This window comes from Desulfonatronum thiodismutans, from assembly GCF_000717475.1.
Classification (GTDB): domain Bacteria; phylum Desulfobacterota; class Desulfovibrionia; order Desulfovibrionales; family Desulfonatronaceae; genus Desulfonatronum; species Desulfonatronum thiodismutans.
Window position 1 is genome coordinate 1 of record NZ_JPIK01000027.1, and the last position, 44,341, is coordinate 44,341.

Annotated in this window: 40 protein-coding genes and 2 tRNA genes; 25 read left to right on the forward strand and 17 right to left on the reverse strand. The window is 60.6% G+C overall.

The features are described from left to right. Positions 1-401: 401 nt before the first annotated feature. The 4 genes from GY33_RS0118060 to GY33_RS0118075 form a co-directional block, all read right to left on the reverse strand. Positions 402-477 (reverse strand) — tRNA-Ala (locus tag GY33_RS0118060). Positions 478-559: 82 nt separating this feature from the next. Further along, on the reverse strand, positions 560-1,174 hold the full coding sequence (wrbA, locus tag GY33_RS0118065; protein ID WP_031388670.1) for an NAD(P)H:quinone oxidoreductase: 615 nt from the start codon (positions 1,172-1,174) through the stop codon (positions 560-562). 69 nt (positions 1,175-1,243) lie between these two features. After that, positions 1,244-2,281, reverse strand: coding sequence for a tRNA (N6-threonylcarbamoyladenosine(37)-N6)-methyltransferase TrmO (gene tsaA, locus GY33_RS20775; protein WP_031388671.1), 1,038 nt, complete (start codon positions 2,279-2,281; stop codon positions 1,244-1,246). 2 nt (positions 2,282-2,283) lie between these two features. Further along, positions 2,284-3,627, reverse strand: a complete 1,344-nt coding sequence (locus GY33_RS0118075; RefSeq protein WP_051822830.1) for a sigma-54-dependent Fis family transcriptional regulator — start codon at positions 3,625-3,627, stop codon at positions 2,284-2,286. 394 nt (positions 3,628-4,021) lie between these two features. Between GY33_RS0118075 and GY33_RS0118085 the strand changes: the two genes are divergently transcribed. From GY33_RS0118085 to GY33_RS20125, 11 genes are all read left to right on the forward strand, one after another. Continuing rightward, positions 4,022-4,366, forward strand: a complete 345-nt coding sequence (locus GY33_RS0118085) for a hypothetical protein (protein WP_031388673.1) — start codon at positions 4,022-4,024, stop codon at positions 4,364-4,366. Between the two features lie 142 nt (positions 4,367-4,508). Beyond that, a complete protein-coding gene (locus GY33_RS0118090) occupies positions 4,509-6,701 on the forward strand; it encodes a molybdopterin-containing oxidoreductase family protein (protein WP_031388674.1) in 2,193 nt (730 codons plus the stop codon). Continuing rightward, a complete protein-coding gene (locus tag GY33_RS0118095; RefSeq protein WP_051822822.1) occupies positions 6,701-7,483 on the forward strand; it encodes a 4Fe-4S dicluster domain-containing protein in 783 nt (260 codons plus the stop codon). Before GY33_RS0118090 ends, GY33_RS0118095 begins: the two co-directional genes overlap by 1 nt. 9 nt (positions 7,484-7,492) lie before the next feature. Beyond that, positions 7,493-8,218 (forward strand): formate dehydrogenase subunit gamma, encoded by a 726-nt coding sequence (locus GY33_RS0118100; protein WP_031388676.1) that lies wholly within the window; start codon positions 7,493-7,495, stop codon positions 8,216-8,218. A 111-nt stretch (positions 8,219-8,329) separates the two neighbouring features. Then, positions 8,330-9,625, forward strand: coding sequence for a rhodanese-like domain-containing protein (locus tag GY33_RS0118105; protein WP_035272658.1), 1,296 nt, complete (start codon positions 8,330-8,332; stop codon positions 9,623-9,625). Between the two features lie 105 nt (positions 9,626-9,730). After that, on the forward strand, positions 9,731-10,741 hold the full coding sequence (locus GY33_RS21870; protein WP_271121203.1) for a rhodanese-like domain-containing protein: 1,011 nt from the start codon (positions 9,731-9,733) through the stop codon (positions 10,739-10,741). Positions 10,742-10,840: 99 nt separating this feature from the next. Next, positions 10,841-11,398 (forward strand): biotin transporter BioY, encoded by a 558-nt coding sequence (locus GY33_RS0118120; protein ID WP_031388680.1) that lies wholly within the window; start codon positions 10,841-10,843, stop codon positions 11,396-11,398. After that, positions 11,359-12,153 carry an energy-coupling factor ABC transporter ATP-binding protein gene (locus GY33_RS0118125; RefSeq protein ID WP_235185561.1) on the forward strand — a complete coding sequence of 265 codons (795 nt, stop codon included), beginning with the start codon at positions 11,359-11,361 and terminating at the stop codon, positions 12,151-12,153. The genes GY33_RS0118120 and GY33_RS0118125 overlap by 40 nt, the downstream gene beginning before the upstream one ends. A 3-nt stretch (positions 12,154-12,156) precedes the next feature. Next, positions 12,157-12,903: a hypothetical protein gene (locus tag GY33_RS0118130; RefSeq protein ID WP_035272662.1), complete on the forward strand. Its 747-nt coding sequence runs from the start codon at positions 12,157-12,159 to the stop codon at positions 12,901-12,903. Positions 12,904-12,963: 60 nt separating this feature from the next. Next, a complete protein-coding gene (locus tag GY33_RS0118135; RefSeq protein ID WP_031388683.1) occupies positions 12,964-13,176 on the forward strand; it encodes a hypothetical protein in 213 nt (70 codons plus the stop codon). Further along, the gene (locus GY33_RS20125; RefSeq protein ID WP_051822824.1) at positions 13,173-15,059 is read left to right on the forward strand and encodes a sensor histidine kinase; all 1,887 of its coding nucleotides are present in this window, start codon (positions 13,173-13,175) and stop codon (positions 15,057-15,059) included. Before GY33_RS0118135 ends, GY33_RS20125 begins: the two co-directional genes overlap by 4 nt. Before the next feature lie 123 nt (positions 15,060-15,182). Here GY33_RS20125 and GY33_RS0118145 read toward each other — a convergent pair whose 3' ends face one another. The 5 genes from GY33_RS0118145 to GY33_RS0118170 form a co-directional block, all read right to left on the reverse strand. Then, a complete protein-coding gene (locus GY33_RS0118145; RefSeq protein ID WP_031388685.1) occupies positions 15,183-16,046 on the reverse strand; it encodes a YitT family protein in 864 nt (287 codons plus the stop codon). Between the two features lie 68 nt (positions 16,047-16,114). After that, a tRNA-Pro gene (locus tag GY33_RS0118155) sits at positions 16,115-16,191 on the reverse strand. A 74-nt stretch (positions 16,192-16,265) separates the two neighbouring features. After that, positions 16,266-16,772: a cob(I)yrinic acid a,c-diamide adenosyltransferase gene (locus GY33_RS0118160; RefSeq protein ID WP_031388686.1), complete on the reverse strand. Its 507-nt coding sequence runs from the start codon at positions 16,770-16,772 to the stop codon at positions 16,266-16,268. Further along, positions 16,769-17,833 carry an AmmeMemoRadiSam system radical SAM enzyme gene (gene amrS / locus GY33_RS0118165; protein WP_031388687.1) on the reverse strand — a complete coding sequence of 355 codons (1,065 nt, stop codon included), beginning with the start codon at positions 17,831-17,833 and terminating at the stop codon, positions 16,769-16,771. Before amrS ends, GY33_RS0118160 begins: the two co-directional genes overlap by 4 nt. A gap of 59 nt (positions 17,834-17,892) precedes the next feature. Further along, complete coding sequence (locus GY33_RS0118170; protein WP_152555255.1) at positions 17,893-18,261, reverse strand: hypothetical protein; 369 nt, start codon at positions 18,259-18,261, stop codon at positions 17,893-17,895. 354 nt (positions 18,262-18,615) lie between these two features. Here GY33_RS0118170 and purM point away from each other — a divergent pair, with 354 nt between their 5' ends. Further along, entirely contained in the window at positions 18,616-19,668 is a 1,053-nt protein-coding gene (gene purM, locus GY33_RS0118180) for a phosphoribosylformylglycinamidine cyclo-ligase (protein ID WP_031388690.1), read from the forward strand. A gap of 64 nt (positions 19,669-19,732) precedes the next feature. On the opposite strand, the gene GY33_RS0118185 is transcribed toward purM, so the two are convergent. Continuing rightward, entirely contained in the window at positions 19,733-21,001 is a 1,269-nt protein-coding gene (locus GY33_RS0118185) for a radical SAM protein (RefSeq protein WP_031388691.1), read from the reverse strand. A 265-nt stretch (positions 21,002-21,266) separates the two neighbouring features. Here GY33_RS0118185 and GY33_RS0118190 point away from each other — a divergent pair, with 265 nt between their 5' ends. The 3 genes from GY33_RS0118190 (at position 21,267) to GY33_RS0118200 (ending at position 26,638) form a co-directional block, all read left to right on the forward strand. Further along, positions 21,267-24,464, forward strand: a complete 3,198-nt coding sequence (locus GY33_RS0118190; RefSeq protein ID WP_051822825.1) for an HAD-IA family hydrolase — start codon at positions 21,267-21,269, stop codon at positions 24,462-24,464. Beyond that, positions 24,461-25,075 (forward strand): shikimate kinase, encoded by a 615-nt coding sequence (locus GY33_RS0118195; RefSeq protein ID WP_051822826.1) that lies wholly within the window; start codon positions 24,461-24,463, stop codon positions 25,073-25,075. Before GY33_RS0118190 ends, GY33_RS0118195 begins: the two co-directional genes overlap by 4 nt. 216 nt (positions 25,076-25,291) lie before the next feature. Continuing rightward, on the forward strand, positions 25,292-26,638 hold the full coding sequence (locus GY33_RS0118200) for a glutamine synthetase family protein (RefSeq protein ID WP_031388694.1): 1,347 nt from the start codon (positions 25,292-25,294) through the stop codon (positions 26,636-26,638). 124 nt (positions 26,639-26,762) lie between these two features. Here the strand turns inward: GY33_RS0118200 and GY33_RS0118205 are convergent, their stop codons facing one another. Continuing rightward, the gene (locus GY33_RS0118205) at positions 26,763-27,203 is read right to left on the reverse strand and encodes a hypothetical protein (protein ID WP_031388695.1); all 441 of its coding nucleotides are present in this window, start codon (positions 27,201-27,203) and stop codon (positions 26,763-26,765) included. Between the two features lie 211 nt (positions 27,204-27,414). Here GY33_RS0118205 and GY33_RS0118210 point away from each other — a divergent pair, with 211 nt between their 5' ends. Then, positions 27,415-29,820, forward strand: a complete 2,406-nt coding sequence (locus GY33_RS0118210) for an LPS-assembly protein LptD (RefSeq protein WP_031388696.1) — start codon at positions 27,415-27,417, stop codon at positions 29,818-29,820. A gap of 214 nt (positions 29,821-30,034) precedes the next feature. After that, positions 30,035-30,532 carry an LPS assembly lipoprotein LptE gene (gene lptE, locus GY33_RS20130; RefSeq protein WP_031388697.1) on the forward strand — a complete coding sequence of 166 codons (498 nt, stop codon included), beginning with the start codon at positions 30,035-30,037 and terminating at the stop codon, positions 30,530-30,532. Positions 30,533-30,619: 87 nt separating this feature from the next. On the opposite strand, the gene lptA is transcribed toward lptE, so the two are convergent. From lptA to GY33_RS0118235, 4 genes are all read right to left on the reverse strand, one after another. Beyond that, positions 30,620-31,129, reverse strand: a complete 510-nt coding sequence (gene lptA, locus GY33_RS0118220) for a lipopolysaccharide transport periplasmic protein LptA (protein WP_161788505.1) — start codon at positions 31,127-31,129, stop codon at positions 30,620-30,622. Between the two features lie 190 nt (positions 31,130-31,319). Further along, on the reverse strand, positions 31,320-32,471 hold the full coding sequence (gene lpxB / locus GY33_RS0118225) for a lipid-A-disaccharide synthase (protein ID WP_031388699.1): 1,152 nt from the start codon (positions 32,469-32,471) through the stop codon (positions 31,320-31,322). Between the two features lie 2 nt (positions 32,472-32,473). Continuing rightward, positions 32,474-33,475: a Gfo/Idh/MocA family protein gene (locus GY33_RS0118230; RefSeq protein ID WP_051822828.1), complete on the reverse strand. Its 1,002-nt coding sequence runs from the start codon at positions 33,473-33,475 to the stop codon at positions 32,474-32,476. Between the two features lie 37 nt (positions 33,476-33,512). After that, positions 33,513-35,192 carry a DegT/DnrJ/EryC1/StrS family aminotransferase gene (locus GY33_RS0118235; protein WP_326923856.1) on the reverse strand — a complete coding sequence of 560 codons (1,680 nt, stop codon included), beginning with the start codon at positions 35,190-35,192 and terminating at the stop codon, positions 33,513-33,515. Between the two features lie 233 nt (positions 35,193-35,425). Between GY33_RS0118235 and GY33_RS0118240 the strand changes: the two genes are divergently transcribed. The 3 genes from GY33_RS0118240 to GY33_RS0118250 are packed head-to-tail and all read left to right on the forward strand — an operon-like array spanning position 35,426 to position 38,423. Then, positions 35,426-35,650 (forward strand): MoaD/ThiS family protein, encoded by a 225-nt coding sequence (locus tag GY33_RS0118240; protein WP_031388702.1) that lies wholly within the window; start codon positions 35,426-35,428, stop codon positions 35,648-35,650. A gap of 4 nt (positions 35,651-35,654) precedes the next feature. Continuing rightward, a complete protein-coding gene (locus GY33_RS0118245; RefSeq protein ID WP_152555257.1) occupies positions 35,655-36,377 on the forward strand; it encodes a HesA/MoeB/ThiF family protein in 723 nt (240 codons plus the stop codon). Positions 36,378-36,404: 27 nt separating this feature from the next. Further along, positions 36,405-38,423, forward strand: a complete 2,019-nt coding sequence (locus tag GY33_RS0118250) for an alpha-1,4-glucan--maltose-1-phosphate maltosyltransferase (RefSeq protein WP_031388704.1) — start codon at positions 36,405-36,407, stop codon at positions 38,421-38,423. A 338-nt stretch (positions 38,424-38,761) separates the two neighbouring features. Here the strand turns inward: GY33_RS0118250 and GY33_RS0118255 are convergent, their stop codons facing one another. Then, complete coding sequence (locus GY33_RS0118255; RefSeq protein ID WP_031388705.1) at positions 38,762-39,874, reverse strand: KamA family radical SAM protein; 1,113 nt, start codon at positions 39,872-39,874, stop codon at positions 38,762-38,764. A 244-nt stretch (positions 39,875-40,118) separates the two neighbouring features. Between GY33_RS0118255 and cbiM the strand changes: the two genes are divergently transcribed. The 5 genes from cbiM to GY33_RS0118280 all read left to right on the forward strand — a co-directional run bounded on the left by cbiM (position 40,119) and on the right by GY33_RS0118280 (position 44,066). Beyond that, complete coding sequence (cbiM, locus tag GY33_RS0118260) at positions 40,119-40,766, forward strand: cobalt transporter CbiM (protein WP_031388706.1); 648 nt, start codon at positions 40,119-40,121, stop codon at positions 40,764-40,766. Next, positions 40,763-41,524, forward strand: coding sequence for a cobalt ECF transporter T component CbiQ (cbiQ, locus tag GY33_RS0118265; RefSeq protein ID WP_035272666.1), 762 nt, complete (start codon positions 40,763-40,765; stop codon positions 41,522-41,524). Before cbiM ends, cbiQ begins: the two co-directional genes overlap by 4 nt. Positions 41,525-41,726: 202 nt before the next feature. Beyond that, positions 41,727-42,479 carry an energy-coupling factor ABC transporter ATP-binding protein gene (locus GY33_RS0118270; RefSeq protein WP_031388708.1) on the forward strand — a complete coding sequence of 251 codons (753 nt, stop codon included), beginning with the start codon at positions 41,727-41,729 and terminating at the stop codon, positions 42,477-42,479. Positions 42,480-42,542: 63 nt separating this feature from the next. Next, positions 42,543-43,505: a helix-turn-helix transcriptional regulator gene (locus GY33_RS0118275; protein WP_031388709.1), complete on the forward strand. Its 963-nt coding sequence runs from the start codon at positions 42,543-42,545 to the stop codon at positions 43,503-43,505. A 222-nt stretch (positions 43,506-43,727) separates the two neighbouring features. Next, positions 43,728-44,066 carry an ORF6N domain-containing protein gene (locus tag GY33_RS0118280; RefSeq protein ID WP_084185369.1) on the forward strand — a complete coding sequence of 113 codons (339 nt, stop codon included), beginning with the start codon at positions 43,728-43,730 and terminating at the stop codon, positions 44,064-44,066. Here GY33_RS0118280 and GY33_RS21745 read toward each other — a convergent pair. After that, a partial coding sequence (locus GY33_RS21745; RefSeq protein WP_235185562.1) for a hypothetical protein occupies positions 44,049-44,341 on the reverse strand: 293 nt, incomplete at its 5' end. The genes GY33_RS0118280 and GY33_RS21745 overlap by 18 nt on opposite strands.

The window sequence follows — 44,341 nt, forward strand, 5'->3', positions numbered from 1 at the left end:
GCGGTCCCGCGGCTCTAGGCTCGGCGGGGACGGGCGTGGGATGGTCTTTTTGCTGGCCTCCCGCCCGCTCGAAGACTCGCTTGGAGCGCCGAGGCGCGGGGGAGAAAGGCTTTTGGCCGAAGGCAGGTTCAAACCCTCAGCGGCTCCGCGGCTCTAGGCCCGACGGGGGCGGGCGTGAGATGGTCGTCGTTCCTGGCTCTCGCCCGCTCGAAGACTCGCTTGAAGGCACAGAGGCGCGGAGGAGAAAGGCTTTTGGCCTACGAAAAATACCGTGGACAAAGCGCCTTCGTTCTCAAGGTTTTCCGTGCTTTTTCGAGTGTTCCCTGGGTCATCCCATCACAGTTACCCATTGAAACGAAAAAAGGGTTTACGGTGTTATCCGTAAACCCTTGTTTTTTCGTTGGTGGAGCTGAGCGGGATCGAACCGCTGACCTCTTGAATGCCATTCAAGCGCTCTCCCAGCTGAGCTACAGCCCCGTGCGAAGAGACGGAATCTATTCAAATGGCCGCGGATGTCAAGTGGGTTGAAAGATTTTTTTCCGGGCCGTTGACCAATGGATTACGGCTTGGCCAGTTTCGTCGCGATTTCAGCGACATGGCGTCCCTGAAAGCGCGCGCCTTCCAGTTCGTTTTCGCTGGGCATGCGTTCGCCCTGACCGCCGGCGATGGTGGAGATGCCGTAAGGGGAACCGCCGGTGATTTCATCCATGCGCATCTGGCCCTGGAAGGAATAGGGCAGGCCGACCACCACCATGCCCTGGTGCATCAGGAAGGGGATGAAGGTCAGGATGGTGGATTCCTGACCGCCGTGCTGGGTGGCGGAGCTGGTGAACACGCTGCCGGTTTTGCCGATCAGCTTGCCTCCGGCCCAGAGCCCGCCGGTGGCGTCCAGGAACTGGCGCATCTGGCCGCACATATTCCCAAACCGGGTCGGGGTGCCGAAGATGATCGCATCCGCTTCGGCCAGCTCGTCCACGGTGCAGACCGGGACCGTCGTGAGTTTCTTTTGGGCGTCCAAAGCGCCCATCTTGGCGAGCACCTCTTCGGAGAGCGTTTCCGGAACCCGACGCAGCTCAACCGTCGCTCCGGGCACCTGAGCGACCCCCTGGGCCATGGCCTCGGCCAGGGTGTGAATGTGTCCGTACATTGAGTAGTAGACGACAAGGGCTTTCATGATGGACTCCTTTGGGCTTGAATGTTCGGACAAATGGATATTTGATGTTCGCGATTCCGGTCTGGGAAGTCAACTTCCGTCCATCATACTCCGATGCAGCACGTCGATCCGGGCCAAGCTTTCCAGTTCCTCGGCCAGGGCCAGGGCTTCGTCCAGGTCCCGGCCCCAGCAGACCAGGCCGTGCCGTTCCATGAACAGGGCCGGATAGGCCATGGCCGCCCGGCCCACCTGTTTGGCCAGGGCCTCGCATCCGGGTTGCAGCGCGGGCAGGCGGATCATCTTCCGGGACCAGACATCCGCCTCGAAAAGCGTCGACTCCAGGAGATCGCCTCCGGGTTTGGCCAGGCTCAGGGCCAGCAAATGGGGCGGATGTACATGCAATATCGCCTGGGCCTTGGACTGCGACGCATATACGGCCCGGTGCAAAGCCGCCTCGGTGGAGGGCCGCCCCGGTCCGGTGGCCGCTCCGGAGGCCAGATCAACCAGGGCCAGGTCGCCGGGGCGCAGCCGCCCCTTGGCGCTCCCGGAAACCGTGATGATCATGGCATCCCCCTGGCGCAGACTGATGTTCCCGTTCAGGCCGGCCATCAACCCGCGCTGCCAGGCCCGGTTCCCAGTTTCGCGGATCATCCCGGCCTCCCGGGCGCTGATCCGCGGTCCCCAGGGCAGGCCGTAGGGCGTCCCCTCTCCACGCCCCTTGGCCAGGACCGGCTTGATGTCCACAACCGGGGTGCCCTCCACGGCTTCCAAGGGAAAGACGTCCAAATTCCCCTGTTTCGCGTCCAGCCCGACGATCCGAACCTGATGCAGGCCGATGGGGTTGGGGCGATGGGGCGAGCGCAAGGCGAAAACCCCTTGCAAGGGGTTGTCCGGATTGCCCCGGGCCCTGGCGGTCAGGCGGTCCCGTTCGGCCAGATGCATCCAGGTGAACACCAGGATCTCCGCGCCAGGAGCCAGGCCATCCAAAGCCCCTCGAAACGCGGCGTCGACCTCTATCCGGGCAGTGGGGCCGTTTTCACGGCCCTGCTTGGGGCAGTCTTCCAGACGTTTGAGCGACGAACGTACCACGCCGACGGGAGCCAGGGTCAAAGTCAAGTTCAGGTCCATGGCTACACCTGGATCACGGTTTTCATGTCGATCCCGTACTTGCGCATCCGGTTGAACACGGTGACCCGGTTGATGCCCAGGATGCGCGCGGCCTCGGACTTGTTGCCCCCCGCACGGCGCAAGGCCTCCACCAGTTGCGTCTTCTGATCGTTTTCCGCCGGACAGGAGGCCGAGACGACGGATTCCGTCGGGCCTTTGGTGGGGACCGGCACCTGGATGTCCACGGGCAAATGCTCCGGCTCGATCTGCCCGTGGTCGGCCAGCACAAAGGCGTACTCCAGGGCGCTCTTCAGTTCGCGGACGTTGCCGGGCCAGGAATAACTCATGAACATGCCCAGGGTCATGGGGCTCAGCCCCTTGATATTTTTTTCGCTTTTGGCCCGCAGTCGCTGGATGAAAAAATCCGCCAGCAACGGGATGTCGTCCCGGCGCTCGCGCAACGAGGGCAGGCGAATGGGAACGACGTTGATCCGGTAGAACAGGTCCTCGCGAAACAGGCCTTCGGAAATCAACTTCGGAAGGTATTTATTGGTGGCGGTGATGATCCGCACGTCCACGGAGAGCTGCCGGTTGTCGCCCACCCGCTCGAAGGTCTTGGTTTCCAGAACGCGCAGCAGCTTGACCTGGACGGACATGGGCAGGTCGCCGATCTCGTCCAGAAAAATATCCCCGCCGTTGGCCGCCTCGAACCGCCCCTGCCGGTGCCGGAACGCTCCGGTAAACGCCCCTTTGACGTGACCGAACAGCTCGCTTTCCAACAGGGATTCGTTCAGGGCCGCGCAGTTGAACTGCACGAAAGGCTCCTCGGATCGCGGCCCCAGGTCGTGGATGGCCCTGGCCACCAGTTCCTTGCCCGTCCCGGACTCGCCGCAGATGAACACCGGCGCGTCGCTCTGGGCGGCCTTTTCGATCAATCGAAAGATTTTCCGCATCTTGGCGGAACGACCGACCATGCCGTGAAAAATGGTCCGCTCGTCCAGCAGCCGGGAAAGCTGCTGGAGTTCATGCTCCTTGCGGTCCAACTCGGAAACGTCGGTCAAGGTTTCCACGGCCCCGAAGGGCTGCCCGTCGTCGTCATAAAGCACGGAAGCTGTTTTCAGGATGTGTACGTACGTGCCGTCCTTGCGCATGATGTGACATTTTTTGCGGACAAACTCTCTCTTTTCAAACAACTTGCACCAGGCATGGTGGGCGTCGGAGCGAACGCGCTTGCAGGCGTCGCAATTGAAAATCGCGCAGGAGGAGCCGATCAGTTCCTCGCGGGAATAGCCGGTGATGTCTTCCAGGGCTTTGTTGGCCATCTTGATGGTTCCGCTAGAGTCCACCAGCAACAATCCCTCCTGCATGACCTCAAGGATCTGCCGCCAGTGCGCGTCAAACGGAGGAAAAAGTCCGGCTTGGCCCTGCCCCGGGCTTCCAGACTGAAAGGCCTTCTCAAATAGCTTTGCCGGTTGCATTATCTCTCCAAGATCGTGTACCGTTTCCATAAGACTGAAAAGAACAATGTCTCGCCTTGCGGCTATTCATCACCATGATGAACATGATTAAACACCTGTCAATGCAAAACAAGCCCCTCAGGTTGCCCAGCAAGGGCGAAAACCAGGAGGTCGAAAAATAAAACATATACCATTCAAAAGCTTATGGCAACACAGTGTTGATTGGCACACATCCTGCTAATCCGGGAAGAACAAACGAACGACAACGTCATTAACCGAAATCATATAACTAAAGGAGACGGACATGAGAAAGCAAACACTGATGGGCATCGGCGTGGCGGTAATTCTGGCATCCTACATCGGCATTTCCGTGGCAGCCGAAGCCGGCAACGCCCGAAAGGGCCGGTTCCTGTTTCGCCAGGAGTGTCGCCCCTGTCACATGGAAAACCCGGTGGGCGCGGTTCCCGCTGAATACCTTGGCCCGGACTCCAAGACCCAGGCCGAATGGAAAGCAGTTTTCGAGGCTTGGCAGGATCTGCCCTGTGTTGAGCACTGGGGCGAGAAGCTTGAGGACCAGGATCGCCTGGACATCTATCAGTACTTGTATGACGGAGCCCAGGACTCTCCGACTCCGGCCAAGTGCGGCTAGCAGCCCGTTACTTCCCTCAAAAGAATCAAGAAGCCAATGGTAAGCCGATCCTCCGGCTTGTGAACCGAAAATAGACTCCGGATTGACCTGGGTCCGGCGACCCTCGCCGAACCCAGGCCCGGTCCGAATGAGGGAGCTTGGCATGGACGAGACGACGAAAACACTTTCCCGACGCAATTTCCTGCGGGCATCCGCGGCGGCCATGACCGCCGCGGCCGGGGTCCCGGCCCTCACGGGTCTGGTATCCACCGGACACGCCGCGGCTCCGGCTCCCCAGGCCGGGCCGATCACCGATCACTACACGGCCTGTGACATGTGTTTCAACCGGTGCGGGATGATCGCCAGGGTCCGGAACGGCCGGGTAATCAAGCTGGACCCCAACCCGAAATTTTTGAAATCCAGGGGCATGCTCTGTGCCCGGGGCAACGCGGCCACGGCGCACATCTACGACCCGGACCGGCTCAAGCACCCCCTGCTCCGCAAGGGAGCCCGGGGCGAGGGCAAGTGGCAGCGCATCTCCTGGGACCAGGCCCTGGACCACATCGCCGAGCAGTTCCAGCGCATCGCCGACAAGTACACCCGTTGCGGGGTGATGTTCTCCCCGGGATCGGACATGCAGTCCCAGTTCCTGATCCGCTTTGCCGAGGTCTTCGGCTCCTACAACATCACTTCCCACGAAACCCTGTGCCTGCTCAGCAACCATCGGGCTTACCTGGACACCTTCGGCGAGACCCCCTACCCCGACGTGCTCTATACCAAATACATCATCGTCGCCGGGGCCAACCCCTACGAAGCCATCATCACCCCGGACACCATCGACCTGATGGAAGCCCGCAAGAACGGCTGCAAAATGGTCGTCCTGGACCCGCGCTACACCAAGACCGCGGCCCTGGCCGACGAATGGTATCCCATCCGTCCGCACACGGACATGGCCTTTTTTCTGGCTCTGGCCCACGTGATCATTCACGAGGGGCTGTATGACCGGGAGTTTGCGGACGAAATGCTCTTCGGCCTGGACGAGTTGCGCAACCATGTCCGCAAATACACTCCGGAATGGGCTTCCGGGGAAACCGGCATCCCGGCTGAGGACATCCGGCGCATTGCCCGGGAACTCGCCGCCGCGGCCCCCACGGCCATGGTCTACACCGGCCGGCGGACCTCGGACTACGAGGACTCTTCCCAGATTCGCCGCTCCATGGCCATTGTCAACGCCCTGCTGGCCAACTGGGACCGGCCCGGCGGAATCCTGGCGTCACGGGAAGTGGGCGTTCGGGCCCCGTACTTTGATATCCCCTGGTACGACGACAACCCTGACGACCGCATCGATCACGGCATGGCTCCGGGCCTGATCCATCACGAAGGCTCGTTCAAGCTGATGCGCGACGCGATCATCAAGGAAGAGCCCTACCCCATCCGGGGCTGGTTCACCTTCAAGACCAACTTCATGCAGACCGCGGCCAACCGGAACAAGACCATCGAGATGCTCGACCATCTGGATTTCATCGTCAACGCGGACATCGCCATGACCGACACGGCCTGGTACTCGGACCTGCTCCTGCCCTCCCCCAGCTTTCTGGAGCGCAACGACCCGGTCTCTGCCCTGCAGGGCTCATCGGCCTGCGCCTGCGCCATCTGGCGCGACGCCGTGGTTCCGGCGATGTACGAGTCCCGGGACATGCGCTACATCTGTACGGAACTGTCCAAGCGTTTGGGCTTCCCGGAGACCTTCGACTTCACCATCGACCAGTACCGGGAATGGCAGTTGGCCAGCATCCCCGAGGCGGCCCAGGCCATCAGGGAAGACGGAGTCTACTACAACCCGAGCAAGGTTTACGGCATCTACTTCGACGTGCCCTTGAAGACCCAGGCCCAGAAGATCGAACTCTACAACCAGCGCTACGCCAACATGGGGCTGGACCCCATGCCGACCTACAAGCCGCCGCGCCAAGAAGAGGGCAAACTCCGGCTGGTGGTGGGCCGTACGGCCTTCTTCACCCACAGCAACACCAACAACGCTCTGCTCATCGAGTTCGAAGAGGAAAACACCCTTTGGATTCACCCCAAGACCGCCGAGGGCATGGGCTTTCGCGACGGGGAGCGGGTCTTTGTAACCAGCGATGCGGCTCGGGTGGAACTGGCCCTGAAATTCTTCGAGGGCATTGAGAAAGAAACCGTGTACATGACCACCGGATTCGGGGCGCTCTCCCCTGGCCAGCGCCTGGTCCACAACCGGGGAGCCAGCATTGCCGAGGTCCTGGAAGATCACGTGGACTACATCTCCGGAAACATGGCCATGCATGAGACCTTTGTAACCGTGAGCAGGAAGGTGGGCTGATGAAAAAATACGCCATGGTCGTGGACTCTTCCGTCTGTATCGACTGCAAGGGCTGCATGGTCTCCTGCAAGGTCCAGAACAACGTGCCCAAAGGGTATTGGCGCAACTGGATCAAGCACACCACGCCGGACTTTTCCCTGGGCAAGCTGACCCGGACCCATTTTCAGCCCGGCGGGTGCATGCAGTGCGATGTGCCCACCTGCGTCACGGCCTGTCCCAGCGGGGCCACGTTCAAGGACAGGGAAACCGGGATCGTCCATGTCAATGAATCCCTGTGCATCGGCTGCGGCAACTGCGTGCGGGCCTGCCCCTACGGGGCCCGGTTCCGCCATCCGGAAAAGCGCGTTCCGGACAAGTGCGACTTCTGTTTCAGCGCCGGCCGCCTGGCCCGGGGCATTCCCCCTGCCTGCGTGGACACCTGTCCGACCAAGGCCCGGGTTTTTGGAGATTTGAACGATCCGGACAGCGAGGTCTCCCGACTGCTGCGGGAAAAGCCCACGGTGCGGGTGACCAGCAAGAGCATCGATACCCAGCCCAACCTGTACTATGTCACGGCCACGGAACCCGCGAATTGGGTTGGGGATGTGGAATTTCCAGAGGCCTATTCGGTCATGGCTTCCCTGGTCAATCCGCTGGTCAAAGTCGCGGTGGGGCTGTCCGCTCTGGGCGTGGCCGGGATGTGGGCCAAGCAGGCCTTTGCGCCAGATCCACCGGACCCTGAGGACGATGAACACGGTCCGGAAGCCAAACATCCTGAACCAACAGCCTCCAAGCAGGACTAAAGGTGTACCATGAGTGAAAAATTGATTCACCGCCATGACAAGTTGTCCATTTTCATCCACTGGTTCAACGCCTTTTGCTGGATCGCCCTGCTGCTTACCGGTCTGGGGCTGATCAAGAACGATCAACTCAACCCATTGGGCGCATGGTGGCCGAACCTGATGCGTTCCCTGTTCGGCGGAGGCGAAAACCTGCTGGCCGTGCACCAGTATCTGGGCCTGATCTGGGCCGGGGTGTTCGTGCTCTACGTGCTGCTCAAGCCCAGGGATACGTGGCTTTTCCTGAAGGAGGCCTTCACGGTCAACCCTGCCAGGGACATGGCCTGGTTCATGAAGATGAACCTGAAGATGACCTTGGGCAAGAAGAGCTTTCAGCGCTTCGGGATGACCCCGGAGATGCCGCCCCAGGGTTTCTACAACTTCGGCCAGAAACTCTTTGCCCAGGCCACTGTGCTGGGTGGGATCGTGATCGTGGTCACGGGCGTGATCATGTTTCTCTCCCCCATCATGCTCGACAATCCCGACCCGGCAGCCTGGTCCCGGACCATCCACTACCTGGCCGTGGGACTGGTGACCGCCGGGATGCTGGTGCACATTTACATGGCCGCCATTTCCAAGGAGGAAAAACCGGCCTTCAAGTCCATGTTCACCGGCAGCGTTCCGGAGCACTACGCCAAGCATCACCATCAACTGTGGTACGAGGAAGTGGCTGCGGGCGAAAAGAAGGCGGAAGGGTGAATGCTGCGTAGGGGCGGTTCGCGAACCGTCCCTGCCTGGCAATACGTACTGATCACCAAAGCCGCGGACGATGAGCCCGTGGCGACAACAATCTACCAAAGGAGCGAGAACATGCGAAAATATTCGATTGCCATGCGACTGATCATCTCCGCCCTGGCGGTCCTGTTTCTGGCCGGTTGCGCCGGACATCACGGCCCAAAAACCGCGAAGTTCGATCTGGACCCGGCCCAGGTCCCTGAACCCTACCACACATTGATGGACATCACGTCCGTCAAGCCGCTGGTCTTTGAAGCCATGCTGCGAACCGAACCGCCCACGGATTTCATGATCATCGATTCCCGGCCCAAGCAGCCCCGCTACGACGTCGGCCACATCCCCACCGCGGTCAGCCTGCCGGACAGTCAGTTCGACAGCCGCGCAGCGGAAGTCCTGCCCGCGGACAAAAACGCCCTGCTGGTGTTCTACTGCGGAGGCTTGCACTGCCCCCTGAGTCACCAGTCCGCCTGGAAGGCCGAGGCCCTGGGCTACACCAACGTGGCCGTCTATCCCGCCGGGGATCCGGAATGGGTCAAGCTGGGCTACCAGATCTGGACCGCCCGGGACGTGCGCACTCCGTTGCCCGAGTTGGATCCGGCCCAGGTGCCCGAACCCTTTCACACCCTGGTCACCATCGACACGGTCCGACCCATCGTGGCCCGGGCCGTGCTCTCGGCCACCCCGGTGACCGACGTGATGATCATCGACTCCCGACCCAAGCAGCCCCGCTACGACGTCGGCCACATCCCCACCGCGGTCAGCCTGCCGGACAGCCAGTTCGACCGGATGGCCGCCGAGGTTCTGCCCGCGGACAAGAACACCAAGCTGATCTTCTACTGCGGCGGCACCCATTGCCCCTTGAGCCACCAATCCGCCTGGAAGGCCGAAGCTCTCGGCTATACCAACGTGGCCGTCTATCCCGCCGGGGATCCGGAATGGGTGGAGCGCGGCTATGTGGTCTGGACCGCGGACGGCCCACACATGACCGCCGCGGCCCCGGCCGCGCCCAAGACTCCAGTCGAGGAAGGCGCCTTGAAGGCCGGTTCTGCTGAAGGAACCATTGACAACGAATTCTTTGTCCAGCTGATGAAGGACAACCCGGAAAACATTCAGCTCATCGACGTCCGTTCCCCGGCCGAGTTCGCCGCCGGACACATTCCCAGCGCCCTGAACATGACCGTGAACGAACTGGAAGACCAGATCGCTGTCTTCAGCACGGACGACAAACCCATCGTCTTCATCTGCTCCACGGGCGCGCGCAGTGGTGAAGCATATTACCTCTTCCAGTTCATGCGCCCTGACCTGAAGGACGTCTACTATGTCGACGCCAACGTCAGTTATACTCCCGCGGGTGAATTCACGATCAACTAACGCTCTGATCGCGGTTCGCTCGATGAGATAAACTCAGGCCGTCCAAACCCCGTACGCGGGGGGAGGACGGCTTTTTTGTTCACGTCACGACACGGGAGACTATCCATGCACCTGAATCGAAACCACACCGCCAACCATTTCAAGGCCCTGGCCGTCTCTCTGTTTTTGCTCATTACCGCCTGCCCTGTTTTGGCCACCGAAGAAACCTCGCCCCTGTTCACCCAGGCCCAACGCACCGCGGACCGGGACGGCTACGCCCTGATCACCACCCCGGAACTGCGTCGATTGATGGACGAAAAACCCAACGTGCTATTGGTGGACGTACGCTTTGCCTATGAGTTCGTTTCCGGCCATATGCCAGAGGCCGTAAGCCTGCCCGTGGATCTGCGTGATCGAGGCGACCTGTCCCCGGAGCGCCGGGAAGCCATGCTGGACACCTTCGGACCGGACAAGGACCGGCCCATCGTGGTCTACTGCCGCGACTTTCGCTGACTGCTCAGCGAGATCGCCGCAGCCTGGGCCGTGCGCCTGGGATATACCAACGTCATCCGTTATCCCGCTGGGTATATTGCCTGGCGCGAAGCCTACCCGGACCTCCAGGTCTGCGAGACCCGCGCCCACCGTCTCCAGCCCGGCCAATATTTTCCGCCCTGCGTGCTTACCGCCGCGGACAGGAGCCAGGACTTCGCCTACCTGGGCCTGGAGCAGGAATCGGCACATTTCTTACTGGCCGACGTGCCCGCGGAGTTCGTCCTGCTCAAGTATTACGGCGAGAACTGCTACCAGTGCGTCCAGGAGGTGGACCAGTACAACCGCCTGTTCACCATGCTCCGCGACGACCCCGCACTCGGGTCGCGCCTAAAAATGATCGGCATCGGCGTTGGCGACACCCAGCGCAGCGTGCTGCGCTTCAAGCGCTCGCACCAAGTGCCGTATCCGCTCCTGCCCGACGAACGCCAAGTCATGTTCGAGTCCGTGGGCGCCGGGGAAATCCCATTGATCTACCTGGTCAAAATCCTGCCCGACGCACGGGTTCAGGTGGTGTTGTACCACGAGGGAGGGTTGGAGGACGTGGGTGGATTGTTTGAACTGATCAAGAATGCCGTGACGGAGTAGGGAGAAAAGATAGGGCTTGTGCGATTCCAAGAGGTCTCTTACCATGCGCCAGTTACGCGGCCTCACTTGACAACCCTCAACCAGGAAGAATCGCTCATCATGCCCGCAACCACATCCCTGCAATCCCTCCACGTCATGGTCTGGACCGCCTTGATGGCCTCCCTGATCGCCGTGGGGTCGTTTTTGTCCATCCCCCTGGGGCCGGTGCCCTTTTCCATGCAGCCCTTGTTCGTCATGCTGGCCGGTTTTCTGCTGGGCTGGCCCCACGGGATGATCGCGGCCCTGCTCTTCGTCGCCGCCGGAAGCATCGGCCTGCCGGTATTCGCCGGGGGCAAGTCCGGCCTGGCCGTGCTCTTCGGCCCCACTGGCGGCTATCTGATCGGCTTCGTCCTGGCCGCCGGGGCCATCGGCCTGCTCACTCAGGCACGAAAAACCACTCGGACACCCGGCTGGCTCCTCGGCCTGCTGGCCGGATTGATAGGCTTGGCCCTGCTCTATGCCTGCGGAGTGCTGAACCTGATCCGCGTCCTGGACATCGGCTGGCACAAGGCCCTGACCATCGGCTTCCTGCCGTTCATCCTCCAGGATCTGGTCAAACTGGTCATGGCCGTGGCCACTTGGCGGATCATGCACGGGCGAGGGTTGCTGCCGCGGTGATCAGCGCCGCTTCGGTCCACTTTGCCTATGCGCCGTCCGCCCCCATCCTCCACGAAATAGGCTTCAAACTGGAAAAGGGACGAGTCCTTGGCCTCGTCGGTCCCAACGGAGCAGGCAAGTCGACGCTGCTCGCCCTGTTGGCCGGGCTGCTGACGCCGTCCTCCGGTACCCTCCGAATCGCTGAAGTCGACATGGCCCGGGACAGCGATACGGTTCGGCGCAAAACCGCCCTGGTGCTCCAGGAGGCGGATCTGACCATTATCGGGACCACCATCAGCGAAGACATCTGCCTGGGGCTTCCGCCCGAGCGACGCGACGAAGCTCTGGACCTGGCCGTCCGGCTGCGCCTGCCCGATCCGGAAACCCCGGTGCACACCCTGTCCCACGGCCAGAAGCGCAAACTCTGCCTGGCCACGGCCCTGTTGCGCCACCCGGAGCTGCTGCTCCTGGACGAACCTTTTGCCGGGCTGGATTATCCGGGCATCCGGGAAATCCGGGCCATGCTCCGGGCCAATCGGGATGACGGCCTGACCCAGGTCATCGCCTGCCACGATCTGGAGCCCCTGGCCGATCTGGCCGACCTGTGGCTGGTGCTGTCCGGCGGTCGCCAAGCGGCCTTCGGCCCGGCTCGGGAAGTCTTCCCTCTCCTGGAATCCCTGGACGTGCGCCCCCCCTGCTCCTGGCGGGCCGGGTTGGGCATCATGCCCTGGGACGACCGCCATGAACCATCTTCCACCACGACCCAGCTCACTTGAACCATGGCCGTCGCCCCTCTGCTCGCCCCAACCCCGCGCGACGGACTCGGCCGTGCCCTCCTGGCCCTGGACGCCCGCCCCAAACTGGCCTTTGCCCTGCTCGTGGGCATTGTCCTCTGGCAGCTTCCCCTGCTGATTTTGTTTTTACTGACGCTCCTTGGCGGGGCGTCCTGCCGGGCCCTGGGGGGATTCACCAGGGCCAACCGGACGCTGTGGCGGATGGCTTTTCTTTTTGTTTTGGTCTGGTCCGGACTGAAGTGCGGACTGGATATCTGGGCAGGGGCCGATCTGCTCACTGGACTGGGAACGGGGGCTGAATTGGGGGTTAGGCTGACGACGCTGGTTCTGTTGGGCTTCACCCTGACCCTGTCCACCTCTGCGCACCGCCTGGGCCTCGGCCTGGCCTGGTACCTGCGGCCCATACTCGGCTCCCAAGCCTGGAAAACCGCCCTGGCCCTGAGCCTGATGATCCATTTCCTGCCCCTGGCCCTGGCCGCGGTCGGCGGACTGCGCCAAGGTCTGGCCATGCGCTGGCCGGAGTGCCCCTGGCGGGCCCGCCTCCGCCTGATCCCCCTGGCCCTGCTCCGGGTGCTCAGTCAGACCACATGGACCCAAACCCTGGCCGTGGCCGCCCGAAACCTGGACCACCCGGAGGCTTGGCAGCCGAAACGCAAGGTTAGACTCGGAGAATGGGCCGTGACCCTCACCCCGATTCTGGCCTTAGGCGTTGCTTTGTTCGCATTCCATTAGCCGCGTCCTCCCAAAACTTCACCCTGGTGGATGGCGCAATATCAGAGCAAGAGATCGGGCTTGGCCGTCGCCAAACAACTTGCCGAGTCCATGAAAAGACATACCTATATTGCCGGCGTCACTGGCAAAGGCGCGAAGGCATATGCGAACCTTTCACTCATGCTGCTTATTGAGACGGGTAACCCGGAGGCAGTACTCCGACCTGAACGCGATTATTTTTGTGGAGACGACTCCATCCAAACGTCAACTGATCCTGTTTTGGAGGAACCATGAGCACAACCGACAACCTTGCTCGAAAAAAAAATAAACTCAGAAAACAGGCCGAAGCTCGAATGGCCGAAGCCTCCGGGCCTGTCGAGAGCCTCTCTCCGGATCAGATGAAGAACCTGATTCATGAGTATCAGGTCCATCAAATCGAGTTGGAGTTGCAGAACGAGGAACTGCGGGCCACCCAACAACGGTTGGGACAGATCAAGAATCGATACGCGGAACTGTTCAATAATGCCCCGGTCGGCTACCTGATAGTCGATGCCAAGGGCGTCATCACAAAGGCCAATGAAACCTTTGCCCGCATGATTGGCGGGGAAGGCCACGATTTTGCCGACAGGCTTCTGACGGAACTGGTCGTCCACGGGGACCGACCGGCTTTGCTTGGTCGTTTCAAGGCCTTTTTCAAAAATCCGAAGGGAAAGCAGCTGGATTTCAGATTACAGGGAATATCCGACGAATTCTCGGTCAGGTGCGTCGGTCGGCGCGAAGTTTTGTCGGATAGCCGTCCGACCCCGGACGAACATCGACACTTGCTGCTCGCCGTCAGCGACGTCAGTGCTCAAGTCCGCGTCGAACGCAGGCAGCGCCTCTTGGCCAAGACACTTGAAATCCTGAACCATTCGGTAGAATTTCCCAATGCCGTCAACCAGATACTCGACAACGTTCTGCAGGAAACCGGGGTTGACGCCGTGGGCATCCGTCTCCGCAAGGGAGATGATTACCCGTATTATGTCCACATCGGCTTTTCCAGTGACTTTTTGCGGACCGAGAACAGCTTGCTGGTCCGTGACGCCCAGGGGAAGGTATGCCGCGACGCCGATGGACGACCTTCCCTGGAATGCACTTGCGGCCTGGTCCTGGGAGGCCGAACCGATACATCAAATCCGCTTTTCACGCCCAATGGCAGTTGGTGGACCAACGACGCCCAGCAACTGCTGGACCTGCCGACAAGCCAGGATACCAGGACACACCCCAGAAACACGTGCCTCCACCACGGGTACCAGTCCATGGCGCTCATTCCGGTACGGGCAAATCAGGAAATCATCGGCCTGCTCCAACTCAATGACCGGCGCAAGGGATTTCTCGATTTGGATTTGATCCAGTTCCTGGAGAAATTCAGCGACAGCATCGGCGTGGCCCTGATACGCGTCCAGAATGAGGACGAGGTCCGCCGGTACAGCTCCGAACTCAAGGCCCTCCTTGCTGAAAAAGACAAGTTTTTCTCCATCATTGCCCATGACCTCAAATCCCCGTTGTCAGGCTTGCTGGCCTTGTCGAGAATGTTCGCTGAAGAGGCTGAGCATATGACCATGAAGGAGTTGCAGGAGGTCGCCTCGACGATGTGCAAAAGTACCGAGCGCTTACATGCCCTGTTGGAAAACCTGCTGCACTGGTCCCTCGTCCAGCAAGGCCTGATGAGCTTCTCCCCAAAGCCGCTCAACCTTCATGAACTGGTCAGCGGCAGCATCGAATCCCTGCGCTCCGTGGCCGAATTGAAACGGATCACCATCCAAAACACCATTCCAGAAAAACTGGAAATCATGGCCGATCAGTCCATGATCACCACGGTTGTCCGCAATTTTGTCTCCAACGCGCTCAAATATTCAAGCAGCGGAGGGTCCGTGACCATCTCCGGTTTTCAGAATGGCGACATGGTCGAGGTTGCCGTGCGGGACACCGGTACCGGCTTGGACCAGCAAACCCAGGCACATCTCTTTGTCCTTGACCGAAAAACAACCCGCCCCGGCACCCAAGGCGAACACGGCACCGGCTTGGGGCTGATCCTGTGCAAGGAATTCATCGAAAAACACGGCGGTGAAATCCGTGTGGAAAGTGAGGTCGGGCAAGGGACGGTCTTTTACTTCACCCTTCCCGCGGGCGAATGACGGAAGGGCCGCCCCTCGCTCCCCCCTCGACGCAGCAAGGTTGGACACCACTCATCCCAGCAACGCTTCCAGCAGTCGCCGTTGGTGGAATTACGGCGTGTTGGCGGGGCCATCCCGTCGCTGTTAATAGATCTTGCGCTTGGCGAAACTGGAGCCCAGCACGTTGAACGTATTCTCCACAACGAAAATGGCGTGCTCATCCTTGGAAAAAACAAGCTCTTCCAGGCGCTTTAAGACGATATTGTTGGTGATGGCCATGATGATGTCCTTGTCTTTCCGGGAGTAGGCCCCGTGTCCGCGGATGAACGTCGCGCCCATCTTCAGGTGGTTGATCATTTCGTCGGCGATCTCCTGGCTGCGGTCGGAGATGATCAGCACGAGCTTGCGCTGGTTGAACAACCCCAGGGTGGATTCCAGGACCACGGAGGTGATGAACACAAGGATCAGGGAGGCGATGATCAGGTCGATGTCCAACACCAACAGGCTGACGCTGAACAAGGCAAAGTTGAAGATGAAGTAGGTTTTTCCGATACCGATATTGTATTTCTGGTTCAACAACACCGCCACCACGTCCAGCCCTCCGTTGGATCCCAGGGAGCGCAGCACGATCCCCGCCCCGAAACCAATGATCCCGCCGGCGGCAATGGCCGCGTAGAGCTGCTCCTGAATGCCGAAGTCCAGGTCGATCAGCTCGTAGGTCAGGGTGGCCACGACCATGGCATACAGACTGTAGAAAAAGAAGCGCCGACTGACATTGACCCAGCCCACGACGAACAACGGAATGTTCAACAGAAAATACAGAATGCCGGCGGACACCACCGGAAACGCATAAAAGATCAGCAGCCCGACACCGAACACTCCGCCGGGAACAAAGGCGTGATGCACCACGATGCCCTTCATCGCGGCGGAAATGATCACCGATCCAGCGGTGATCAACAAAAGGTTCCACCAGATCGTGTACGTAAAACTCTCAACCCGCTTCGTCATCCTCGGCCTCCAAAGAAAAAAGGAAAAGGGTTGCGATGATCATCCATCGCAACCCTTCGTTGTTCCACTGGTCGGGGCGAGACGATTTGAACGTCCGACCCCCTGCTCCCAAGGCAGGTGCGCTGCCAAGCTGCGCTACGCCCCGATTTCAGAACAACTAGTCGAATCAACGAAATATGGCAAGCCCGCGGCGGACTTGCCCGACCACGACCCGAGACGTCAAAAATCAATCCCTTTGAGCGCCCCCTGCCCTTGGTTGAAAGGGTGTTTAACCGGGAGCATTTCCGTGATCAGATCCGCCTGTTGCCCCAGCCATTCCGGGAGACCGCGCCCGGTCAGGACCAGGTGCACGTTTCGCTTTTGAGCCCTGTCCAGCAGGGCTTGCAGTTCTTCCTGCTCCAGCACTCCCGCACCCAAGGCGTACAGGACCTCGTCCAACACCAGGACATGGACGTCGGTCGCGACCTTGGACGAGGCCCAAACCAGGGTACTCAGGGCCGCCTCCCTGTGCCTGGTCCGGTCCTGGTTGTCCCGAAAAAAACCCAGGCCGCCGACGAGGAAGTCGTCACCGAGATGGGACGCCAAAAACCGTTGCTCCCCGGCAACGTCGTCCCGTTTCATGAACTGCGCGCAGGCCACGCGCAGACCGTGTCCCAGAGCCCGGAGGATCTGTCCCAAGGCAGCGGAGGTCTTGCCCTTGCCGTCTCCAGTGTACACCACGATCACGTTGTCGCCTCCAACGGTATGATTTTCATGCCTTGTCCTTCCACGGGAGCGCCGCAGGCACGGCACGCTCCGTCGTCCATCCCAATGTTTCGCACGTGGAATCCTTGTCGAAGAAGCAACGGCGTCCCGCACCCGGAACATTCAGTCGCCTCCCCGGCAACCCCGGTGATATTCCCGACGTAGACATGCGACAACCCGGCCTCCTTGCCGATCTCCCATGCTTTCTTGAGGGATTGCGGCGGTGTCGGCGGGCGGTCGAGCATGGCGTAGTCCGGATGAAAACGGGACAGATGCCAGGGCGTTTGGGGCCCCAACTCCCGGCAAATGAAGTCGGCCATAGCCCGCAATTCACCGGGGTCGTCGTTCAGTCCCGGAATGAGCAATGTGGTGACTTCCAGCCACCAGCCCAACCCGCGGATGGTTTTCAGATTGTCCAGGACGGGCTGCAGTCTGGCCCCGCAGATGTCCTTGTAAAATCCCTCGGAGAACGCCTTCAAATCGATGTTCGCGGCGTCGATCAACGGCCCCCAGGACTCCAGGCATTCCCTGCTTTGAAACCCGTTGGACACGATGATGTTCCCCAGACCCCGTTCCCTGGCCCGAGTGGCCACGTCTTCCACCAGTTCGAAAAAAATCGTGGGTTCGGAATAGGTGTAGGAAATACTGGCGGCCTTGGAACGCAGGGCCAAGTCCACCACGGCTTGCGCCCGAACCCGCTCTCCCCGCACGGCCTCGCCCCGGCGCGGCGGCTGGGACAAGCTGGAATTCTGGCAAAAGGAGCAGGATAGATTGCAGCCCATGGTTCCCAGGGAGAGGGTTTTGGTGCCGGGGAAATAGTGATACAGCGGCTTTTTCTCCACCGGGTCGAGGTTCAGGGCGGCCACCGTGTCCCGAACCAGGGTATACAGCCGCCCCCGCCGATTGACCCGCACCCCGCATCGCCCCCGCTCATTCTCGGCGATAACGCAGAAGTGGGCGCAGAGTCGGCACTGGACCTTTTCATCCTTCAGCGGCTTCCAAAGGCGGGCCTCATCCGTTGAAAAACTCAGGGACGTACTCATATCGCCACCTCCTCGATGGGATCAGATCCGGAAAGGGTTCCAATTCGGGCCTATCGCCTTCAATCCCGCTTTCCGGGCGCTGTTTGCTCCCTGGGCATGCGACCGTGAGGCACGCGCGGGTCCGGCTTGGTCATATCCGGCCTGGTCATGCCAGGCTTGGTGTTTCCAGGCCAGGTTATTTCCGGAGTGATCAGCAACGGGCCGAAGAGCACTTCGCTTTCCTGCCTTTCCTCCGGGGGCGGGACCACATGGATCACCCTGTCGCCCGAGTCGTCGTCAGGGCCGAGATTTCTGTCCATATACATCCGGGTTCCCGGCTTTGTTTCCCCGGACGGGCCGACGCGGATCACGGAATCACCTGAGCGCTCATCCGTGCCGATATACGCTCCCCCGGCCGCTTGGGCCAGGACATGCGATGTCCGTGACACCTCGACGGTCAAGAAATACGCGAATACGAACACGACAAACCCAAGCCCCAATATCCTTATCCGTCGGCAATGCATCCCGTACCTCCTTATCCTAACTCAACACCAATCAGTATCGAAATCGCAATCGTGATCGAAATCGAACGCCATGCCCAAGAAGGTGAAGTAATCACAGGAATATACACCAAATTTTCCAAATCTAATTCCGATTTCGATTCGATACCGATCCAGGTAGCGGGTGAGGATCGAGATCAAATCCGCCCTGGACGAACCGGGCATTTTCCTTGAACAATAATCGCGGGAGTGGTAGGTTGCCCGAATCGTTCGTCATCACCTTCTCAAGGAGCAACCGTCATCATGATGCCTCATCGCTCTCAGGCCTATCAACATGCCGGCGTTGACATCCAGGCAGGCAATAGGCTTGTCGATCGGATCAAGAAAGCCATTTCCACCACCCACACCAAGGGTGTCATTTCGGATATCGGAGGGTTCGGAGGCCTGTTCAAGCCGGACATGAACCAGTTCAACGAGCCCGTGCTGGTCGCGGCCACGGACGGTGTGGGAACCAAGCTGAAGCTGGCCTTCGCCTTTCAGCGCCACGACACCATAGGTATCGATCTGGTGGCCATGAATGTCAACGATATCCTCGTTCAGGGCGCCAAGCCCCTATTCTTCCTGGATTATTTTGCCACGGGCAAGTTGGACCTGGACCAGGCCGAGCAGGTCGTGACCGGCATCGCCGCCGGCTGCAAGGAGGCCGGATGCGCCCTGCTTGGCGGAGAAACCGCCGAGATGCCTGACTTTTATTCTCCTGGAGAGTATGATCTGGCCGGATTTTGCGTCGGCATCGTCGAAGACACCAAGATCATCGATGGCTCACGTTCCAGCCCCGGAGACCAACTTATCGGGTTGGCCTCCTCGGGATTCCACGCCAACGGCTACTCCCTGGTGCGCAAGGTGCTTGCCGAATCCAGGCTGCAAGGCCAAGACACCTTCCCCGGAACCCAGAACTCCGTAGCCGACGTCCTGCTCAGCCCCACCAAGATCTACGTCAAGCCGGTGCTGAACCTGTTGCGCGACCTGCCCATCAAGGGCATGGTCCATATCACCGGCGGCGGCTTTTACGACAACATTCCCCGGATCATCCCCAACCAGTTGCTGGCCTCGATCCAGTTCGGCTCCTGGCCCGTGCCCCAGGATTTTCTGTGGGTCAAACAGGCCGGCCGTCTTTCCTGGGAAGAAATGCACCAAATCTTCAACGTCGGCATCGGCTTCCTGCTCGTAGTGGACAAACAACACGCCGAAGAGATCATTTCCCGGCTCAACGCCCAGAACCAGGATGCCTTCCTGATCGGCGAACTCCAAGAGCGCAAGGGCAGGGACGAAGAGCAGGTGCGAATCGTCTTCTGATCCACGCCGACGAGGCGGCAAGTTGATACAGTCCGATTCCGCGGGCTGTTCAAAAGCCTGGCCCTCACCCTAAATACGGATTGAAGTAGCCGAAGCGAATCCACGGTGCCTGGCGTCGCAGTTCCCGGAGCATCCCGCGCAAGCCCATTCCAGTTTCCCGCTCGTCACTCGCGTCCTGATACAGTCCCAAGTAAACTTCCGGATCGAGATTCATATTCCGGAGTTGGATGAAATCCACCCGTTCGGCCCTGACCAGTTCGGTCAAAGCCGTGACGTCCTCGGATCTATCGCTGATTCCGGGAAAAAACAGGTAATTCAGGGACACGAACAGCCCACCTTGCTTGGCCTTGCGGATGCTTTCCCGCACGTCACCAAAGGTGTAGCCCTGGGGACGATGGTATCGCGCATACACCGCCTCCCGGGCGCTGTTCAGGCTGACCCGGATCGAGGACATCCCGGCCCGGGCCAGCTCCGGAATCGTCTCCGGCAGGCCGGCGTTGGTGTTCACGTTCACGGTCCCTTGGCCTCCGGACGCCCGAAAATCATGCACCGCCCGGGCGATCAGCTCCGCCTCGGTCAATGGCTCGCCCTCGCACCCCTGCCCAAAGGAAAAGATGGCCCGGGGTTCACGCCTCCCATGATGATCCATGATTTCCACGACTTCCCCGACCGAAGGCTGAAACCGGATCCGATTCTGGGTCGAGGGAAAACCCGAGTCAGGCGGTTGCAGGGACAGACAGCCCACGCAGCGGGCGTTGCAGGAACGCGACGTGGGCAGGGGCGCTTCATATCGACCCAGGGCCAAATTTCGAGCCGCCGGGCAGGACGAGACCAGGGCACAGTCGGCCAGGTGCCGAACCAGCCGATTTCCGGGAAACGTCTTCAGCCATTGCCTGGCCCCGGCCTGAATTCGCTTCGGAGAGACACCTTCGAATTGCTGTCGCGGATCTTCATCCACCTGGGTCGCGCAGACCCAAAACCGGCCCCGGGCATACCCCACCGCACCGTAGGCGAACAGCGGCAGAACCGGTGCGCCGGGATCCGTCTCATAGGCGCAAACCGCGCTCAACGTATGCCCCGGGCTAACGAAGGCCGCCACCGCGGTCCGATCACCGGCCTCAATTCCCCCTCTGTCCGAGTCCCAGCCCAGGGCACGCCGACCTGGAAGCAAAAACAACTCACATTCCTTGGGCAACGGGATCAGTTCCTCGGGCTCCGGACGACGAAACTCCCAGCCACTCCGACACACCATGCCCAACGAAGGATGATCGTAGATCCGTCCGCGCCGGTCCGCGAAGACCATGCGGGGGTTGACGTCGGTGCGCTTGTCCATGTCCCGGCCTCTCTCCATCGTTTTTTTCTCCGCTCCGACGGATAGGTCATCATTCACTCCTTGGCAATCCGTCATGAGACGTGTCGCGCCCCTCAATCCAAGGCAAAATCGCCCTGGAAATCGCCCCGAAGAGGTTGACCTGCTCCGCTTCGTTGCTCAGAATGGCTTCCCGGAATCGTTACGCGACGCGTTTTCATCGCCCTTGCGCCCCGCATCTTCGAGACCACTGCAACCAATGCAACCTTTTTGCCTTTCGGGAGGAATCATGACCGGAACACAACCCAAGGCGGCCATTTTCGATCTGGGCGGCGTTTTGACCAGCACCGACCATCTGCACGCCAAAGCTTGGGAGCAGATCCTCAATCCGTTCCTGGAAAACGTAGCCGAAAAGGAAGGCAGCCCGTTCCGACCCTTTGATCCGCAAGGCGACTACCGCAACCACCTGGAACGCCGCCCGGGCTTTGAAGGCGCGCTGAGCTTTTTCAAATCCCGAAATATCGAACCGCCTTACGGTCGGCCGGACGACTCGGCCGACGCCCAGACCATCCACGGCTTGTGTCGCCGCAAAAACGACCTTTTCCTGGAAATGCTGAACACCCATGGCCCGAAAATCATAGATTCCTCGGTCGAACTTCTCAAAGCACTCAAGAATGACGGTTTTCAAATCGGAATCACCTCTTCCAGCCTGAACTGCGACTGTATTCTGAAGCTTGCCGGACTGGAAGGCCTGTACGACGTACGCATGGACGACGAGATGGCTCGGGAGCAAGGCCTCCGGGAAAAACCCCATCCGGACATGCTCCTGGCCGCGACCAAGGCCATGGGCCGGTACCCCGGAGAATGCCTGGTGGTGGACGATGCCTTGGCCGGAGTCCAGGCGGGCCGAGCCGGAAATTTCGGTATGGTCGTCGGCTTGGCCCGCAACGGCGAAGGCGAGATGCTGCGTCAGTTCGGCGCGGACATGGTCCTGGGCGACTTGTCGGAAACATGCCCCGAGGACATCCTGGCCTGGTTCGAGCGCGAGCTGCCCCAGGACGGCTGGAAACTCGACTATGTCGGCCTGGATCGTGGTGACGAGAAGTTACGCGAAACCCTGACTACCGTGGGCAACGGGTACATCGGCACGCGAGGGTGTTTCGAAGGCGAGAGGGCCTCCTTCTATCACTACCCGGGAACCTACATGGCGGGCATCTTCAACCGCGTTCCGAGCATGGTCCACGACAAGGAAATCTTTAACAACGATTTCGTGAACTGCCCGAACTGGCTGCCCGTGGAATTCAAGATCGGCAACGGCAAATTCCTGAGCCCGCTGCAAATGGAGCTGCTCAGCTACAAGCAGGAGTTGGACCTGCGCCGCGGCGTGCTGCAACGGACCATGATCTGCCGGGACGTCCACGGCTTGATCACCCGGATCCGCTCCGAACGTCTGGCCAGCATGGCCGAGGCACACCTCTGCGCGTTGCGCTTTGAGCTGACGCCCATCAACTACTCCGCGCCCATCACCATGCGGGTCAGCCTGGACGGCAACGTGGAAAACGCCAACGTACCCCGCTACTCCCAACTGACCTCCAAGCACCTGGAACTGATGCACTCCGGGCGAACTTCCAGCGGGGTCTGCCTGCGGGTCAAGACCACCGGCTCCGGCTACCAGATCCACATGGAGGCCCAGAACCGCCTGCTGGAGGAAAACAAACTCCTGTCCCCGGAACGCAAGGTTTTCAAGAACGACGCGGAAATCGGAGAGGAACTGCGCTTCCATGCCCACGAGAACCGGACCTATGCTCTGGAAAAGATCGTCGCGGTGTACAGTTCCCTGGACGGGGTCCAGGACCTGGGCAGCGCGGCTGCCAACCTGGCTGGAAAACAGGCTTCCTATGCCAAGGTTCTCAGCGCCCACGAACGGGCCTGGGCCGCGCTGTGGGACAAGGCGGACATCCGCATCCAGGGCGACCGCTTCATCCAGCGCACCACCCGTCTGCATATCTACCACCTCCTGACCACGGCCTCGCCGCACAACCGCCGCCTCTACACCGGAATGCCCGCCCGGGGGCTGCACGGCGAGGCCTACCGGGGTCATATTTTTTGGGATGAGATCTACATCCTGCCGTTCTTCGACCTCCACTTTCCGGAAATCTCCCGCTCTCTGCTGCTCTACCGCTACCACCGCCTGGACGGGGCCCGGAAGTACGCCGGCCAGTACGGCTACAAAGGAGCCATGTACCCTTGGCAGACCGCGGACGGTGGGGACGAGGAAACCCAGGAAATCCACTACAACCCCGCCGGCAAGACCTGGGACCCGGATCTCAGCCGCCGCCAGCGCCATGTTTCCATCGCCATCTTCGCCAATGTCTGGCGCTACGTGAACTGGTCCAAGGACGAGCGGTTCCTGCGTGACTACGGCGCGGAAATGCTTCTGGAAATCGCCCGGTTCTGGGCGGACATCGCTCGGTTCGATCCCGAGACGGGCCGCTACCACATCGAGGGGGTAATGGGACCGGACGAGTTCCATGAAAAGCTGCCCGGCTCCGAAGAACCCGGCATCAAGGACAACGCCTACACCAACGTCATGGTGGTCTGGCTCCTGGAACGGGCCCTGGAACTGGTGGAACGCCTGCCCGCCGCGACCATGAAAAAGCTGCGCGACCAGATCGGCTTCGACCCTTCGGAAACGGAAAAGTGGCGGGACATGATCCACAAGCTGAACGTGCTGCTGTCTCCTGAAGGCATCATCCACCAATTCGACGGGTATATGGATTTGAAAGAGCTGGACTGGGACGCCTACCGCCGCCGCTACTACGACATCCATCGCATGGATCGCATCCTCAAGGCCGAGGGGGACAGTCCGGACCACTACAAACTGGCCAAGCAGGCCGACGTGCTGATGATGTACTACCTGCTGGACCCCGACGAGGTGGCACACATTCTGCGCGAACTGGGGCACGAGATCGACGACCCCTTGGAACTGCTCCAGAAAAATTACGATTTCTACGAGCCGCGCACCAGCCACGGCTCCACCTTGAGCAAAGTGGTCCACGCCGTGGTTTCCTACTTCATCCACTCCGACGCCGGAACGTGGCGTTGGTTCGTGGAGGCCATGAAAAGCGACGTCTACGACACCCAGGGCGGAACCACCAAGGAGGGCATCCATACCGGAGTAATGGCCGCCACCCTGGACATCATCCTGCGTTGCTTCGCCGGGCTGCAACTCACCGGAGAACACCCCGTAATCCAGCCCCGGCTGCCTGAACACTGGCAAAAGCTGTCCTTCCGCTTCCAACTCCAGCGGACCTGGTACGATGTGGAACTGGAGCACGGTCGAGCAAGGTTGTCCATCACCGGCCGCGAGGGCGAGGAGCGGACCATCGGCCTGGACGATAAGACCTTCCACCTACTGCCGGGCCGATGCACCGAAGCCGATTTTCCGGACGATCCCATGCCCATGGATTGGAGGATCGAAGTATGAGTAGATTCATTCAGAACACAATTCAGGTGGGCGATCCTGAACTCAGGATGGTCCACGACAAAGGGGCGCGAAAAAAAGCCGTCTTTGATCCGCAAGCCACCAATATTTTCCTGGTCGGGCTCCGGGCCAGCGGCAAGTCCACCCTGGGTAAACCCCTGGCTCAGCGCCTGGATATGCGCTTCGTGGACACCGACGTTCTGGTTCTGGACAAGGCCGGGCGGAGCATCGCCGACATCGTGGCCGCGAACGGCTGGGACGCCTTCCGCGGCCTGGAGTCCGAGGTCCTGCGGGAGGTCTGCGCCCGACGCGGCCAGGTCGTAGCCACCGGAGGCGGCATGATCCTGGCTGCGGAAAATCAGAAGCTGATCCAGCAATCCGGAACGACCTTTTTTCTGATGGCCGACATATCCACCCTGCTCGGACGATTGAACGCGGCCCCAGACACGGACCACCGCCCGCCCCTCACGAACCTGACTCCGGAGCAGGAACTGATCCAAAGCAATATCCAACGCGGCCCGATTTACATGAATTTGGCCGACCATATCCTGCACACCGAGGACAGTCTTGAGCACACCTTGCGAGACGCGCTTGACAAGCTGGACGTCCGGTGAAACCTAACTTGAGAAGAGATCGGATGTCGATTTTGACAAAAATGCAAACTTTCTCCGCCACGCAGCCGCGGAGTATACATTTTTGAAGAGTATTTCTCGAGCCAACATGAAAGAACATCCTTCACGCTCCTTGTTTCCATGACTTTTTCCATCATGGCCCTGAACTTGAATACCCCTATCATCATTGCACAAATTTAACATTCGGAGGATTTCCGCATGACCGACTCACCCGTATTCAACTGCAAAAACGCCGACGACGTGATGAAGGCGGTACGCGACTACAATGTCAGCTTCGTTCAATTCTGGTTCGTGGACGTCATCGGAACGCTGAAGAGCTTTCAGATCACCATCAGTGAATTGGAAAACGCTTTTGAAGAAGGCATGGGCTTCGACGGATCCTCCATTCTCGGCTTCGCCCGGATCCACGAAAGCGACATGGTCGCCATTCCGGACCCGACCACCTTTCAGATGGTGCCCTGGCGGCCCATGGACCGTCCGGTGGCTCGGATGTTCTGCGACATCAAGAACCCCGACGGAACACCCTACGTCGCGGACAGCCGATACGTTCTCAAGCGCATCCTGAGCAAAGCCGCGGAAAAGGGCTACACGTTCTACGTCGGCCCGGAACTTGAATTCTTCCTGTTCGACTCCGCCCACGAACCGATCATCATCGACCAGGGCGGATACTTTGACGCTCCGCCTCTGGATCTGGGCAACGACGTCCGTCGGGACATCATCTTCGCCCTGAACCGCATGGGCATCACCGTGGAGTACAGCCATCACGAGGTGGCCCCCAGCCAGCACGAGATCGACCTGCGCTATGCCGAGGCCCTGCACATGGCCGACATCGCCGTGACCTACAAGGTCGTGTGCAAGGAGATCGCCCGCAAACACGGCTGTTACTGCTCCTTCATGCCCAAACCCATCTTCGGCCAGAACGGCAGCGGGATGCACACCCACCAGTCCTTGTTCAAGAACGGCAAGAACATCTTTCACGACGCCAACGACAAGCATTTTCTCAGCGCCGAATGCAAAAGCTACATCGCCGGCCTGCTCAAACACGCCCCGGAGTTCTGCGCCGTCACCAACCAATGGGTGAATTCCTACAAGCGGCTGGTTCCCGGCTACGAAGCCCCGGTCTACCTGGCCTGGGCCCGCCGCAACCGCTCTTCCCTGGTCCGGGTGCCGCTGTACAAACCCGGCAAAGAGGTCGCCACCCGCGTGGAACTGCGCTCCCCGGACCCGGCCTGCAACCCCTACCTGGCCTTCGCCGTGATGCTCGCCGCCGGGCTCAAGGGCATGGAAGAAAACTACAAACTGCCGGACCCAGTGGAAGAGGACATCTTTGAAATGTCCGCCAAAGAGCGCTCCCAGCACCATATCGACGCTTTGCCGGGCAGCCTCGGCGAAGCCGTGGCCGTGCTGGAGCAAAGCTCTCTGCTCAAGGAAGCCCTGGGCGAGCATATCTTTTCCAAGTTCATCGAAAACAAGAAAAAGGAATGGGACGACTACCGTATCCAGGTGTCCCAGTACGAGATCGACCGTTACCTGCCCCTGCTGTAGATCGAACGGACCGTCTTTTGCCGACTGGTCAATTCGATCAAGCCGGAAAACAAGAACGCCCCGGTTCCTTGGAAGGAACCGGGGCGTTCTCGTTTTTAGCGGAACCTGTAAGATCCGATATCAATCAGCGGGAAAACTCTACCTGGGATGGTACCGAACCCAACCCGCGATGGACATTCATCCCAAGCAGTCGCCATCGGTACGAGGCATCCGGGTCCCATTCACAAAACATAATCCGGATCACTCCATTCTGGCGTTTGAACTCGCTGGATCCGTCGCCCAGGAGAACCCTCTCAGTTGCCTTAAAGGGGCAGTCCGGGCAGTCCTCCGCGGCGTCCATGCGCATCCATTCCAAATAGACGAATCCGAGCTTGTTGGCGGCCCCATGCACCAAGGCTCTGGCGTCCAGACACGCTCCCTGGCGCTGGTGCTGGATTTGCCCCCAGGAAAAACGGTCTTCGTCCAGTCGCGGCTCGGGCCAGCCTTTCTTGCCGCATCCCGCGCTGAGCGTCAGGAGACTCATCGCCACGAAACAGATCAGGTACCATCGTCCAAATTTCAACATGCTCACCTTTAAAACCTCCACGGCTTCAAAACATCGACGAGACTTGCGGCCAAATCGCGCAATCGTACTGGAAACGCCCCCCAAGGTCCATGGACGCTTCTCTAATCCATGTCCCAACTGGAAACAAGACATTCTTTACTCAAATCCTGAAACGGATTAAGGGAATGCAGCTTTGTCATCATCCTGCTTCCGCCAAGGAGTCTTTTTTCCCATGACGAACTCTTTCCCCTTTCCTCGCCGACCCGTCGCGCTCCCCCGAACCGTGGCCCTCGGTCTGGCCCTGGCCCTGCTCTGCCTGCTGCTTGCCTGGCCGCGCTCCGGAAACGCCCAGTCCATGTTCCAGCAGGAGCTTTCCGTGAGTTCCGAGCTTCCCTGGACTTTGGAAGCCGATCGGGTCGAGTCTTTGCAAGCCGAACAGATTTTCGAAGCTCAGGGCAATGTACTGATCCGACAAGGCCCGAATCAGATCCAGGCGGACACGGCCCGTTATTTTCGTGAAACCGGCTTCGCTCTTCTCAACGGCAACGTCCGGATCGAATGGGACGGCGACGTCCTCGTAGGCGAGCAGGCGGACTTTGATCTGCTGAACAACGTCGGCTGGGTGACGGACGGAGAAATGTTCCTGGCCCAGGACCACGTGTATATTCGCGGAGAGCTTCTGGAAAAGCGCTGCGATCAAACCTACGCCTTCAGAGGGGCGCATCTCACCACCTGCGACGGACCCGTTCCGGCGTGGTCCATCAAAAGCAGCGAGGGCGAAGTCACCACCGGCGGCTACGCCCAGATGTGGCACCCCCGCTTTCAGGTCAAGGATACACCCGTTCTCTACTCACCGTACATGATTTTTCCGGTCAAGACCGAACGCCAAAGCGGCTTCCTGATCCCCGAGCCGTCCTTCAGTTCCCGCTTGGGAGCCGGTCTCAACCTGCCCTACTACTGGGCCATTGATGAGGAACAGGATGCCACGTTCTACGTCAACATGATGAGCAAACGCGGCGTGATGACCGGCATGGAGTACCGCCATTTCACCAACCTGGACTCTAAGGGCGTCTGGCAGGCCGACTGGTTGCTGGACTCCGAAACCGCCCCCACGGAAGCAGGCGAGGACCCCCAATTTCGCGGTGACGGGCTGAATCGCCCCAATGAGCATCGCTACTGGATTCGTGGCAAATACGACGGCTACCTGGGTGACCCCCAATGGCGGACCAAGCTGGACCTGGACATGGTCTCGGACCAGAACTACCTGCGCGAATTCAAACACGGCTATACCGGTTACACCAGGGTCCATAACAACATGCTCCGCGATTTCGGCCGGGGGATGAGAAATATCGACTCGTTATACCGGAGCAACGCCGTGGAACTCAGCCGCGACTGGAGCCAGGTCGGATTCCGCGGAGCAATGTACTACACCCAGGCCCTCCAGTACTGGACCGACAACAACCCCAGCAACGAGAACCCCACCCTGCAGCGCCTCCCGGAGTTGAACCTGGACTTCTACAAGACCCGCATCGGAGAGACTCCGTTTGAGCTGGAGGCCAAAACCCAAGCGGTCTATTTCTGGCGTGAAAAAGGGACCACCGGTGCCAGGGCCGAAGTATATCCACGCCTCAGCCTGCCCTGGAACACCGGCTTCGGCACCGTGACCCCCAGCGCAGGCTGGCGACAAACCCTGTACGCCATTGACAAACACCAGCAAGTTCGTGGAATTCCGGACAGCGTCGACGAATCCAAGGACTTCAACGAACGCGGAATTCCGGATTTCCGTGTGGATGCCTTCACGTCCCTGTTCAATATTTTTGATTTCGACAAGCAAGACCGGGTCACGCCGACCCTGGACAATGTCGGCAATACGCACTGGACCAGAATGAAGCACACGATCCAGCCCGAACTGACCTACAGGTATATTCCGCACGTGGACCAGGACGAAAACCCGGTTTTCATCGGTGCCGACCGAATTGGAAAGCGTAATCAGCTCTCCTACACCCTGCACAACATCTTCAATCGGCGCATGGACCAGGTCGAGCGACGCGCCGGGACCGAAGATACCCTGCTTACCGAGGACATGCTCCGGGTCAGGACCACCTACCGCAACTTCCTGCGGGTTCGCTTCGATCAGTCCTACGACTTCGAAGAGGCCGACAGGGACGACAACCTCGATACCTACGAGCGACGCCCTTTCTCCGACATCCGAACGGACGTGGTCTTTTCGCCGGGAGAATACATCGATTTGGTCACTCGATCCTGGTATTCGCCCTACATGAACACCATCACCCAGCATGAACACATGCTGCAGGGAAGCTATCCCGGTATGGGCTCAGCCTATTTCGGGTTCGACTTCCGCTCCGAAGTCACCGACGACATCTGGCGCCGGAACCAGCGCAAACGCGAGATCCTCCGCGTCGGCGGCCTGGTCCATCTGCCTCGGGGCTGGTTCGCGCGAGCGGACTTCAAGCGCGACCTGTTGGCCAAGGAGGATCTCGAAAAACTCTTTGGCATCGGCTTCTCCCACCAATGCTACTTTTTGGATTTCCTCTTCTCCCAGACCCAGGACGAAGACCGCTTCGAGCTGCGAATTTCCCTTAAAGGCTTGGAGGACATGCTGGGCCTGGGCTTTTAATCGTCCTCGCAAACTCCGACGCACCACCCTTAACTGAGTGTTGAAGAAGTCCTTATCCACAGTCCGTTCAAAAAACCCAAGAGTGAGGAGCATAAAAAGTTCAAGGTCGAAGCGTATTTATTCATACGCGAGAGTTTGAACTTTTTGTAGCGACGCAGCAATTGGGAGTTTTTCAACGGACTGTTAACCTCCGACAACGCAAAGGACAGCAAGCATGCAACGCACTTTCTCATACCTGACATTCGGCCTCTTCCTCCTTCTGCTGGGTTGCGGCTACCACTTCAGCGCCAGCGCCCCGATCACGCTCCCCAGCGGGGTGGTGAACATTCATATTCAGGAAGTGGACAACCCAACCCTGGAAGCCTGGATCGATCCCTATCTCCGCACAAGATTCCGCGATGAATTCACCCGCCGCGCCCAAGTGAACTGGGTCGACGCGGACCAGGCGCAAGCACACGTCGTCCTGCGAGTCATCGCCTACTCCACGGACACGGAACTCTCCGGAGCTCAGGATCAGACGCTCACCGAGCGCGCCACCGTCATTCTGGAGACCGAGTTTCTCAGCGCGGTGGACGGCTCGCGGATATGGTCCTCCGGCCATATTTCCGACTACGAAACGTTCGAAACCGGAACCAATGAAGTCGCCGCCGGTGAACGGGCTATTGAGAACGCCATCCGCCGCACGGCCGACGCCCTGGGCGCGGACTATTGAAAAATCCCCGATTAAATTGCGAAAAAAAAGGCGGCTCCGGAAGGAGCCGCCTTTTTTTTCGCGAAAACCACCGCTTCAATATGTCGACTACGGGGCGGGCGGCGCCATGAAAATGGCTTGAACCCGCTGGCTCTCACCGCCCTCCACCACTCCGCGATTGTCTTCCAGGTGATACGTGATCACTTTGCCGCTGATGGAGCTTTCGCCGTCCTTGAGCACGGGGTTGCCTTCCATGACCACGACGCCGCGTTTGGTCCAATACGTGGCCTTTTCGCTGGTTCCCACCTGCTTGTCGCGCTCGATGCGCACGGAGCCTTCGGCCAGCAGCTTCTCGATGTCCTGGGAGCCGTCCGGGCCCATGGACATTTGCCCTTGCTCTCCGGAAGATTCCATGAACACCGTCAGCTTGTCGCTCCAAATCTGGAAGTCTTCACGGTCCACATGAACATTGCCTCGAAAAATGACGGTATTGTTTTCCTGAACATAATCCATCTGGTCGGAAAGGATCTTCACCGGAACTTGCCCCTGACCTTGGGCCTGAGCCTGGCCGAGCATGGTGAAACACGCCAAGGCCAGACCGATCGCTATGATTTTCACTGATCGTAACATCTCGCTGTTCTCCTGCATTGAGGTTGAATTGACTGGAACTGCTGGTGCCTTGCAAGGAAGCCCACGTAAAGGCACTGTGAAAAACAGCTACTCTGGAATCATCGCTGATGTAAAGCACCAAGAAATGGTCTTGGCCGCGCAGCCACTCTCTTGCCAATGGCTTGGCCCAAACCGAAAATCAGCCCCCCACCGCAAGATCGCGCAGGATCATCACAGCGGTGCGCCGGGCCGGGGCTTCCGGTGGCCCTTCGGAGGAGCCGGAGGATGAGGTCAGGAGTTCAGGCAACCTCGCCAACTCATGGCGAATACGATCCATCCGTTCCGGATGACCAAGCCATTCCCGAGCCTGCGCCGCAATGATTTCACGCCGGGCCTGATTCTGGATGAACTCCGGAAGCACCGTTCGACGGAGCACGAGATTGGCCAAGCTGATGGCCGGCACCCTGACCAGTCGTACGCCGACCAGGAAGCTAAGCCGGGAGAAGCGATAGGCCACGATGGTCGGCACCTGGAGCAGGGCGCATTCCAGGGTCGCGGTTCCAGAGGTGGCCAGAATCAGGGTGCAGGAACGCATGGCAACATAGCGGTCCTTGGCTTCGATGAAGCACAGGGGAAGCTGATCCGGGCAGTGCTCGCGAATCAGCTCCTCGTCGACGCTGGGCGCCTTGACCACGCAAAACTCAAGTTCCGGGTTCTCCGTGAACAGATCCTGAGCAGCCTGGGCGAAGATCGGCATCATCCGCTGGATTTCCGACTTGCGACTGCCCGGCAGGATGCCGATCCGGTTCGGCTTTGGAGCGATGGAGAGAATATCGGGACGTAACAATTCACCGACCAAGGGATGGCCGACGAACTCCGCGTCCATCCCCCGAGAGCGATAAAACTCCGGTTCAAAGGGCAAGATGCAAAATACCCGCCGCACATGCCGCTTCAGGAACTCGACCCGGCCTTGCCGCCAAGCCCAGACTTGGGGGCTGATGTAGTAGAAGACCGGAATGCCCAGGGAGGACGCCATCCGGGCCACCCGGAAATGAAAGTCCGGCGAATCCACCAGGACCACGGCGTCGGGTCGCCGCGCGGCCAGCTCTTTTCGAATGGTCCGCCACATTCCGAACACCCGGGGCAGATAGGCGAACACCTCGGAGACGCCCATCACCGAGAGCCCCTCCATGCGCAGCCGCAGGTCGACTCCCTGTTCCTCCATGGCCGAACCGCCCATGCCGGAGAGTTGGATTCCTGGATGCAGCTCCCGCAACTCCCAAGCCAATAACCCAGCGTGCAGGTCCCCGGACGGTTCACAGGCGCTCAGCCAAATCCGGGACGCGGCCATGCTCAGAACCCGATGGGCTGGTACGGAACCGGCGCGGTGGCGTTATCCGTGATGCTTTTGCGGATCACCTCGGCCAGTTCCATGGACGCCACCGCCGCCGCCACCGTAGGCACGGAAGCCGGGACGGAGCAGTCCCGGCCCCGGCAGTATCCGGCGAAAGCCAGCAGTTGGCCCAGCAGGGCCTCCTCATGAGGCACGAACACGGCCTCGCGCACCGAGGCCAGGGACAGATCCGCATAGCGCTGAGCAACGGTCTTGCGATGCAGGACCAGCTCCTTCTGCAGCAGGTCCGCTTCCACGTACATTTCCGGACAGGTCACGGCGATCTGACGGATCCGTTTTTCGGTGATCTTGCTGGCCATGACCCGGGAAATGGTCCCGTTGCTGTGGACCAATACGGCGTGCGCCAGGGCGGTCAGGCCGTCCTGGGCGTGCCCGAAGGCCTGAATCCGCTCCACTGGCCCCCGAAGATGCAAGGCCAGGTCCAGGTCGTGAACCATCAGGTCCAGCACAACGTCAACGTCCAGATTGCGGTCCGGAACCTTGTCCGTGCGGGTCAGGTCCATATTGACCACGTCCGTGGAGCGGCCGACGATCTTGACCAACTCCGTAACCACGGGGTTGAAGCGTTCGATGAAGCCCACCTGGATGCGCAGGCCCTTGTCCCGGGCCAGCCTGGCCGCGACCCGGGTGGTCTCCAGACTGTCCGTGAGCGGCTTTTCCACGAATATGTTGGAAACGAACCGACTGGCCAGCTCGATGTATTCCAGGTGCGTGGAGGTCGGCGTGGCCAGGACCACGGCGTCCACCAGGGCCAAATCCCTTTCCAGGTCCTCGGCCGGCCGCGTGCCGTATTCCTCGGCCAGCCGGGATTCCTTGTCCCGGTTGCGGTCGTGAATGAAGACCACCTGCACCGGTTTCATGTAGGACAGCACCCGTAAATGGTTGCAGCCCATCTTGCCGACCCCGATCAGGCCGACCTTGAGTGGTTGGGAATCGTTCATGATGCTCTCAATTTAGCAATGTTTCCGATGTGTTCGATTACCGAGGAGCGATATCGCACAGAATTCTGGCGATCCGTTCTTGGGTCCGATTGGACAAATAGGGATGCATGGGCAGGCTGAAAATGCGCCGCGACGTGGCCTCGCAGACCGGCAGATCGCCCGTCGTGTAGCCCAAAGGCAGAAAAACACGTTGCAGATGCAGCGGGATGGGATAGTAGATCACGCTGGGAATCCCGGCATCGGCCAGGGCTTGACGGCAGGCGTCCCGGTGGGCCTCGTCCCGTGCCAGCAGGGAATACTGGGCCCAGGCCGAACCGAACCCTTCGGGAATGAACGGAGGGATCAGGGCGCAGGGCTCCAGAAGCCGGGAATAGTTGGCGGCCAGGGCTTCGCGTCGCTCCAGCTCCAGGGGAAAGACGTCCATCTTGGCAAGCAATACGGCGGCTTGCAGGCTGTCCAGGCGGGCATTGGTGCCCAGCCGGGCATGTTCATAGCGCGATGTCCCCTGACCGTGGACCCGGATGGACCGCATCCGCTCGGCCAGATCCGCGTCGTCGGTGAAGCAGGCTCCGCCTTCGCCATATCCGCCCAGAGGCTTGGCCGGAAAAAACGAGGTGCAGCCGATGTCGCCCAGGGCGCAGGCCCGTCGACCATGCTCCATCCCGCCGAAGGACTGGGCCGCGTCCTCGATGACCCGCAAGCCGTGCTTGGCCGCGACCTCGCGAATGCGGGCGTGGTCCGCGGGCAGGCCGAACAGGTCCACGGTGATCACGGCTCGGGGCGTCAGCCCTTGGGTCTGGCCCCGGGTCTGATTGGGCAACGACGCTCCGCCCTGTCCGGAAACAAGAGTTGTCACGGCTGCGTCCAGCTTCTCCGGGTCCAGATTGAAGGTCCGGGGATCAATGTCCACGAAGATCGGCGTGGCGCCGCGCAGGCAGATCACCTCGGCCGTGGCGATGAAGCTGAACGGCGTGGTGAAGACCGCGTCTCCGGGTCCGATGTCGTAGGCCATCAAGGCCAGGGCCAGGGCTTCGGTGCCCGAGGAGCAGGAGATCACATGTCGCGTTTCCGTGTAGTCGGCCAGACGCTGCTCCAACTCCTCTACTTCCGGCCCGAGAATGAACTTGCAGCTCTTCACAACCTGGAAGATATTCGCTTCCAGCACCGGATAAATGCTCATCTGTTGGGCCTTCAAATCTACAAAAGGCACAGGGGAAGCACCGTTTTCGGAAGACTCGGATTCCAGTTCCTCGGCAACCAAGCGCACACAGGCTTCCGGGGTAAGCCGTCGGACCGGCGACTCTTCGGCCAGACGCGAGACAAGCACGAAGCTGCCAAGATATTCTTCAGCGGAGAGAAGGGTCAGGTCCAGCAACGGGTCCCTGGTTTCCTGGTGTAAAACCTGCAATAACTGCACGCCCGGAGCGGGCAGCAGGCGAGCGGTCTCCAACAGTGTGGCTGCTCGACCCGCCAACTCCGAGGCGGACTCCTTTCCCTCCGCTACAAAGACGCCTTCCAGGGCAACCTCTCGTCGCCTTCGGGTCAGGCGATCGGACAGCGTGTGCGGATGAACCCACAGCCCGAGTGTCTCGTCCCTGGCCATGGCCAGCAGGGAAGCCATGGCCGTACGATCCCGATCTTCGCCCGGAACGGAGTCCGACACCGCGATTTCCAGCGCCAAGGCCAGAGCATCGCTATCTAAAACAAACTGATGCATGGTGATTGTACCTCGAAATGAAATAGGGCAGGCAAAAAAGGGGAAATTTAGGTTGTTGCCCCACGGATGTCAAAAGGTTCCTTCACATGCCTCACGCCTCCTTTCCTTCTCCACTTCCAGTTGACCATCCGCCCCGGCTTCTTTACATTTTTTATCGTGTTGCGGAGAAAACCCCGGCACGCCTCCCTCCCCGCTTCAACGGGTCATCGTTCATCATCAACCAAGGATCTCCCATGCTGCTCGAAGTCAAATGCTACGCAACCCTGGCCAGGTTTCAGCCCAAGGAGAACGAATACCATCTTGGACCAAAGCCCATGCTCCGGGACCTGATCGTCTTTCTGGGCATCCCCGAGGGAGAGGTCAAGATTTCCTTCGCCAACGGCGTGATCGTCGGGCCGGAATACGAACTGCAGGAGGGCGACCGGGTCGGTCTCTTTCCGGCGGTTGGAGGTGGTTGAGCCCATGCCCGCATCCCTTGCCCAGCGCTATGTCCGAAACTTCTCCACCCTTTCCGAGGCGGATCAGCAACGTCTGCACGCGGCCAAAATCTGCCAGCTTGGTCTCGGCGGCCTGGGAGGAACCCTGCTGGAGATGCTGGTCCGGATGGGCTTCGGCCATAAAGGCCGGGGATGGATCCGGGCCGCGGACGGGGACGTGTTCGAGGCCAGCAACCTCAACCGCCAGTTGTTCTGCCTGGAGTCGACCATCGGACGGCCCAAGGCCGAAGCGGCCTTGGAGCGAATCCAGGCCGTGAACTCGGAAGTGGACCTCAGCACCCGGCAGGCCCTCATCACCCTCAAGGACATGCCCGACTTCATCCAGGGCGCGGACTTCATTCTGGACGCCTTGGGGGACCTGCCCACCAAGCTGGCCCTGCGCAAGGCCGCGGCTGAGGCCGGCCTGCCCGTGATCAGCGCGGCGGTGGCCGGCTGGACCGGCTTCATCACCACCCAGCTTCCGGGAGATCCGGACCCGGGCATTTTCCAGGGCGTGCTGGGCCAAAGCGACCAAACCGAAGGCGCGGAAGTTCCCCTGGGCACCCTGGCCCCCTGCGTCTGGCTGATCGCCTCCCTGCAATGCCGGGAAGCCGTGGCCCTGGCCTGCGGTCATCGCCCTCTGTTTCACGGCTGCCTGCACATCGTCGATCTGACCGACGCCACGTGGGAGCGGATCACGTTTCCTTGAACAATCAGACCAACTCCAGGAGTCGCCATGCATCCATCCAACGGACGTCGTCGCGTGATCATCGAGCAGGTCCGTCCGGAGATTGAAGACGGACAATTTGCCGCCAAAAGAGTCAGCGGCGAAGAGTTCACGGTCCGGGCCGACATCTTCACCGACGGCCACGACCAGATCCAGGCCCGCCTTCTGTTCCGGTCCCGCGGCTCGGATCAGGCGGAACTGGCCGACCAATGGACCATCCACCCCATGCGGCCCCGGCCCAACGACCTCTGGGAGGCCCGGGTCGTTCCGGAGCGCACGGGAGAATACGAATACACCCTGGAAGCCTGGATTGACCACTACGGCACCCTGTTGCACGGCATGCACAGAAAACTGGATGCGGGTCAGGAGATATCCGTGGACCTGCTCTCCGCGGCCCTCCTCCTGCGCACCGAGGCGGCCCGAGCCAAGGAGACGAACCACCCCGACCAGGAAGCCCTGCTCCTGCGAACCGCCGCTGAACTGGAACAGATTTCCGATCCCTTGGAGGCCCTGAACGTCCTGGACCGGGAGGCCGTGCTCCAAGCCGTCCACGCCTGTCCGGACCAGGAGTTGGTCACCCGCTATCCGCGGATTCTCACTCTGCACGTGGAACGGGAGCGGGCCTTGTACAGCACCTGGTACGAACTCTTCCCCCGCTCCTGCTCTCCGCGGCCGGGAAGCCACGGAACCCTGCGCGACGTGATCCGTCTGCTGCCCGAGATTTCCCGGATGGGCTTCGACGTGCTCTATTTTCCGCCGATTCATCCCATCGGCCGGGCCAACCGCAAGGGCAAGAACAACGCGGTGGCGGCCAAGCCCGGCGAACCCGGCTCCCCCTGGGCCATCGGCGCCGAGGAAGGCGGGCACACGGCCCTGCACCCGGAACTGGGCTCCTGGGACGACTTCGCGGAACTCACGGCCCAGGCCCGGGCCCACGGTCTGGAAATCGCCCTGGACCTGGCCTTTCAGTGCGCCCCGGACCATCCGTATGTCCGGGAGCATCCGGACTGGTTCCTGTGGCGGCCCGACGGCACGGTGCAGTACGCGGAGAACCCTCCCAAGAAGTACCAGGACGTGCTGCCCTTTCACTTCGAATCAACGGACTGGGAGGCCCTGTGGCGGGAACTGGCGGACGTGGTCCGGTTCTGGATCGCCAAGGGGGTCCTGATCTTCAGGGTGGACAACCCGCATACCAAGCCCTTCGCCTTCTGGCACTGGCTGATCACGACCATCCGCGCCGACCATCCGGACGTAATCTTCCTGGCCGAGGCCTTCACCCGGCCAAAGATCATGGCCAGACTGGGCAAGCTGGGCTTTTCCCAGTCCTACACCTACTTCACCTGGCGCAACACCAAGGCCGAACTGACCGAATACATGACCGAACTGACCCGCACCGAACTGCGGGACTGCTTCCGCCCCAATTTCTGGCCCAACACTCCGGACATTCTTCCGGAATACCTCCAGTACGGCGGACGACCGGCCTTCATGATCCGCCTGATCCTGGCCGCGACCCTCTCCAGCAGCTACGGAATCTACGGCCCGGCCTTCGAGCTGTGCGTGGCCGAGGCCCTGCCCGGCAGGGAGGAGTACCTGGATTCGGAAAAATTCGAGTGCCGCCGCTGGAACTGGGACCAGCCGGGCAACCTGAAGGAACTGATCGCCCGGGTCAACCGGATCCGCCGCGACCACCCGGCCCTGCGCCACATGGACAATCTGCGCTTCGTCCCGGTGAACAACGAAAACATCATCTGCTACCTCAAATCCACGGCCGACGAAACGGACACCCTGCTCATCGCGGTGGTCCTGGACCCGTTCCAACCCCAGACCGGCCAATTGGACCTGCCCCTGGAAGAGCTGGGCCTGACCGAAGGCCGTCCCTTCCTGCTCCAGGACGAACTCAGCGGCGAACGCTTCATCTGGCATAACCGGTACCCCACCCTGGAACTCAACCCGCACACCCTCCCGGCCCGCATCCTGACCCTGAAACGCACCATGAAACGCGAACACGACTTCGATTATTTTCTCTGATCCTCTCCCGCGCACCTCCCAAAAAAGCCGGGGCGCTTCGATNNATCGAAGCGCCCCGGCTTTTTCCATGCTCTGTCCAACGGCTCAGCACATCCGCGTTTCAAGCCTGAATGGGTCCGGGATGTCGCGATTTTTGGGGCATCGCCTGTTTGACTGAGCCAGGGATCGTTCATCGAACCATTGCCGAACGCCTGAAGCTCGAAACCTTGTTTATTCAGGCAATGGTTCGATGCTACGAGACCGGCGAAGGAGTTGCGAGGCCCCAAAAATCGCGACATCCCGGACCGCTGGTACCCAGGGGCACGGCGCGCCGCGCCCCTGCGCATTACGGACGAAAATTAAGCGTCCCCCAAACTGACCACCTCCATGATCTCCTGATAATCGTCGAACCAGTAGGCTTCGGGGTTCTTTTTGCAGATGACCACTTCCGCGCTCTGTTCCGGAGTCGCGGCCCGGTGGTACCGAAAGACCATGTGGTCCGTGGTGGAGGCCAGAACTTCGATCTTGCCCGTGGCGTGGGACATGGTCAGCCTGGCCCGCTTGGCCAGCCCCGAGCACATGCTTTTGGCCCCCAGGAAGATGTTGTGCGCCTGTTCCACGGGCACGGCAAAGGGCAGGTTGCCCACCGTGGGTCGACACAGGAACACGTAGTAGGGCGGCACGCCGATGAAGGACAGCTTGTTGAACAGCTCGCCCAACACCTCGGGCGTGTCGTTCACCCCGCGCAGCATGGGGGTCTGGTTGCAGAGCACGGCTCCGGCCTTCAGCAGCATGTCGCAGGCGGCGATGCTTTGCTCGGTGATCTCCCGGGGATGATTGAAATGGAGCATGAAGTACATCCTCCGATCCGGCAGGCTGTACCGCTCCACGAGCCGGATCAGTTCCGGATCATGGAGCACCCGATACGGATTGTAGGCCATCAGCTTGGTACCCACGCGGATGATCCGGACGTGGTCGATCCCGCGCAGTCCGGAGACAATCCGTTCCAGCCGCGCCGTGGGCAGCATCAGGCCGTCCCCGCCGGTAATCAGGACATTGTTGATTTCCGGACGGCCGCGCACGTAGTCCAGGGCCGCGTCCACGTCCGTCAGGAATTCGCGCTGCTCCGGATGGATGAACAGCCGTTTGCGGAAACAGAACCGGCAGTATCCGCCGCAGGCGTCGCTGGCCAGAAACACCGCCGTGCTCTCGTACTTGTGCTGCACGCCCTGCATCACGGAGTACTTGCTCTCGTTGGACGGGTCCAAGTGTCCCCATTCCTCCATTTCCTCAACGCAGGGCACGATGACCTTGCGGATCGGGTCATCCGGGTCGGACCAGTCGATGAGGGAAAGATAATATTCGTTGGACAGGAAATCGAACCTGTCCATGACCGGATGCAGGCGTTCCCGTTCTTCCGGGGACAGTCCGGACAACTCGGCGATGTCGGTGACGTTCTTGGGCTGGGTCATATGCAGGCCTCCTGGGCTGGAAGGTGAAAATAAGCCTCCTGCTCGGTGCAGTCTGCGGCAACTATTCCTTGTTTAACCGATTCAAACGGAATGTCAAAACACTCGAAGCACGGCGAAGGACGGCACATTCGTATCATTTTTTTTAACAAGTAGCATATTCAGCGCCCTTGACACAAACATTTCAGAATTGGTAGGCACCTCTTTCATTGAGGTTTTGTTTCACGATCCCAAAAGGACCCCGCGTATGCACATCCCCGACGGAATCCTGCCCCTGCCCGTCACCCTCGGCGGTTACGCCGCGTCCATGACCATCTGCTGGCTGTGCATCCGGGCCATCAACAAACGCGAGAATCCCCGGGCCGACATTCCCAAGGCCGCCCTGCTCACGGCCGCGTTTTTCACGGCCTCCCTGATCCATATCCCCATCCCCCCGGCCAGCGTCCATCTGGTGCTCAACGGGCTGCTGGGCGCGCTGCTGGGGGTGTTCGCCTTTCCGGCCATCCTGATCGGATTGTTCCTCCAGGCCGTGATGTTCGGGCACGGCGGGTTGACCACCCTGGGGGTCAACGGCGTGATCCTCGGCCTGCCGGCCCTGGCCGCGGCGGGCGTGTTTCATTGCCGCTCGCGCGGCGTCGCCGACCCGCCGTCTCCCAGACGGACCACCGTGTTCGGCTTTTTGGCGGGCTTTACGGGCATCGCGTTCTCCGTGCCGCTGTTCGCCCTGATCCTGCTCACCAGCCTCCCGGCCCATCTCAGCGCCGCGGCCGAACGCTCGGCCATTCTGGCCCTGGGCCTGGCCCACGTTCCCCTGGCCGTCCTGGAAGGCCTGCTCACCGGCCTCCTGGCCGGGTTCCTGCTGCGGGTCCACCCGGTGATTCTGGACGGCGTATGATCGCTCCCTCCATCTCCGTCTCGCCGGATTCCCCCTTCGTGCATCGCTGGGATCCCCGACTGAAGCTGATCGGCCTGCTCCTGCTGGCCTTCACCTTTTCCTTCGTCTCCAATCTCCGCGTCCTGCCGGTGATGATCGCCCTGACCCTGACCGTGGTCGCCGTGTCCCGCTATCCCCTCGACCTCTTGCTCCGGCGGCTCCGCTACCCTTCGCTGGTCATTCTGTGTCTGATCATCCTGCTCCCGCTCATCAGCGGATTCACCCCCCTCGTGGAATGGGGCGGCCTGACCGTCACCAGGGAAGGGCTCCAGGCCGCGTTGCTCGTGGCCACCCGCTTTTTCTGCATCGTCACCCTGGCGGCGGTCTTGCTGGGCACCACGCCCCTGCTGCGGACCGTCAAGGCCATGCAGGCCCTGGGATTGCCCTACGTCATGGCCGACATGGCCTTGCTGGTGGTCCGCTATCTGGAGGTGCTCTCCGCGGATCTGCGCCGAATGCGGATTTCCATGCGCCTGCGCGGCCATGTGGAGCAAAGACGGCCCTGGCGCAACCTGCGCACCTTGGCCTGGTTGACGGGCAGCCTGATCCTGCGCGGATATGAACGTTCCCAGGGCGTGTACAACGCCATGCGCCTGCGGGGGTACGGCCATGCCCCGGTCCGCCCGGACGAATTCACGGCGACCCGGGTCGACCTCCTGGCCCTGGCCGCGGTCTGCGCCGCGGCCGGAATCCTAATCTGGCTTGAACTGACCCTCTAGTTTTCATCCGGAAACGGCCCTTTTTCCTTTTGGCTGCGTCAGTCGTACAATTATTTCGTCAACGTATTGATATACACCTCCTTATAATTGCTTGACTTCCTTGCCAAAAGAAAAAATTGCTCGCTTCCGAAATGAAAACCGGCAGTTTCAGCATCCGGAAACAAATGAGTTTCCGGATGGAAACCCTCTAATTCCACCCCCCGTGCCCCAAACCACGCCCCCCGCCATCGCCCTGAACGACCTGTGCTTCTCCTATCCGGACAAGCCGCATGTGCTCGACCACCTCAATCTGCGCATCGCCCCCGGCGAACGCGTCGGCCTGATCGGTCCCAACGGCGCGGGCAAAACCACCCTGTTCCTGCTCATCAGCGGCATCCTCAAGCCCACCTCCGGCGAAATCCAGGTCCACGGCAAAAAGGTGGTCAGCGGCGGCTTCAACCCCGAGGTGACCCTGGTCTTCCAGAAATCCGACGATCAGCTTTTCTGTCCTTCCGTCTGGGAGGACGTGGCCTTCGGGCCGCGCAACATGGGTTTGTCCGAAGAACAGGTGACCGAGCGGGTCCACACCGCCCTGGTCACCGTAGGCGCCCAGGACCTGGCCCAACGTCCGGTCCACCACCTTTCCGAAGGCGAAAAGCGGATCGTGGCCATAGCCGGCGCCCTGGCCATGCATCCCAGGGTGATCATCTACGACGAACCCAGCGCCGGCCTGGACATCCGGGCCCGTCGCCGCCTGATCGGTCTGCTCAAGCAATCCGACCAGACCCTGCTCATAGCCTCCCACGACCTGGAACTGACCCTGGAAGTCTGCACCCGGGTCGTGCTCCTGGACCAGGGCCGGATCGTGGCCCACGGACCGGCCAAAACCATCATGGCCGACGAAGACCTGATGACCGCCCACGGCCAGGAAAAACCCCACTCCCTGATCCCCCACGCCCTGCCCCACGACCACTGACCCGCGCCGGACCAAGGATCGCGGCGCGCCAAGCCACCAACCCGTCTTTCACCGGAGAGAGGAATGAACCGCGCCCAACGCATCTACGCCCTGCATCGGCTCTTTCAGACCCACAATCTCCCCGTTTCCCGCGCCCGCATCCAGGACGAACTGGAGTGCTCCCAGGCCACGGTCAAACGGATCATCGCCGAGATGCGCGACCTGCTGGGCGCGCCCATCGTCTTTGACCGCGACGCCGGCGGATACGCTTACGACAAGCGGGCCGGAACCTTCGAACTGCCCGGATTCTGGTTCAACGAATCCGAACTCTACGCCGTGCTCGCGGCCATCCAATTCCTGGAATCCACCCAACCCGGCCTGCTCCAGCGGCCGTTGCAAGATCTCCTGAAGCGCCTGCGCCTGGCCGTGCAGGACATGGGGCTCAACGTGGACGACCTGATCCGCCGCGTCCTGCTCCACCCCATGCGCCCCCGTCCGGTCCATCCGCCGGTCTTCGAGGCCCTGGCCGCAGGTCTGCTGGGCTCCCGCAAGATCCGGCTGCTCTATCACGGACCGGACAAACAGACCCCAAGCCCGAGAACCATCCACCCCTTCCGCCTGCTCCGCTACCGGGACGCCTGGTACCTGCTCGCCCACTGCGACCAGGCCGACGCCCGCCGCACCTTTGCCCTGGACCGAATCGTCGAAGCCCAGGTCCTGCCCGAACAGGCCGACATGCCCGACAACACGGCCCTGGACGCCCTGATGCACGACTCCTTCGGCATTTTCCTGCGCAACCCCGAACACGCCGCGGTCCTGCGCTTCACCGGCCAGGCGGCCCGCTGGGTGGCAAGCGAGGTCTGGCACCCGGACCAGGTCGGCGCATGGCGCGACAATGCCTACGAACTGCGCGTGCCCTACGGGGACCAGCGCGAACTGGTCATGGAAATCCTCAAGTACGGCCCGGACGTGGAGGTCCTGGCCCCGGAGGAACTGCGCCTGGCCGTGCGGGAACGGATCATGGCCGCGGCGAAACAATATTTTTAACTGGGTCAGGTTTTGAGCCTGGGCCGTGGTAGATATGGATCACGTCCATGATCCGACCGTCCGGCAATCAACACAGACCGCCGAGACGATTTGATTTTTCCGGACCAATCAGGGAACAAGGCCATGTCGCTCCCAAACGAACGGGGGCGGGCGGAAAGGCATCACTCTCTTCGAAACGGTCACTCCGGATCGCAACTTCAAATGTCCTCAGGGAGGAAAAACATGACGGACCTTGTTCCCCTGGAATCCATCACCGGCAAGATTCTTTTGCTGCGCGGCGCGAAGGTTATGCTGGATCGGGACTTGGCGGAATTGTACGGGGTGGAGACGAAAGCCTTGAAACAGGCCGTGCGCAGAAACATCGAGCGCTTTCCGAACGACTTCATGTTTGAGATGACGAAAGACGAGCAGGAAATCTTGAGGTCACAAATTGTGACCTCAAGTTGGGGCGGTACGCGCTACCTCCCCATGGCCTTCACCGAACAGGACGTAGCCATGCTTTCCTCGGTCCTGAACAGCAAAATAGGGGGAGAGCACGCATTATCAAATGTTTGCAAATGATTCTTCCCTCTGTGTCATTGAAGGTGAGACAGCCGCCTGTTGAGAAATTAATGTAGGGCGGTTAGGAGTCTCAAGCATGAAGTTAGCACCAGCCATCGTTTCGGGAAGGGAGTCTCCCCCATCCCCGGCATGAACCAACAACCCACAGACCCGGAAGTTTCCGAGGTCGTCAAACGAAGAAAGCATACTGCCGCCTATAAACTTCGCATCCTCCAAGAAGCCGATGCCTGTACCGAGCAGGGGCAGATCGGGGTCTTGCTGCGCAGAGAGGGTTT

Bases quoted from the DNA above. Each gene is read 5' to 3' on its own strand.
- tsaA (WP_031388671.1), bottom strand. From the start codon at position 2,281: ATGGACCTGAACTTGACTTTGACCCTGGCTCCCGTCGGCGTGGTACGT.
- lpxB (WP_031388699.1), bottom strand. From the start codon at position 32,471: ATGGCCGCGTCCCGGATTTGGCTGAGCGCCTGTGAACCGTCCGGGGAC.
- lptE (WP_031388697.1), top strand. From the start codon at position 30,035: ATGCAACGCACTTTCTCATACCTGACATTCGGCCTCTTCCTCCTTCTG.
- GY33_RS0118200 (WP_031388694.1), top strand. From the start codon at position 25,292: ATGACCGACTCACCCGTATTCAACTGCAAAAACGCCGACGACGTGATG.
- GY33_RS0118120 (WP_031388680.1), top strand. From the start codon at position 10,841: ATGCCCGCAACCACATCCCTGCAATCCCTCCACGTCATGGTCTGGACC.
- GY33_RS0118280 (WP_084185369.1), top strand. From the start codon at position 43,728: ATGACGGACCTTGTTCCCCTGGAATCCATCACCGGCAAGATTCTTTTG.
- GY33_RS20125 (WP_051822824.1), top strand. From the start codon at position 13,173: ATGAGCACAACCGACAACCTTGCTCGAAAAAAAAATAAACTCAGAAAA.
- GY33_RS0118075 (WP_051822830.1), bottom strand. From the start codon at position 3,627: ATGCAGGAGGGATTGTTGCTGGTGGACTCTAGCGGAACCATCAAGATG.
- GY33_RS0118205 (WP_031388695.1), bottom strand. From the start codon at position 27,203: ATGTTGAAATTTGGACGATGGTACCTGATCTGTTTCGTGGCGATGAGT.
- GY33_RS0118275 (WP_031388709.1), top strand. From the start codon at position 42,543: ATGAACCGCGCCCAACGCATCTACGCCCTGCATCGGCTCTTTCAGACC.
- GY33_RS0118085 (WP_031388673.1), top strand. From the start codon at position 4,022: ATGAGAAAGCAAACACTGATGGGCATCGGCGTGGCGGTAATTCTGGCA.
- GY33_RS0118100 (WP_031388676.1), top strand. From the start codon at position 7,493: ATGAGTGAAAAATTGATTCACCGCCATGACAAGTTGTCCATTTTCATC.
- wrbA (WP_031388670.1), bottom strand. From the start codon at position 1,174: ATGAAAGCCCTTGTCGTCTACTACTCAATGTACGGACACATTCACACC.
- amrS (WP_031388687.1), bottom strand. From the start codon at position 17,833: ATGAGTACGTCCCTGAGTTTTTCAACGGATGAGGCCCGCCTTTGGAAG.
- GY33_RS0118185 (WP_031388691.1), bottom strand. From the start codon at position 21,001: ATGGACAAGCGCACCGACGTCAACCCCCGCATGGTCTTCGCGGACCGG.
- purM (WP_031388690.1), top strand. From the start codon at position 18,616: ATGATGCCTCATCGCTCTCAGGCCTATCAACATGCCGGCGTTGACATC.
- GY33_RS0118090 (WP_031388674.1), top strand. From the start codon at position 4,509: ATGGACGAGACGACGAAAACACTTTCCCGACGCAATTTCCTGCGGGCA.
- cbiQ (WP_035272666.1), top strand. From the start codon at position 40,763: ATGATCGCTCCCTCCATCTCCGTCTCGCCGGATTCCCCCTTCGTGCAT.
- GY33_RS0118230 (WP_051822828.1), bottom strand. From the start codon at position 33,475: ATGAACGATTCCCAACCACTCAAGGTCGGCCTGATCGGGGTCGGCAAG.
- GY33_RS0118195 (WP_051822826.1), top strand. From the start codon at position 24,461: ATGAGTAGATTCATTCAGAACACAATTCAGGTGGGCGATCCTGAACTC.
- cbiM (WP_031388706.1), top strand. From the start codon at position 40,119: ATGCACATCCCCGACGGAATCCTGCCCCTGCCCGTCACCCTCGGCGGT.
- GY33_RS0118210 (WP_031388696.1), top strand. From the start codon at position 27,415: ATGACGAACTCTTTCCCCTTTCCTCGCCGACCCGTCGCGCTCCCCCGA.
- GY33_RS0118240 (WP_031388702.1), top strand. From the start codon at position 35,426: ATGCTGCTCGAAGTCAAATGCTACGCAACCCTGGCCAGGTTTCAGCCC.
- GY33_RS0118130 (WP_035272662.1), top strand. From the start codon at position 12,157: ATGGCCGTCGCCCCTCTGCTCGCCCCAACCCCGCGCGACGGACTCGGC.
- GY33_RS0118250 (WP_031388704.1), top strand. From the start codon at position 36,405: ATGCATCCATCCAACGGACGTCGTCGCGTGATCATCGAGCAGGTCCGT.
- GY33_RS0118235 (WP_326923856.1), bottom strand. From the start codon at position 35,192: ATGCATCAGTTTGTTTTAGATAGCGATGCTCTGGCCTTGGCGCTGGAA.
- GY33_RS0118095 (WP_051822822.1), top strand. From the start codon at position 6,701: ATGAAAAAATACGCCATGGTCGTGGACTCTTCCGTCTGTATCGACTGC.
- GY33_RS0118255 (WP_031388705.1), bottom strand. From the start codon at position 39,874: ATGACCCAGCCCAAGAACGTCACCGACATCGCCGAGTTGTCCGGACTG.
- GY33_RS0118105 (WP_035272658.1), top strand. From the start codon at position 8,330: ATGCGAAAATATTCGATTGCCATGCGACTGATCATCTCCGCCCTGGCG.
- GY33_RS0118245 (WP_152555257.1), top strand. From the start codon at position 35,655: ATGCCCGCATCCCTTGCCCAGCGCTATGTCCGAAACTTCTCCACCCTT.
- GY33_RS0118190 (WP_051822825.1), top strand. From the start codon at position 21,267: ATGACCGGAACACAACCCAAGGCGGCCATTTTCGATCTGGGCGGCGTT.
- GY33_RS0118145 (WP_031388685.1), bottom strand. From the start codon at position 16,046: ATGACGAAGCGGGTTGAGAGTTTTACGTACACGATCTGGTGGAACCTT.